The sequence below is a fragment of the Shewanella sp. 1180_01 genome (genome assembly GCF_052850535.1).
On sequence record NZ_VXCT01000037.1, the window covers coordinates 1 to 50,549 of the forward strand.

Here is a 50,549-nt window from a genome sequence, read left to right on the forward strand (position 1 = left end):
GGGTCCATGGCGGGTATATTGCTGATTGATTAACACAGTTTCCCTTGAAGGCTAAAGCAATGTGGACAGATATGGCGGCTATTTTAGGTGAAAAACCAAAGGAACAAAACGTCGTTTTGAGTACAACACTAAGTTAAGCGAATGCTTGGTAGTGTGATGAGTACTGTTCCCACTAAGCGTGTTTCTTTTTTTGGATTAGCGCAGGTTTTTGTCAACTTTGAGTTTTATTGTTGGATTAGCGACACGCTGGGCTAGCGGCTCAGTCTTAGTTACACATGGATGACTGGCGCCATGAATAAATAATATACTGATTAATATGCACTTTTCTCAGCTAGGCAGGTTACCCGTTAACATCACATCGTCCCATATCACCACGCGATTGCGCCCGAGGGTTTTAGCTTGATAGAGCGCTTTATCCGCCTCGGCCACCAGCTTTTCAGCATCCGAGCGGCACTGACTTCCTGTTTCGACAGGCAATGCAACCTGCTCCACATCTGCAATATCAGCACTGTTATCGATTCCATGGTGAATAATCACAGGGGTTAATGCGCTAACCCCTGCTGAAAATTGATATTGAAAATCAGCCACGATTGCAGAAATATCTTCATTGGCAAGGGATGACATCATACGCATTACGATTTTCTGGGCCGCATCAACCGTGGTTTCTGGCAGTAACAGAGCAAACTCTTCACCGCCTAAGCGGCCAAAAATATCGTAGGGACGGGTTCGGGCGCTGATGAATTGGGTAAAATGCTGCAAGATTTTGTCACCGACTTGATGGCCATAGCGATCATTGACGAGTTTAAAATTATCGATATCCATCATCACTAGGCATAATGGCAACTGTAAGCGACTCAAGCGTTTGATTTCGTGCTCTAACTGCTGAAAAAAGTGCCGCCGATTGGCAATCCCAGTTAACTCATCGGTGAGCGCGAGGCGATTTAACTCAGTTTGCGCATTCCTGAGGGCAAATTCGACCTGTTTTAACTGGGTGATATCAGTGCAAACAATGACCATATCGCCATTGTGATAAACCTGCTCCGAGAGTTGCAACCAGCTACCGTCGACCAGATCCACTTCAAAACGTCTAAAAGCCGATTTACGTTGATTCGCATGAATAAGCTCGAGCCATTCCTCTATGGTTTCATGCTCAATTTTCGGTCCCTGTTTATGGGTAAAGGCAAAGCGCATCATGTCGTCAAAATGCTTGCCGACCATGTCTTGATCAACAAAACCAAACATTTTCGCAAAGGTATTATTATAAAAGATAAAATGATTATGCTTGTCTAACACCGCTAGACCATTCTCGCTCAGCCGCAAAGCTTCCGTTATAAATGGGTAAACCAATTCAAGGGGTTTCTTATCCATCGGCCTTCCTAGCAGTGACAAATTTAAATAAGAACTTAGATATGTTTAGCGTAGCAGTGTTCTGAGCGGATCACAGCGCTTATACCTTAGATTACACATTAACTGCAAAGATATTTGCAGTATTTCAGTACCAATTGGATGAAGTCAGCAAATCATATTTTTATATAACATTCAATATGTTGATGGTTTACTCTTTTACCGCTAATTTGCTGAGAAAGACTTCGGCACTAAAAGGTTTCTGCATGAAATGCACCTCAGGAAATGACGCTAATTCGGGAATATCATCGCAGTCATTCGCGGAGAGTAAAAAGAAACGACAGTGATGTTCAATAGGGCTATCCCTCACCAGGTTTTGTAATACTTGCTGCATCTGCCTGACCAGTTGTAAACCGTTCATGTCTTGTAAACGATAATCCACAATGACAATCTGTGGCAAATGGTTAACCAACATCTTCAGTGCTTGCTCTGTATTATCAGTACTGAAGGTTTGAAAATGATAGTGCTCCAGCATGGCGCGACAAATTTCAAGATTAAACAGATTGTCATCTATGATCAGCACTTTTTGTTGATCATATTGAAGTGTTAATCGTTCTTTCACTGCGCTGAGCTGACAGGGGAAATGCAGTAACACTGTGGTACCTTTGCCCTTTTGACTGCGCAGCCTAAACCGACCGCCAATCTGCTCAAGCAATCGATTACACGTATAGAGCCCGAGTCCCATACCCGATGTCGCGGCAATAGGTGAGTTAGCGGCGTGCATAAAGGGATCGACTAAAGCGCGCTGCGCTTCCTTTGACATACCATCGCCAAAATCGCGGATCAGCACCCTAAGCACAGGGCGCTGATTTTTAGCATTCGCTTTAAGGTGTAAATCCATATAGCAATGCACTTCGCTACCCGTACTGTATTTGAACGCATTATTGATAATGTTGGTCATGAGTTGGAATAACTTAGTCCCATCGAGTTCGATAAACTTCGGCAAAGACTCACTTACTACAATGTGTAAACGTTTGCCGGAGGTTGCACTAAATGCACGATAATAGTCCTGAATATTGCCCACATACTCGTGTAAGTTCACCGAATGTAAATTCAGTTTTAACTGCCCAGCTTCTGCCTTACTGTAATTTAAGGTATTTTCGGCAACCGAATAGAGTAAGTTGGCAGACCAGGCCATTTTATCGACGATTTTATCCAGTTCCTGTGGTTGTGAGAGGGCTTTTTTTAGCATGCGACTATAGCCAAGAATGGCATTGATTGGGGTGCGGATCTCATGATTAATGCTCGAAAGCACGGCTAATTTAGCGCGATTGTCGAGCTTAATTTGCTCCACAATTTGCTGATTTTTAGACTTAAAGTACAAAAGGAAGGACAACACTATGCCAAGGGCTGCAATCAGTAGGATGATCACGATAAGCTCGATAACTTCTTTTTGTGGCACTTGATATTGTACCTGTAAACTCACTCGGGTTTGATATTCTGGGATAGCTAAGGTTTGGCTATCAGAGTAATTAAATAATGAAAATAGGCCGCTGGCTAACTTAAGAGTGCAGGATGAGTTTTGCAGTAAGGACTGCTCAAATGACTGTTCAAATTGATAGGTAATGCAAACGCCCTGCTCTTGTTCGATTCGCGCGAGTATCCGCTGATGAGAAACGGCATAAACGAGATAAGGCATATTTGGCTCATCAATGGCCACCACAGCCAAAGTGTAATTGGCAAGGCTCGCCTTAAGTTCTCCTTTAAGATTCTTGACTAACTCAATCTGTTTAAGCTCAGTAGCCATCGTTTTATCTGAGATATAGGCCAGTTCAAGACTGGGGGTCAGCGTAAAAGCGACGGCAGATTTGATTTTAAGTAAATCCTTGGCAAAAATCTCAAACTCCTGTGACGTCACCTTACTCGACGCGTGAAAAAAAGATTTCAGCGCATCCAACATGATCTTATGTTGTAAGAACATATCCCGCGAGGAAGTAAAAACCGCCTGCGCTTTTTTATCGTAAATAGCGTCAAACTCATACAGCGAGTGGGACAAGGTTAGCCACAGTACTAATATTGTGACCCATAAGCCACTGAACATATTGATGCAAGCACTGTATTTAACGCTCATTGGCGTAATCCATTACGGCATTAAGTAAATCGTTTAGCTGATGTTTGAACTGTTCTCGCTCGCAAGAATTAGCCATAGGCACGGTATTCTTAAGCTGCAAATAGCGAGCAATCCCCACGAATTGATGTGTTAGGGCCTCGATACTGTCATTGGACTTACATTTTTCTAGCTCGAGTCGCATACGCTGCAACTCTGCGATAAGTGTTAATCGCAGCCGCGATTGCTGTTCTTGGCTGTATTGCTCAAAAAATGTCGATAAGGCCAGTGTTAACTCATTATCAATTATTGACTTAGTATCCATGGGTTAGGCATTCCCTATTGTATTGCGCAATCCAATCAATCAGATAACGACCTTCAACTGGCGGGCTATATAAATAGCCTTGGGCAACATCGCAGCCTAGTTCAGAAAGAATCGCTTCTATTGCGCTTGTCTCAACGCCTTCGGCAACCACCTTTACGTGCATCTTCTGCGCAAGCGCTATGGTGGACTCCACAATGAGATAATGTTGATGATTAATATCCATATCGGAGACAAAACTTTTATCAATTTTGATTTCTTTAAAGGGAATGGCATCGAGACGATCATAAGTGGAATAACTTTTTCCGAAATCATCGAGGGAAATATCGATATTGTTGATGATCAGCCGTGCAATTGAGTTAAGCACTCTATCTTGATTGATGATCTCTTGCGACTCAGTGAGCTCTAAAATCAAATGGATGTGTTTATGCTCACGGCCACATTCGATGATGAATTCAATCAGTTCATCGCAGGTCAGATCGTCGGCGGTAATGTTAATCGACAGCGCAAACGCCGTCAGCAAAGGTTGACGCGACCAACATTGCAACGCCTGGGAAATGACCATCCGCGAGAACAGGCTATTCAGCCCTTGTTGATTAACCAGTGGCAAAAAAACGTCGGGATAAATATAGCCATTGGATTGATCGCAAAGCCGCGACAGTACTTCAAAACCCATGATTTCCTTGGTCTTTAGGTTGATCTTAGGTTGATAGCAGAGAATTAATTGTTCATCTTTAAGCAATTGCCGCACATTGATATTGGCCGCCCTGTTTTGCACCATCGATTGATGTTGATGCGCATGATGTCTATCCGTGGATGCTTCTAACAATGGCGTTAAAATATCATTCACGTTGATAGGCTTAGCAAATACCCCCAGCAAGTTGAGCCTCAGCACTGTGATGATATTGTCCACCAGCTCTAAAGTCCGTTTATCCGAGGAGCTGATCACCGCAATCGGAATCGCGGCAAAACGGGGCTCGGAGGCCAACATATTGATGACTGCGATTCCATCTCCTTGGTCCATCTTGAGATCTATGATGATCAACTCAAGCACCACTTCGATGTCAATAATCAGTTCTATGCCTTGATTACCATTACAGGCTTCATAGATCTGCACGTTATCGTCAACCAAGAACTTATGGATATCGGCTTTCATGGTTTCTCGAATAAAGCGCTGATCATCTATGATGAGAATATTCATATAGGGGTCTCTAACTGCATGAAGAAAATGGGATCGATCGTTTGGGATTTTGATGAAGGAATGACGGAAAGCTTGAGTAGATTACGATTTGCCATCACCTCTGTGCGACTGGAAAAAAACGAATAGTTTTTTATCGGTTTGCAGCAACCTTCTATCGTTCTCACTTTGAAAATGGGTAACTTAAATTGCGTTAACTTTCGTTTTAATGACTCATCACAGATATTAAAACTTAAAAACTTGAGTGAGCGACTCGCAGCCAATTCATTGAGATAAACAGACATCATGTAGTTTTCAATATAGGGAGTCACACCAAAAGATGAGAACACCATCAAGGTATCTGGTAAGGTTTGGCTGTTATGGTTAATCACCTCGAATAAGTCCACCTCATCATTCATAAATTCGAGGGCAATTTTGCCCTGAGTGCGACAAAACAGACTATGTCCGACTATCTGATCGCCCGAGCTAAACGCAACAACTAATGACAGACCATGGAAAAACGGTTGAGATAAGTTACGGCTCACAAAGGATAAACGCGGATTACTTTCATAAACCAAGCTGAGTTGCAGTAACGCCATGAAGTTATGATGGTGGCTCTCGATAAATTCGACACGATAAGGCGTATTGCGGTAGTACGGATGGTCACTGCGTTCTATGTTGGACTCAAAAAGATTAATCAAAGCTAAGCCTTCGTTGATAAACTTTTTATCCTCCCGATAAATATCAAAGAGTTCAGAGCCAAATATTTCAACAATTTCAGACTGTTTAGCAAGGGATGGGATGTTAACCCCTCGCTCCCAACGGCTAATCGTGATGGAATCTAAGGTATCGAACAGACAGCTTTTTTGCCTGAGCAAACCACATAAATCTTCTTGGGAAAGGTTATTCTCTGTGCGGGTGTGTTTTAAGAAATTGGAGAATGTCTGTGCACTTGTTTTGTTTTGATAGGAGATAGGTGTACAAATCATATCGCGTTCCATCTGTATTTTTTACTTTATCTAGCAGCTCCATATATGTCGTATGGTCGATGTCATCTATTGGCTCTGGATGTCTATATGTATAAGTAATCCAAATGCGCTTAAGTCCCTCGATGAAATAAAGTCCAGTGATATTTTCGTCACTCACCACTTAGTTGCTCCATTTCAGCTTAATATTCACCACGTTTTTTCAATAGGAAAGTGAGTATAAATGGCATTGTTTATCTGAGACCATGGCACAGTCAAAATGGCGACAATAAAAAAGTGTCTAGTTATTCATCCGGTAAAATCATTACCATAATCACTCGCCACTCACTCAGCGGAATCACAGTTCAGCCAGCATAACGCTTATGAGCCTTGCGCAATAACCATTAATGGTGAAATTGATTGGTTATGCGTTAAATATTCAATTATAAACATATAATGCCGACAAATTTCTCACCTAAATTCACGCTTTGAATAAATAAAAACAAAAAATATGCTTGGAAATACAGGCAGGACATCTTGTTACTCGCTTATGACTTAAGCCAGCCAGCTGCGAAAATAGGTGGGTAATTGGCCTGTCCAGCGTTTAAAAGAACGCCTGAAATTACTGGCGTCGCTGAAGGACAGTGAATTGGCAATACTGTGAGCGTCCTGCGAAGGTGTGGCTAAATAATACAGGGCTTTGATTAAACGTGTTTCATCGGCGAGTTGGCCAAAGCTTAAATCCATTTCAGCCAAGCGGCGCTTTAAGGTCGCAGGGCTCATCGATAGTTTTTCTGCCATCACTGGCAAACTTAAGTTTTCCCGCATCAGCGACAAACGAATGCCCGCCGCCAACCCGAGCCTATATTCACTTGCAAACAGTGCATAGCGTGGCGATTGAAAGTGACCTTGGCGCGGAATGACAGAATGAAAAGTAGAATGAGTCACAACGTGAGGTGCGGGTTGTGATTCAAAGCTACCGATGTTGAAGGGGTTTCACTCTACCAAGGTGCGAGCATTCACGGCAAAAAACAAGATTTGCTGGTGGTCTCGAGCCAAGGCAATAACAGTTATCTGCTTTATCAAGCAAGCGCGCCTTATACCCAAGTAGGACGTTTCCGCATTGGCGTGAAATTGAACGGGATGGAAAACGGCCGCGAAACCAGCATCGACGGCAGCGCCGAAACCGATGGGCTAGCCGTCACGCATTTGCCCGTCGGTAGTGGAGTTTGGCAACAGGGGATGCTGGTGGTACAAGACGGTCACAACCACTTACCCGATGCCAACCAAGCTTTTAAATGGTTACCTTGGAGCAGCATAGTCAAACAACTCAACATCCACTAAGGTCAGTTTGCTGACAAAATGGCACAGCGCAAAAAGCATCAAGTGACAAAAATTGACAAATGAAAAGTGTAGAAAAGGCTTTTGTGCTTTGGATGAAAGGTTTGAACTAAACCTTGGGAGCAGTACTTAGCATGAGCTTTGGCATTCGCGTTTAAAGCAAGTTTTAGGGCTGATTTCGTAAGTGAGTTATTTTAACTTGGCGTAATAGTGAGCGACTGGCGCTATTTGATTGTAAATTGTGGCATTCACTCATTATGCGCTCGATATGCAAATCTAAAACTATAACCCCCGAGAATTTTCTAACCCTCATGCAATAAAGTGAATAGTTAGTCATAAAAAAGAGGTTAACCGTGAACTACGGTTAACCTTTTTTCATTTAATCAGGCGATAAATCAGACGTTTTATCAAACAGTCAGAGCCATAACTTCAAACCGACGCTTACAAAAGCCACGCCTTGTAAAAATCAACTCAGGAACTAAAGTCTACTCATGTAAAAGCTAACTCATACCAGAGCGACCTTAATACAACACTCATTCCTTACTAGCATGAAACAGCAAACCGTAGAAACAACGGCAAATCGCATGCGTGAAAATAGCGAGTGCAAAACTAACGCCTGTGAAAAACCATGCCAACTCAATTCGGCAGACATGGGATTAGCCGCGTTTAGTGCCCCACGGATCGTTGTCATCCGTCGATGGGCCAGGTCCTGAACGCTCTGTCATTTTTGAATCATTTCTTGAATCGTTTCTGGGTTCGTTTCGACGCTGTGAGCTGCGATTCGATGAACCATAGCCAGAACCTGTTCCGCGTCCACCCGCAGGTTTTTTGCCTGCGCTTTTACCTGAGTTACCTGAGCCATATCCAGAGTTTGGACGGCGGTTACCCGCTTCGTACTCGGCGCTGGCTTTGGCCTGCATTTCAGCGATAGAGGCTAATGTCAGTTCCATCGGTTTACGCGGCGCGATACCTGAGGCAAAACCTCGTTCACGTGGCTTAAGATCAAACTGCTCACCGACGGCTTTAGGCATACGCTTAAATCGGTACAGGTAGAAGTTTTCCACTTTCTCCCGCGCCCACTCGGTTTTTTTGAGGAAAATGACACTGGCCTCAATGGTCGGGTTGGTGTTAAAGCAGCCTAGCTTTAATGCCGCGAATAAAATTTTCCAACCGTAAAAATCGACTAACTCAGTGATCATTGTCTCGAGTTTGAGGCCGTGTAATGGGTTGTTCTGTTGCTCTTGTATCATGGGAATTCCAAATTCAGCCCAATTGGCTGATTTTACTGTATTAGTTTACGGTATTGAGTTATCAAATTAGTTACTGAATTTGCGACTAAACGGGCTATGACAGCTATAACATTATTTAATTAAGCCATTAAAATCACTTAAGTCATTTAAGCCATCTAGGCGAATGATGGCACTCGCTCAGCTATTCGTTTCGTTAAGTGACGGCACTAGCATGCAGCGTTATATGCTTGAATCGTTAATCTTATAGACCCAAAACTTGCATATAGAGCAGTTAACTATATTAGCCGCAAAATCTGCTTTTTCAGCAAAACTGCGGGAATAATAACGGTAAATAAGCTAAACGCCTCCTTTTATTTGCTCTGTCAGGGTTTAGCATTGGCTTTAGCGCATGAAATCCACCGCGCCTCAAGTCGCCATGAAGGCTTGAATCTAGCATCGGCACCTATCATTAATAGAGAGCACTACACACTTAATAGATGTCACTTCATAGATAGGCATTTTATATAGAGACTTCATAGGTAGACGCTTAGATAAGAGATACTTAACAGACCTTCACTCAGTAGCAAGCTCAAACCTGTGCCATTTTTTGCCGATAAACCGCTAATGCCTTCTCTCATCCTCAAAATAAACGCAACTGAAACGGCTCGATTTATAGCTGCGCATCACATACTTGCTCGCATCTTTAGCCCTTAGTCTGTATACTCCGCGACCTTATTATCCCAACTTTAATGTTTTGGCTTAGAGTGGGTGAAGCGCATGTTTCATTTTGAGGCTTGTTTGTCACAATCCCCGTTAGCAAATACCTAGGAAAGCTCCTTTGATCTCTACCGCGAACATCACGATGCAGTTTGGCCCTGAGCCATTGTTTGAAAACATTTCAGCGAAATTTGGCAATGGTCACCGCTATGGTTTGATCGGCGCGAATGGCTGTGGCAAATCGACCTTTATGAAGATCCTCAGCGGAGCTTTAGCGCCAACCTCTGGCAATGTGTCCATCACGCCCGGCTTAAAAGTCGGTACCCTAAGCCAAGATCAGTTCGCCTTTGAACAATACAGTGTGATCGATGCGGTGATCATGGGGGATGTTGCCCTGTGGAAAGTCAAACAGGAACGCGATGCCATTTACGCCAATCCGAATATGACTGAAGAAGATGGCATGCGCGTTGGCGATCTTGAAAGTGAATTTGCCGAAATGGATGGTTACAGCGCTGAAAGTCGCGCCGGTGAAATTCTGCTCGAAGCGGGTATTGAAGAATCTTTCCATTACGGTCTAATGCAACAAGTGGCACCGGGCTGGAAATTGCGGGTCTTGTTAGCCCAAGCGCTGTTCGCCAACCCAGATATTCTGCTGCTCGACGAACCAACCAACAACTTGGATATCCATACCATTAGCTGGTTAGAAACCGAGTTGAACAAACGTAAGTGCACCATGATCATTATTTCCCATGATAGGCACTTCTTAAATGCCGTCTGTACCCACATGGCGGATATCGATTATGGCGAATTGCGCATTTACCCAGGTAACTACGAATACTTCCTCGCACAATCGGCATTGCTGCGCGAACAATTATTGTCAGGTAACGCCAAGAAAAGTGCTGAAATCGAAGAGCTGCAAGACTTCGTTAACCGCTTCGGTGCCAACGCATCTAAGGCAAAACAAGCCAGCTCGCGCGCGAAGAAAATGGACAAAATCAAGCTTGATGAAGTGAAATCATCAAGCCGTATCCACCCTTCTATTCGTTTCGATGCTGGTAAGAAAATGCATCGCCAAGCACTGATCCTTGAAGATTTGGCCCACGGGTTTGATGGTGAGCTGCTATTCGAAGGCGGCGACTTAATCCTCGAAGCCGGTGCAAAATTAGCGATTATCGGCGAGAACGGCGTGGGTAAAACCACTTTCCTACGTTGCTTAGTCAATGATCTAGAACACAATAAAGGCGTGATCAAGTGGTCAGAAAACGCATCAATCGGCTACTGCCCGCAAGACAGCAGTGACGAATTTGATAATGACTACACGCTGATGGATTGGATGTCACAGTGGCGCCAACCCAAGCATAACGATCTTATGGTACGCGCCATGTTAGGCCGTCTGCTGTTCACCGAAGATGATGCGAACAAGAAAGCGCGTAACTGTTCAGGCGGAGAGAAAAACCGCTTGTTATTCGGTAAGTTAATGATGCAAGACATCAACGTGCTAATCATGGACGAACCGACTAACCACATGGATATGGAAGCCATCGAAGCACTCAATAATGCGTTGAAAGATTTTGAAGGCACTTTGATATTCGTCAGTCATGACCGTGAGTTTGTATCGTCACTCGCTACACGTATCATTGATATTAAAGATAAAAAAATAATTAACTTCCAAGGTACCTTCGATGAGTACCTTTCAAGCCAAGCTGAAATGGAAGCGAGAAAAAGCGCATAATATTAGGCTAACTTACGCTGATTAACCCAGCGTTATCGCATTAAAAAGTCGTCATTGGTTATCCAATGACGACTTTTTTATTGGGCTAAATAATGATTTAAAAATCTGAAGAGAGTTATGGCTTGCCCTGCAAACAACGTTGCATAATTTGATAAGCAATCGCATTCACTTGCTCTTGAGTGAATATAGCGGCATTCATCTTAGGAAGTGTAATAGCGACTTGCTTATGATTAATGATAGGAAACGGGGGTTTAGTTTGTGACTTCACCATCCACCCGGGAAATACGAGTACAGGCATTACCGGAATAGATTGGCCTACAGCCTTTGTGAGCCATTCACTCACCCACTTAGCTTGACGTTGAGCTTGTTCAATCGGTGCCGTTTCTGTCCAAGACGGAAACACCAATTTCCCATCACGGTAAAACAACTCATGTGCCTTATGTTGCCCACCATTTGACTCATTCTTCTTATCACTGTACCACTTATGCCGCCCCTTAGTTTCAATGGCAAACACACCATTAATCCCCACGACTAAGTGATCAATGTTAAAACCATCGGCTTGAATATCATGGAAAACTTGATAACCCAATCCCTGCAAACGCATTAGTTCGGCTGCGGTCGCTAATTCGGCCGTATGCCCCAAACGTAACTTAGTCAATCGAGTCATACTACGATAGGTTTTGACCACAAAATAAATTGGGCCGAGTACAATGAATCCAACAAATGCCAAAGGAAATGTTCCTTTGTCGAGGTATCCCCTTAATCCTTCAAATGCAAACGGAATGGTGACAACGATGACCGACATGAGCATTGCGCTCAGAATATTAAATTGCAGCTCTTGGATCTGTTTTTGAATGCCAAAACCAGGCAATCTGTTCAACTTTTCCCTATCAATAGGCAGCTTTACCGTTCTGTCTCTATGTCGTATAACAAAAAACATAGGGACTAAAATCGCTCCCATACCCAACAAAATAAGTGAAACTGAAAAAATCCCTTTTAGTAACTCTGTCATACCTTTCCTTTAAAAATCAGATAATTAAGATTCTGAGACTGAATAAACGCTACTTACTTCTTTGTTTCTAAATTGCTGTGCTCGATAAATCATTATCTATCGCGTTAAAAGGCACTAAGGTTTTTTTATCGAGCCAGAGTGGTGAGCGATTTTGCCCTGCAAGCTGATAGGCCCAAGTGGTGATGGCTTCGGAGCGATCACTTTCACAGACGAAATATCGGCTGAGTTCAGAATGTAACGCTTGGCCATGCTGGATAATGTTTTGCTCATACCAGTTATCTTTGTGACGCTGTGCGGCAAGATGATCGCGTTTATTGTTATTGCAACTGCTATGAGCGAGGACAAAATTATGCCCTAAATCATTAGGATATCGTGCCCAAGGAATAAAGTGATCCACTTCGCCAGTTTCTTTTAATGACTTATGGCAATAAAAGCATTGGCCCTTTTGGATATCAAGCAGCACAGGTCTAGCGTGAGTGATCGTCTGTCGGTCACTGCCAAATAGAAACTCGCTTAAATTGCCTTTATTGCCAATAACGACCTGATTTGCGGGAAACTCGGCGATTTTCTGCACCCATTGTGTGCGAGCTAATGACACCACTAAATCATGAAATCGCCTGAAGCAGAATGCGATACCCGGATTCAACTCGATATAATTTTTGTTTTATCATGGGGATAAAGAAAACAATCTGCGTTTCGGGACAAAATTTGTAAGCGCCATAACGGGCCCTCTTTAACGGTGCCGCGCGTTTTACTCAATAGAGCAGGATAACTAAGATGCGCTTTTAACTGGGATAAACTGTTAACGCCTTGATTACGTAGCTCAATCAAACTGTTGATTAAGGCTGATTGCTTTCCATTATTTTGAAGTAGAACAAAATGCGCATTAACAGCACCAAAAGGTAAAGAGTGTTGCCAATAGAGTTCAATAAACTTCTCTACTAGCTCATCAATACTGATTAGGGTTTTCTGTTCAGGATCGGCATTGAGTATTAATGGCCGTTCGATGCAGACATCTGCGATCGCATGCAGTAAGGCAAATTTGTATGTTGCAACAAAATCCCCTTCAACCAACAGACGTTGTAAATAGCTAATAAATTCAACTTGTCTTCTCGCATCAATCGGCATGATGACGACCCTTAATAATGGCGTTTGCTTCGGGAACAGTAACGTTTGGGACGGCTTTTGGTGTAAATACGAGGGTCTGCCAATGCACTTGCGTGCGACCGAGTTTGTCAGTTTCATCTTGACTCGAATCTTTGAGTGCTAGCTGGCAATCTGCAGCCAGTGCGAGCAATTCATCTGCACTGACTGGGTGCATAACGCGGGCATCGGGGCTTAGACCATGGCGCAAACTGATGACTAAAAGTCCCGTTGAATTGAGTAAACGTGAGAGTGTTGCTAGTGCTAGTGGGCGCTCAGAGGGAGATAAATGCATCCACACAGCGCTGAGTAAAATCAGATCGAACTGTTGTGCTAGGCCAGCCACTTTTTGTAGCTGAGGTAAACCATCCTCAATCCAACGAACGGGTAGATCCCGCGTTAACACCTGCCCCATTTTCGCTAAAGCAATAGCAGGTTCGATTGCAAAAATTTGCGTCTCTTTGTCCTGTGCCTTTTTGGCTAAATAATGTACATCCCGCCCAGAGCCTGCTCCCACATCCAGTATCGATAGTTTGTCTCTCGCGAGGATCGGCAAAAGATGATGTAACCAACTTGAATGCACTTCTTCAAAGGTTTTAGACAAATACTGCGCCGAGAGTGTTACGGCATGGCCATTATAAAACGCTATGCTCACTGACAAAAATCCTTTTGCAACAAGTGATTGTTTTTAATGACGCTAACTTATCACAATCACTTTTGATACAAAATACACATCATCATTATCCTGCTGTTTTGCAGAAAAAATTTTGCGTTTTGCTGTTTTATATCACAACCCGAGTATTGGCGATTGAAAAAGGAAGTCTATTTAGGCGGGTAGCATCTGTGCATTTCCCCGTCGTTTTTTTCGCAGTGGTTTACACTCTATTAGTCTGTGTGAAAATACGTGCAATTGGTTGAATCTGTTACATCCTTCTGTTGAAAACAGTGTCAATTTCAGTATAAACGGGTTTTATCGTCCCGAGGTAGCGACCACACGGAGAAACCTAGGGCTCAATCATTTAGGATATCTATTGCCTATGAGTTTTGAAGATTCGTTAGAGCAACTTAAACGACAGTTTTTACATGCACTGCCGGATAAAAAGAAACAAATCATTACCTTGTGGATTTCATTGCGTAAGAATTGGAATGCACACATGCTGTCTGCCGTGTACCGAGAGGTGCATAACTTAAAAGGGTCGAGCGAGACCTTTGGATTGTCGGATACCAAACACATAGTCGATAAACTTGAGCTGCAGCTTAAAGGGTTGCTCAATGCGCCAGCTCCCGAACTTCCTACTATCAAAGGCTTAGATACCCTATTCCACCAGTTGTTGCAAAACAATATGCGCGGTCAACCGTCGCCGCCTGTGGTGGAGGCGCAAATGCAGCAAAGTCCCTATAAACCGGCTAAGGCGCGGCATGATCACCATATTGCCATCATAGAAGACGATGGTAATGTCGGCGCAATGATCACAAAGCAACTGCGAGAGTTCGGTTTTAGTGTGCAGCATTTTTTGAATTTCACGAGCTTTCTGGTGGTGCAAAATGAAACGCCCTTCGATCTGATTCTATTGGATTTAATTCTGCCCGATTGGACTGAAGAGGCCTTGTTCGAAGCCGCCACAGAGTTTGAAAAGAACAATACCCGAGTGTTTGTTTTATCCTCGCGCGGGGATTTTGACATGCGGTTGCTGGCCATTCGTGCCAACGTTAGCGAATATTTTGTTAAACATGCGGAAACCACTTTATTGGTGCGCAAAATCCATCAATCTCTCAAGATGTCTGAGAAGCAGCCCTTGAAGGTGTTACTGGTGGATGATCAGCAATCTATGGTGGATTATTTTTCAAGCCTGTTACGCAGTCACGGTTTGATGGTGAAAGGGTTATCGAGCGCCGGGCAAGTCTTACCTGCCCTTGAGCAGTTTGAACCCGATCTGTTCATCTTCGATTTATACATGCCTGAGGTGAACGGGCTTGAGCTGGCAAAGATGATACGCCAACTGGATAAATACACCTCTAGCCCAATTCTCGTGTTGAGCTCTGACGATACGATGCAGAATAAAGTCAGCATCATACAAGCGGGATCAGATGACTTAATTTCAAAGCAAACCGCGCCGAGTTTATTTGTCGCGCAAGTGATATCCCGCGCCCAACGTGGCCATGATATTCGCAGTTCGGCAAGCCGCGACAGCTTAACGGGATTGTTAAACCATACCCAGATTCTGGTTGCCGCGAGGCGCTGCTATAACGTGGCTAAACGAATTAACTCTCAGGTTTGTATCGCCATGTTCGATTTAGATCACTTCAAAAAAGTGAACGACACCTATGGCCATGCCGGTGGTGACAAGGTGTTGCTGGCCTTTGCCCATCTTCTACAACAATCCTTACGGCAAACTGACTTTACCGGTCGCTATGGCGGCGAGGAATTTATGTTAGTGCTGCCAGATATGCAAAAACCACTGGCGATTGCTAAGTTAAATGCGATCCGCGAGAGCTTTAGCCATATTGTCTTTGTCGAAGATGGCGTCGAGTTTAAGGTGACGCTCAGCGGCGGTTTAGTGTTCTCGGACGAATGTGAGGAGTTTCAAGATTGTCTGTTACTGGCGGATAAGCACTTGTACGAGGCGAAACGTTTAGGCCGAAATCAATTAGTGTTTTCACCAAGTGGGCAGGATTGAAACCCATTCACTCATCCTGCGCATGAATCAGGCCTTAATGTCATTCGGTTTGACTCACCGCCATATTGATGGTTACTTTTGAACTTCATTAAAAGCAGCAATCACAGTGAGCTTAAGTGATTAATAAGTTTGCTCGGCATCTGCGCTAACTCCACCACATAATCCACCGCGCGGCACTTTATCGCTTCCCTTGGCATACCAAATACCACACAACTTTGTTCATCTTGGGCAAAAGTGGTGACGCCTTTTTGGTGCAGCGCCACCATACCTTCGGCGCCATCTTTGCCCATGCCGGTTAATATCATCGCGCTGATATTGGGCGCTGCACATTGCGCCAAGGCATTAAACATCACATCGACCGACGGCCTGTGGCCGCTGACCTTTTCATCTTGGGTTAGTTTCACTTTATAACTGCCACCCACTTTGATGATCTCTAGGTGATGATCGCCAGGGGCAACATAGGCATAACTGGGTAAGAGTCGCTCACCGTGCTCCGCTTCTTTAACAGTGATCCGCGACAGTCGATTTAAGCGTTCGGCAAAAGTGCGGATAAAACCCGCAGGCATGTGTTGGGTGATCACTATCGGTGGCATAGCCGCAGGTAAATGCTGTAACACATACAAAATGGCTTCGGTGCCGCCTGTAGAGGCGCCTATCGCAACTACATGCTGGGTTAGGGTTGTATTGGCCAATACCGGCCGCTTACTCGACACTGGGCGTGTTGGCTCAACAAATTTTTGCGGTTTGATGATTTTGGCTTTCGCGGCGGATTTGATCTTATCTAAAATCAAATCCTGATAATCATGGATACCTTGGGGCGAGTCTAATTTCGGTTTCGGGATAAAATCCACCGCGCCTAAGGCTAAGGCGTTAAAGGTCGCATCCGCGCCCTGCTCGGTTAACGAAGAAATCATCACTACCGCTGTGGGTCTGGCTTTCATCAAACGGTCCAGAAAGGTTAAGCCATCCACTTTAGGCATTTCGATGTCTAAGGTGATCACATCGGGGCGAAATTGATTCACCATATCCTTGGCCTCAAAGGCATCGGCAGCTTGCCCAACCAGAGACAACTCAGGATCAGCCTCAATCATTTTACCGAGCAGGCTGCGCATCAGCGCGGAATCATCAACAACTAGCACTTTGATCGTCATAACTTAATCACCAAATAGTTCAACGTCGCCGCCCGTGGGGAGATTACGAACCCGTAAACGGTACTCGCTTTCTCGGTCAAGAATTGTGCTGTTATGCATAGCTTTAATTTTGCGGACTTTTACTTTGCCCGTATGGGGGAAAAAATACACTTTGCGCGGATACACATCGAGTAAATCGGCAGCCATTATGGGGATGTTTTCCAGATTGAGATATTCAATCACAAACTCGGCATTACGCTCGCCAATGTTGTGCACGGTAAAGCCACGTAACATATTGCCCCCCCCAAACACTTTCGCTTCGAGTGAATTACGCTGCGCGCCAAGCTTGAGCAAGTCGTTGATTAATAACTCCATCGCATACACACCGTAACGGGCTGAGTCGGCAAGCACCCCTGTGCAATTGCTGTTATCGCTTGGCAATAAGAAATGATTCATTCCGCCGATTTTGAGCTTAGGATCATACAAACACACGGACACACAGGAGCCTAACACTGTCACTATCATGGTATCTTCACGGGTGGCAAAATACTCGCCTGGCAAGATTTTCACAGCATCGCAACCAAAATGGTGGTCATGATAGCGATTAGGCTCTGAAATGGCATATTCGATATTAGGTTTTAGCACTCATGAGCCCCTTCACTGGCCGATAGGTTGTTTGGCCTACGGCAGTGATAATTTGTGGGAACATGTTGAAATTTTCAGAATGCCCCGCAATATAAAGCCCATCCTCGCTGAGGGAGTTCATCATGTGTTTTAAAATGACTTCCTGTGTTTCTTTATCAAAATAAATCATTACATTACGGCAAAAAATCACATCGACTGGTGTTTTTAACGACCAAAATGAATCGAGTAAATTGATGCGAATAAATTTGATCATTTGTTTTAATTCAGGCACCACGCGCACATTCCCCAACTGTGCTCCGCGTCCGCGGAGAAAAAACCGTTTCTTACGGATATCGCTGACAGTATCGATCCTGTCTAAGGGATAAATGCCCATTTCAGCCTTTTTAAGCACGCCACTGTCGATATCGGAGGCAATGATCTCGATAGGCGTTTTAAAACTGTTGAAATGTTCAGCGACGACAATGGCTATTGAGTAAGGTTCTTCCCCTGTGCTACTGGCAGCACACCAGATCCTGCGCGTATCAGGGTTATCGATTAAATACTGTTTTAACACCTCAAAGTGATGCGGTTCCCTGAAAAAAGCCGTTTGATTAGTGGTTAACGCATTAATAAATTCTTGATGCTCGTTTTCATGACTTAACAGGTGCTCAAAATAAGCCGAAAATCCGGCTAATTTCAATGTCCTAATCCGTCGCACTAAACGGCTATACACCATAGCATCCTTGCTATCGGCGAGCTTGATCCCCGCTAAGCGATATAGCGTCGTCCTTGCGGTATTAAAATGCACCGAGGTATAGGCAAACTCTCGATCCAATGGTTTATTTTCGCTCAATTAAAATTCTTCCCATTCATCTTGATCTTGCTTTATGGGCTTCATCGCATTGGTTTTAGGTTTATCTGTAGCCCTTGCTCTTGCTACAGGTTGTAGCTGCTTAAGGGGTTTCACCGCTTTCGCTTTAGGCGCTGCTAATCGCGCGTTACTGTGCCTTGGGGCTTCATCCTCATCGTCTACGCGAAAGCTGGCAACACTGTCCGACAGTTGTTGTGCTTGGGATTGCATACTTTCAGCTGCAGCGGCCGCTTCTTCAACCAAGGCGGCGTTTTGCTGCGTCATTTCATCCATTTGCACTACGGCTTTACTGATCTCATCGATACCTATGGCCTGCTCATTAGAGGCTGAAGCAATCTCCGCCATGATGTCGTTCACCCGTTTAATGGCGATGACGATTTCCTTCATGGTATCGCCGGACTTACCGACAAGGCTGTTGCCACTCTCGATTTTAGACACCGAATCTGAAATCAATGCCTTGATATCTTTAGCGGCATTGGCCGAACGTTGGGCTAAGCTGCGCACTTCTGATGCGACCACAGCAAAGCCGCGCCCTTGTTCTCCTGCCCGCGCGGCTTCTACCGCGGCATTAAGCGCTAAGATATTGGTTTGGAATGCAATACCATCGATAACACCAATGATGTCGGCAATCTTACGCGCCGATTCATTAATCGATGCCATGGTTTGCACCACTTGCTGGATAAGCTCACCACCGTCCACCGCGACTTCCGAAGCTTTGGAGGCTAACGCATTGGCTTGACTGGCGTTATCTGCATTGAGTTTCACTGTACCTGTGAGCTCCTCCATGCTGGCCGAGGTTTGCTCTAGGCTCGAAGCTTGCTCTTCGGTGCGGCTGGATAAATCGGCGTTGCCTTGGGCTATTTCTGCCGAGGCGGTATTGATGGTATCCGCCGCTCGCTGGATATCTTGGATCATGAAGGATAGCTTTTCAGCCGTTTGATTTGAGTAATTTTTCAAATCATTAAAGGTGCCTTCATAGTCGTTATAAATGCGGGTGGTGAGATCGCCATCCGCGAGCGCCATTAGCACGCGGGCCACATCTTGTAGTCCACGGTCCGAGGTTTCAATTAGCGAATTTAAGTTGTTCGCCAGCATCAGGAAGAAGCCCTGTTTGCCGTTTGTGTCCGCCCTTTGGGAGAAATCTCCCGCTGCTGCTGCGGTCACAATGCGGGAAATTTCTTGCTCAGTTTGCACTTCAATAGTGCGGTCGAGCCATTCAACCACAGTCCCTAAACGCTCGCCTTCTTTAGACACTATTGGGCTGGCCGTTAAACGGAAATGGCAACTAGCGACCTTAATCAGCGATTCATATTTGCGGTCTAATTTATCGAGTAAACTCGCCTGGTGGGCAGGATTGCGGTGGAAGATATCCATCGAACTACCGAGGATTTTATCCACAGAAAAATGCGGTAAGGCTTGCCGGATCTCACTTTCAGAATGGCGTAGCATAGTTTCGACCGAGCGATTCATATAAATGATCGTACGGTTAGCATCGGCTATCATAACGTTGGTACTGGTATTATTGAGCGCTTCAAGAATGCGTTGAGTTGCTCGCTCAGCTTCGATACTTTCGGTGCGATCTATCCACTCAACACCTGTGCCTAAGTGTTTATTTTCAGCCGTGATAATTGGCGTCAAAATCAACCTAAAGGTACGTTTGCCAATGGTGATTTGTGCAGTATGGGACTGAGTCAAACGTTCTAATAGATTGCGTTGATGCGCTGGATTTTTGTGGAAAATATCAATATTACTGCCGATCAGTTTAGCGACCGAAAATTGAGGTAACTCTTTACGAATATCGTCCTCGGCCTCTTGCAGCAAACGGACAACGGCTTTATTCGCATAGATGATATTGCGCTGACTGTCAGCAATCATGAAGCTATTGCCACTATTATCGAGTAGCTGAAAATAGCGCTGACGCTCTTCATCCCTTTGTTCACGCGCTTCATCATTGCCAAAAAATTTGAAGATACTCATTATTGTTACTCCTGATCAGTCAGACTATTTGCATCAATTAGACCCAGCTCATCACTGCTGATCAGAGCCTGAATATTTACTAAAATGATCATCTTATCCTCGACCGTGGCTAAGCCTTTGAGGTAGCGGCTATCGAACGCCACTCCAAATTCTGGGGCGGGTAAGATTTCCTCCGCTGATAGCTTAATCACATCGGAGACGGCATCGACCACTATGCCGACAATACGCTCGAACACGTTGAGCATAATAACGATAGTGAACTCGTTATAAGTGGCTGCTCCAACAGCAAACTTCATCCGTAAATCGACTATGGGCACTATGTCACCGCGCAGATTTAACACACCTTTAATAAAGCTGGGGGCGTTGGCGATTTTAGTGACAGGCTCATAACCGCGAATTTCTTTCACGGACATAATATCGAGGGCATAGTGCTCATCACCCAATACAAAGCTCAAAAACTCGACTTCATCCTGGGAACTGTATTCCACTTTGGCGGCCATGGTTGATCGACTCTCCATTTGCTGTTCCTTAATTTTTGATGTGCAATGCAAGCGATTCGACATCGAGGATCAAAGCAACGCTACCATCACCCATGATGGTGGCGCCGGAAACTCCGGGGATCCTGCGGTAATGTTTTTCAAGACTCTTGATCACGACTTGCTGCTGGCCAACTAAGGCATCAACGCACAGGCCAAAGCGCTTGTGGTTGCTTTCGAGCAATACCACTATGCCCTCTTCTGGCGTGCTAGCCTTGGGCTCAATCTCCATCAGTTGATGAAGATTAAGTAGAGGTAAGTACTCTTCACGCACTTTTAGGAGTCTTTCTTTGGCTAGAAATTTGAGTTGTTCGGTTTGCGGCTGAATGGATTCTATGATGTGTACTAAGGGTAAAATGTAGATCTGATTGCCAACAGACACACTCATACCATCGACAATCGCAAGGGTGAGCGGCAATTGGATCTCAAAGGTCGCGCCTTTGCCCTGCACTGAGTCGATATCGATTCTCCCTCCTAGGGCTTCAATATTTCGGCGCACCACGTCCATACCGACACCTCGACCAGACACGTCTGTCACTTCCTGCGCGGTTGAAAACCCTGCGGCAAAAATCAATTGCCAGACTTGCTTGTCGCTTGCATTCTCCGCGATAGCAATACCATTCTCTTTCGCCTTTTGGATAATACGCTCACGACTTAAACCTGCGCCATCATCGTACACAGCAATGACTATGCTGCCGCCACGTTGACTCGCTTTGAGAAAAAGTTGCCCAATTTCTGCTTTACCTGCTGCCAAACGAATGCCGGGTTTTTCGATGCCATGATCTAAGCTATTGCGCACTAAGTGGGTCAGCGGATCGACAAGCTTTTCAATCATGCCCTTATCAATTTCTGTGTTGCCGCCTTCAATCACGAGATTGACGTTTTTACCCAGTTGCTCAGAAAGATCCCTCACCAATCGATTGAAACGGTTAAACACAAAAGATACCGGCAGCATACGCACCGACATCACTGCCTCTTGCATTTCGCGAGTATTACGTTCCAATTCATTGAGTGCAGTCTTAAGCCGCTCGCCGATCTCGCCAGTCAACTCATTCCCGATTAGAGTCAACATAGACTGAGTTATGACCAATTCGCCTGCCAGATTGACCAGAGTATCGATTTTGGAGGTTTCGACCCTTAAGGTGGCATCCGGAGCTGACGCGGCGGTTTTTTTAGTCGCCGTTTTCACCTCAGCTTGAGTATTTTTTGGCGTAACGGCTGGATTGAGTGCTGCAGTTGAGCTTGGAGTTACCTTTGTACTTGCTGACACGCTGGTTGCTGGAGGTGCTTTGGGTTCTGTTTCCTTCTCTTTAAATATGCTACGTTTTGCTTGAGTATTAGCGGTCACCTTAACTTGATTCGCCCTATTAGTGGCAGGTTTAGCAGCCGCAGGTTCCACAGGTTTTGAGCTCAGTAATTCGATTTCATTGGCAAAGGATTCAGGGGTTAATGCCTCAAAAAAACCAAAACCCAATTCATCATCAGAGGCAGTAACTAACTGCTCTGCGGTACTATTAACACTGACACTAACCTCAGATGTTAAACTCTCAACGCTAATATCTTCAGCTTGATAAGCCTCTTCAAAAAATCCAAAGTCTTCACCTTCGATAACAATATCGCGCTCCATTTCATCTTCGAAAAATCCAAAACCCAGCTCATCCTCGGTTTCCACTGGTGCAGAAGGCTCTGCATTGAGAGTTGGTGTCACAGGGGGGTTAGCGACATCAGTGCCATTACGTACTGCAACCGATGAGCTAAAGGATTCGCCATTTAACGCTGCGACCAATTGGCTTTTACTGTACTCAACCTCCTGCCAATCAATTTGTTCTTCTTCGCGGTACAGACTCAAAATATGGGATAGCGTATCAACGGTACTCAGCAGTAAATCGATAATCGATGAGGTGAGTTGGAAGTTGCCCTTGCGGGTCATATCCAGCAGGTTTTCCATCACATGGGTGACACTGGTCAGTGCAGTAAAACCAAAAATACCACTGCCACCTTTAATCGAGTGGGCGGCACGGAAAATCGTGTTCAGTTCTTCAGGATCGGGAGAAGCAAGGTCCAATGCCAATAGCAATTGTTCCATATTTTCAAGATGTTCATGACTTTCTTCAAAAAAGACCTGATGGAACTCGGCCATATTGATGGACATAGCGCACCCCGTTGCAGTTAACCCAGCACTTTAGCCGTAATCGCTAACAGCTTTTGAGGATCAAAGGGTTTTACCATCCATCCCGTCGCACCTGCCGCTTTTCCTTGCGCCTTCATGTCATCGCCCGCTTCCGTCGTGAGCATAATGATCGGAATGCGCATAAATGCCGACATAGCACGTAAGGATTTAATTAAGGTCAGTCCATCCATTCGCGGCATATTTTGATCCGTCAGGATAAAATCAAATCTTTGCCCATTACAAAGATCAAGGGCTTCTCGGCCATCTTTGGCCAGTACCACTTGGTAGCTAGCCGATTTAAGGGTCGCTTCGACCATTTGTCGAATCGCAGCGGAATCATCAACCACTAATATTTTTTTACTCATGCCCTATTCCATTATGACTTTCGTTATATTTCCTGGTGATACTAATTCGTAGGTCTTAGATAATGTTTTCACCAGTGAGATACCGCGACCAGACAACTGAGGAATATCAGCAATGATGTTCTCATTACCCGTAAAACCTTTTCCACTGTCGCTCACACTAATATGTAACTCGTTTTTCGATGAGCGCCAGATAATGCTCACTTTCACCCAATCGTTTGATGTAAGTCTGTCAGCAAAACTGTCCCTAATACTATGGTACAGTTCGAAGCCTTCTGGATCGTTTTTTAGCCGTGAATCTAATTTTAGTACACCATGGTCAATGGCGTTGCTAAATAACTCTGCGACGACAGTAAAAACCCGTTGGCAGAAATGAGTGGCAAAGCCAAATATGCTTAAAAATTGATTTAATGAGCTTAAATAGTCAGCGCTGAGTAACATAGGTCCGGCGATGCTGACATTCCAACAAAACTCACCGTCCATAATAGATTGCACTCGGCTGACTTCTCGACTTTGATGCCAACTGCTTAGTTTCTCGAAATCTAAAGTGCAAATCGTAATATCATCTGCAATATTTTCAGTAGAGCAGTACTCATGCATATTTTCATTCAAATAATGGGTAAGGCCACCGGATAAATTAATAAACAACTCCTTTAATTTATCAATACCAAATGGGCGTTCTTCATGGGTATATTGCTCAATTAAACCGTCACTAAAAAGACAGGCATGGCCATTAATCGGTAAATCAACGGTAAAAATATCAGCAATAAACGTATGTGGCGGCAATATACCCAGTGCCATATTCGTCGATTTAAATTGTTCTATCGCTTTATGGCTATCTGAACTTAAAATATGTCGTTCTTCAATATCAGTATTCGGTAACTTGGCGTGTTCATCTGCCTGAATATACACAGGAGGCATACCGCCATTCCAAATGTGTAATTTATTGCGATTAAAATCGGCTTCCAAAATAATACAGGCTACGAATCTGTCTTCTGGATTCTCGCGATGAACCTTAGCATTCAGCTCGTAGATCAGCGTTATTAAAGAAAACCCCTTTGAAACCATAGCTCTAAATGTGCTCGCGACGCGCATAATCGGCATGGCTGCACTCAGGCCATGACCCGTTGAATCAGCGAGAATTAAGAAGAAATTGCCATTAGGTGCCATGCCATTAAGGATAATATCACCACTAAAATGGGCACTTGCTTGGCAGTAGGTCTGCACAAAATCAAAATCAGTATTATCAATATTAACTAAGTGCTCAAACAAATGCCGGGCCATGTGTTCTTCTCTGGCCTTCTCATAAAGCATTTTTTCGAGTTCAATTCTTTGTTGTTCGACTTTATGTTGTAGTTGCACACGGCTAAGTAAGCATTCAACTTTGTACCAAAATATTTCAACATTGATCGGTTTAACGACAAAATCTAATACCCCCATACTAAAACACGCTAACACGTTTTGGCTTTCTTTAGTCTCACTCATCACAATAACAGGCGTTTCTTTTTTTCCCTCGTTCAACTTATTCAGTAACGCTAGTGCAGTGCCATCTTTGAGCCAGTAGTTAATCAGGATTAAATCAACCGTATTTTGCGTTATTTCAAAAAATACCTCCTCGAGATCATTACAAACAATCACGTTGTAACCTTTGCCATGAATAAAGTCACTGATCCTCTGACTCGCAATAGCATCATCATCGACAACTAATATAAAATGTTCAGGCTGAGTAATCGATACCATAACGAGTGTTACTCTATGATGTATATTTTCTGCATATTGGCGATATTTAGGATTTCATTCGCCTGTCCATGTGCCCCTTTGACAGATGTTGAAATATGTAACTCCTGCGCCTTTCGATGCAGCAGTACCATCATGCCTAAAGCAGAACTATCCAAATAAAGCACTCGGCTAAAATCTAAAATAATATGATTAACCTCTGGGAGGATTAACATCTCTTGATAATCACTGGTAAATTTCTTGTGGTAATAAAAGTCAAAGCGCTCTGGCAATGAAATAACTTTAATATTTGACATTATGCTATCCCTAATTAAAAGAGTTCAATTTCACCACAGGTTATTTGATCCCTCGATACGGGATTATGCGTCTCCTGGCGTAGGCGACTCATTTGTGTCGAAATGTCATCACCTTGAATGCCAAACTCCTGTTGTGACATAGTGGCAACACGATTGAGGGACTCTTTTAAATGGCTTAAGGATTGATTGGTATAAATCAGACTTTGGGAGGTGATATCACTGAACTGCAAGCCACGGATCGTATCTGAAATGGCCTGTTCGAGTTCATGTGCCGATGAATCTATGCGTTCGATCACTTGAGAATCCTTCTCTGCTTTAACGATAATCTGCCTTAGCGCAGTATCAATATCCTTCTTTGCATCTATGATATAAGTCATATCTTGTGCAGCAACTTTACTTACGTGTACGGTTAATTGCTCAATCTGAGTTTGAATCGATCTAAGCTGTTTTTGAATGCCTTCACTAAAGCCTGCACTGCGAGTGGATAAAGCCCGCACCTCATCGGCCACAACCGCAAATCCCCTGCCCGCATCACCCGCCCGCGCCGCTTCAATTGCCGCATTTAAGGCGAGTAAATTGGTCTGGGAAGAGATCTGATCTATATCCTGCAAGGCCTTCATCGCTTGGGGCATAGACTCATAGATGAGGTTCACTTTCTCCAACAACTCCATGGTCGATGCCGACATTTCTATAGTGGATTGAATGAAGCGCTCTAACGTCATTGAGGTATTATTGGCAAATTGTTTCATTTGGTCTGAATGGAATAACTCAGCATCGTCAGTGCTTTGAACAAGAGCGGAAATGAACCCTGTTTGCTCGGTCATCAACCGCCCTAAGCCATCAAACGACTCTCCCAGCAGATTGACCGCATCGCCCTGCACCGCAAGTACGCTGTCAATGTTAGATCCACAACTGTTGAGTGTGGTGATCATTTCTTGATACAGACTGACGTGAGCTTGCCAATCGGCGGCAAGTTGGTTGTTTGAAGACTTATCATCATGCTGTTGAACTGACTGCATTTGCTTGTGCTGATAAAATTGCCACAGCAACATAATCAACACAGAAATAATCGGCCCCATAGCCCACAAGGTGATTAAACTCAGCAAATATCCAACGCCTGCCGCGAGCAACGCAACGACCCCATCCTTGTATGTCATATGGACTTCACAATAATTGTACAGTGATTAAAAAGTAGTTTCATATTGGGTGATTTTCAAACATGAAAGTGAAATTTTTCACATTGTTACGTGTCGCAATGCGGAAAATGCAGTTATCCCGCTTGAAATCCTTAGTATTGGGCACCAATCCTCAGTAAATCGCTGTAAATTCATGATTTGCTAATAAACTTGCCTTTATAGAACCCGAAACTTAACTGTGCAGTATTCATACCCTAGGTTACACTGGAAGCGTCATTGATTGGGATGGAATCGCTTATGAGTCAACGTACATTACACTCCTTATTTAAACCGACTTCCGTAGCCATTATCGGCGCTTCGAATACCGAGAAACGCGCGGGTAATGTGCTGATGAAAAACCTGCTCTCCAGTGGTTTTTCTGGGCCTATCATGCCAGTCACCCCTAAATATCGGGCTGTGATGGGCGTGCTCGCCTATCCCAATATTGAAGCGTTACCCATCAAACCCGATTTAGCTGTTATCTGTACCCGCGCTTGCCGTGTGCCCGCCATCGTTGAAACCCTGGCGCAATTTGGCTGTAAAGTGGCGATAATTATGGCGTCGGGCATGGCGCAGGAATTTAACGAAGATGGCGTGAGTCTGCTCGACCTGACCATGCAAAATGCCAAGCGTTACGGGATGCGTATTCTGGGGCCAAACAGCTTAGGTATGTTGCTGCCGCCATTAGGATTAAACGCCAGTTTAGCCCATGCCAGCGCCCTACCGGGTAAAATTGCCTTCGTGTCTCAATCGGCCGCCATTTGTACAACAGTACTCGATTGGGCTAATAACAAAGGTATTGGCTTTTCGTCCTTTATCTCTCTGGGCGATGCCACCGACATTAACTTTGACGAATTGCTCGATTACCTTGGTCGCGACAGTCGCACCAGTGCCATCATGCTTTATATCGATTCTGTGAATGAGAAACGCCATTTTCTCTCCGCTGCCCGAGCCGCCTCACGCAATAAACCGATTTTGGTGATTAAATCTGGCCGCAGCGCCGAAGGTGCCCGCGCCGCAAAATTGCATACGGGCGGTGTTGGCGGTAACGATGCCGTATATGAAGCCGCATTTCGCCGTGCGGGTATGCTGCGGGTTAACGACTTAATTGAACTTTTTGCCGCGGTTGAAAGCCTCGCGCATTCTAATCCGCTGCAAGGTGAACGCTTAGGCATTATCAGTAATGGTGGTGGCCCCGCGGTGTTAGCGGTGGATGAACTCATTATGCGCGGCGGTAAATTGGCTGAATTGTCAGATGACACCATAGCGAAATTAGAGGCCGTGTTGCCTAATACTTGGTCAAGGCAAAATCCCATCGATATTATTGGTGATGCGAACGCGTCACGATATGCTAAAGCCTTGACTATCTTGATGGATTCCAATGAGCTGGATGCCATTTTGGTATTACACTCACCTTCGGCGCTCGGTGAAAGCGTTGAAATCGCCGATGCCTTGATTAGCGTGATCCACGCGCATCCGAAAAAGAATCGCCTTAATATTTTGACCAACTGGAGCGGCGAAGACTCAGCCTATCAGGCGCGAAAACGCTTCACTAAAGGCGGCATATCCACCTATCGTACGCCCGAAGGCGCCGTGGGTGCTTTTATGCACATGGTTGAATACCGCCGCAACCAAAAACTGCTGCAAGAAGTACCGCAATCGATCCCCGACAATATTCCTACCGATAGCCACACGGCGCGCACATTACTGCAAGCGGCTCAAGCGAAAGGTAAATCGGTACTCGAAACCCACGAGGCAAGTCCTATTTTGCGCGCCTATGGACTGAACACGATAGACACTTGGTTTGTGAAAGATGCCGATGAAGCGGTCGCCATCGCTAATGAGGCGGGCTATCCCTTAGCATTAAAAGTGCAGTCTCCGAACATCTTGCATAAGTCCGATGTGCACGGAGTGATGCTCAATCTAACCTCGGCCGAAGATATCCGCCACGCCGCGAGTGCGATTACCCAGAGGGTGCATCAAGCCAATCCCGAAGCCATTATCGAAGGCATGATAGTGCAAAAGATGGCGTTGACCGCTGGCGCACAGGAAATCCGTGTTGCCGTAATAAGCGATCCCGTCTTTGGTCCAGCGATTTGTTTGGGTGAAGGCGGTTCTGAATGGGATCCCACTAATGACGCCGCCGTTGCCCTGCCGCCACTGAATATGGCACTGGCGCGTTACATGGTGATCCAAGCGTTAAAAACCCATAAGTTGAAGGACAGGCATTTACCGCTCGGTTTAGACATGAATGCCCTGTGCGTGATGCTAACGCAGATATCCCACATCATTATCGATTGCCCCGAAATCGCTTCGTTGGATTTAAACCCAGTATTAGCCGCGGGTGAAAACATCACGCTGCTTGATGTGAATATCCGTTTGCACGATGCCAATGCCGACAGTTCATCGCGCATGGCCATCATGCCGTATCCGAAGGAATTAGAAGAAGTTGCCGAGCTTAAAAATGGCCTAAAGGTGATGCTAAGACCGATTCTTCCCGAAGATGAGCCCAAGCATTTGGCCTTTGATAATTCGTTATCCGATGAAGACAGATACAAACGTTATTTTGGGGTGCGGTCGAAAATGACCCATGAAGAAATGGCGGTATTAACTCAAATCGATTACGCCCGTGAGATGGCCTTTATCGCCACCGCCAAAGGCCCCGATGGGGATGACATCACCTTAGGTGCGGTGCGTGCGTCCATCGACCCCGACAATACCGAGGCCGAGTTTGCCATGGCAGTGCGCGGCGATCATCAAGGAATAGGTTTAGGTAAGTTGTTGCTCGAAAAACTGATTAAGTATTATCAAGCTAACGATACGCCTGTGCTCACCGGCTTTACCATGTTCGAAAATCGCAATATGGCAAGCCTTGCCAAGAGTCTCGGTTTTAAGGTGAGCTTCGACATGGAGGAGCATTTGATCAAAATGCATATGGATTTAAAACCGCCCATTGATAAATAGCGCCTATCCAAACTGACAAAAACGCCGCAATGATTTGCGGCGTTTTGTTATCACATCTGCTGAAATCCATAGTACAACCACAAAGTTCAATTTTTATGCAACTTAGTCTTATCTATTAATCACTTAAAATGTCAGGATGCTTGAGAAGAGTATGGGTAATGAGCCTAAGTCGTGAACCATTGGCTGAATAAACGCAGCAAAATTAACCTGCTTATGGTAACTGAACCAGCAAAAACTCAGCCGTAAATCCCCTACCTATTTATCCTCTCACGCAGTTACGGCCTTCGGCCTTAGCTTGATACAGCGCTTTGTCGGCGCGGCTGAAGAGGGTTTCTGCATCGTCGCCTTGCTGTAATGAAGCGAGACCAATCGAAACAGTAATTGCGCCAAGGGAAAGCTTTTTGTCTTTCCCTATGGTTAAGCGGCGCTCAGAAATACGTTCCCGTAAATTTTCAGCCACTTGTAATGCATCGTGAAAATGAGTGTTCGGTAACACCACCACAAATTCTTCGCCGCCATAGCGCGCCACAAAGTCATCCCCTCGCACACATTGTTTTAAGGCTAATGCGACATAGGCCAACACTTTATCGCCGGTTAAATGGCCATAGGTATCATTAAAAGCTTTAAAATTATCGATATCGATCAGCAAAAGACTGCAACGGGTTTGGTGATCTTGGGAGAGGTAGATTTGATCTTGAATACTTAACTCATAGGCACGGCGATTGTGCAGCGAGGTTAATTGGTCAGTCATCGCTGCCAGGCTCAGGTTTTCCATTTCCGATTTAAGATTTTGCACTTCTTGGCCCATGGTGCACAGGCTTTGCTCCATCTCACGGTTGTTGATGAGTAGCATCTGCATTTCATCGACTACACCGTCAACCAGCTCGTTTAAGGTATTAATGTCGGGATTCGTCTGTAGGCGTAAACCAAACTCGGCTAATGAACCTGAAAACGCCGCGGTGCCTTGACTCAACTGGCTGATTTTACTTAACAAACTATTGATCAGGATTTGCGTTTCAATCTGCACATTTTCAATCACTTCGGGTGACTGTTCTTGAATAAAGTTCTTATACAGGCTGGTGTTGACCTCCTTGGTAAAAGAGACCGAATTTGCCAGAAAGCCATCAATCGCACGGTTTAAATCGAGATTTGTCCCTGCAAAATATTCATACCAAACAGTGTAGTTTTCAGGTGTAACGGGGATATCGAGGGCAGACATTTGCGGTACGGCCAAACGCAAAATTTGCGCGGCAGAATCAAGCTCTTTATTTTCTGCAGTAGAAGACATAAATCGCGAACCATAGACTTGTTATGTTTTTGTATGCATTAAGTTAACTCAAGTGCTTCAGTTTGGATATGGGAGAAATCAATTATTATGATAGGGAGCAAAAGAAAAGAGGATGTTGCCATCCTCTTTGAAGTTCATACTTGGAACGACTACGACAAACTAACGAGGTATCACTCAATAACTTATGGCCAGTAGATCATACTGAGTCACAAGATAACATTGAGTCGCACGATAATGTTAGCGACTCAATATTGACGAGTTAATGGGTTAATTAACCTCGGCAACTGGCAAAGATATCTAACTTAGGCTGATATACCTCGGTCTTGACATTCATTAGGCCTAAAAGACTGTCGAATAAATTGTCATGGGAGAAACCGCCCTTCGCCGCGTGCTCAGCTAAACAGGCCATGTCTAATTGGTTATCTTTACTAAAGTCCTCAGATACCCAAGCAAGCATAGGAATACTCGTCTGTTCAATTGGCGCAATGCTGTAAGGTGCGCCATGTAAATACATGCCCTTCTCACCTAAAGACTCGCCGTGGTCGCTGAGATACAACATGGCAGGATCAAATTTATCTTGCTGATTTTGTAACTTTTTCACCACTTCGCTGATGATGTAGTCAGTATATAAAATGGTGTTGTCGTAGGTGTTCATCAGCTCATCTGGGCTACAGTTTTGGATATCGCTGCGCTGACAATCCGGTGTGAACTTACGGTGCTCCGGTGGATAACGTAAGAAATACGTCGGTCCATGGCTACCAATCACATGCAACACAATCACAGTATCTTTGCGTTCTGCAGTGGCCAAGGTTTCATCTAATTTGTTGAGTAACACTTGGTCGAAACAATATTGGCCAGTACACAACTCAGGATCGCTGTTCAAATCAATCGTAATGTTTTCAACTTGATCGCACACGCCTTTACAACCAGAGTCATTGTCAAACCACTGCACTTTAATCCCGCCATGGTTCAACACATCTACCGCAGTATCTTGGGCATAGGCACGGCGAGAATCGTAATCTTCCCGTCCCATGCGCGAGAACATGCAAGGAAGAGAAACAGCCGTTGCAGTGCCACATGAACTGGTATCTTTAAAGACAATCAAGCCTTGATCTTGGGTATGGGCGTTGGTTGGCTTGTCATAACCATAATACTGATAATTCATAGACCGCGCGGTTTCACCGACCACAAGCACTAATAAGTTAGGTTTACCATTAGGGTTGGCACTGACATTTTTGGCATCAAGACCCAGTTGCTGATATTCAATCGGCGTTTGCAAATAATGCACATTAATGTACTTAGACGCAGCGCCAATAAAGTACGTCGGCACGATATAACGTTTTAGCTCGTCGTTGTTGCGGCCAAAGGCGGCATAATCTTGGAAATAAAAGAAAGCAATAATGCCGAGTCCCGCCAACATCGCCAGCATAAACAGCACTTTATGCAGTAACTCTTTGAAGAAAGGCTGGTACTGAATATCGGCCTTATAGATAAGATACGCAGGTAAAATCCCTGTCAGTACCATATTCATTATCGAAGCAAAATTCACATACATCAGCGCTTCGGCATGATTGGTTTGAAAGGTGTTTTCTATCATGCCGTAATCAAACACGACATTGTATTGATAGGCGGCGAAGAACACACTCGATGACAATAAGGTGAGTATGATGAAAAACGGCTTAACGAGGTACTTCACCGTAAATAAGGAAAACACAAAACTGAGGGCAAAGGCTAAAAACAACGGCATAGTAGCGATGAAGATTGGATCGACATCCGGTTGTTTTTCGATGCCTTTTTTAATGATGCCAAATAGTGGGATATTGAAAATACAAACGTAAAATAACGCTGTGATAAAAGTGAATCGATTCACCGATAGAGTCTTAAATCTTGCTAGCACTGATAGCTCTCACTCAAATTAGTTGTATGCCGAGACTAACTTACAATTCTTAAGGTAATCTTAGGCTGTAACGGTCAAATTTTTTCGCCATAGTAGCAAGCTCTTGGTAATGGCTCAAATTATCTGTGGATAATGTTAACAATTAAAAAACAAAGTAAAAAAAACGGCCGAACCTCAATCAGTTCGACCGTTTTTTGCTCCCCAACCTATTAGGGCATTGCTCGGCTTTATCACCAACTTGTTAACAACTTATGTTAACCCGGCGGTGATTATCGTAATTGCTGTAGTAAGTAGGCAAACGCCATTGAATTAAGTTCCGCAGCTTGATTATTATCTGCAGCGCCGGCGTGGCCCCCTTCGATATTTTCGTAGTACAACACATCAATCCCCATGTCTTTCATCTTAGCGACCATCTTACGGGCGTGACCTGGGTGAACCCTGTCGTCACGGGTAGAAGTAGTGAAAAAGACCTTTGGATAATGCACGTCTTTATGCAGATTATGGTACGGAGAGTAGGTTTTAATGTACGCCCATTCCTCAGGAATATCTGGGTTACCGTATTCGCCCATCCAGCTAGCACCTGCTAATAACTTATTGAATCTAAACATATCAAGTAAAGGTACTTGGCACACGACAGCATTATAAAGATCTGGTCTGCGGGTAAATGCCGCGCCCATTAACAGGCCGCCGTTGCTGCCGCCTTGGATGCCTAAATGTTTGCTTGAGGTGATTTTACGGGCAATCAAATCCTCAGCGATTGCCTCAAAATCCTCATAGGCTTTATGTCGATTTTGCTTTAACGCCGCTTGATGCCAAGCAGGGCCGTATTCGCCACCGCCACGAATGTTGGATAACACATAGACGCCGCCCTGCTCTAACCAATTCTTCCCAATGGTGGCCGAATAAGAAGGACGCAGCGACACTTCAAACCCGCCGTAGCCGTAAAGTAGCGTAGGATTGGTGCCATCTAACTTAAGATCCTTAGCCATCACCACAAAATAAGGCACTTTAGTGCCATCTTTAGACGTCGCAAAGTATTGCTCGGTTTTAAACTTGTCCGCAGCAAACTGTTGCGGCATACCTTTAATTTTCTTTGGATTTAAGGTTTTGGCATTCACAGTGTAGAGACTTGAAGGCTCAAGAAAACTAGTGTAATTCACGAAGAAATCATCACTGTCTTGCTCAACATCCATTACAGTCAAGGCGCCATTCGCTTCAAACGGTACGTGAGTGCTCTGCCAAGCGCCCTTTTCGTCTTGCTCATAACGCACTAATTTACTTTTCACGTTATCGAGCCAATTAACAAAAATTGCACTCTTGCTAAAACTGAGCTGCGCAATCGATGCGGTTTGAGTCGGGCTCACAAATAAACTGAACTTGGCTTTTTGAGCGATAAGATCCGCCACATCGGCATACACGACCGCGCCTTGCTTAAAGTTGCCGTCTTGATTGGTTAAATCGCTCTTTAACTCAATGAATAACTTACCTTTGAAATAACCTTTAATCTCAGCATCTTGCGGTAAGGGCAATCCAATAAGTTTACCGTCTTGGTACACATATTGGCTGGCGGTATAAAAAGTATGCGCTTCGGTGACTAAACTCAGTGGGGTTTTGTCATCGAATAACACCCAGCCTGAGACTGCAACTGAAGCCTTATCGCCGGTAAAAACAGGCTTAGCTTGGTCGAGTGGCGTGCCGCGTTGCCACAGTTTAAGGCCCCTTGGATATCCAGAATCCGTCATGCTTTGGCCATCACCAAAATCAGTACCGACAAAGGCGTGATCTTTATCTATCCAGCTCAGGCTCGATTTGGCTTCTTTTAAAAAGAATGGCTTATCTTTGGCAGCAACAAAGGATTTAGTGTTGAGATTAAATTCACGCACTTCCACCGCATCGGCACCGCCGCGAGACAATGAGACAAAACAGCGCTCATTTTCGGGATATTGACAGCTAATATCCTTAAATACCCAATTGACGGCTTCGGCTTTACCTAAGGCATCGATATCGAGCACGGTTTCCCATTTAGGATCGGCCTTGGCATATTCTTCCATTGTGGTGCGACGGTAAATGCCGCGCACCTGGGTGTCATCTTTCCAAAAGTTGTATAACTTGTCGCCAATATGAGTGGCGTAGGGAATGCGTTCTTTATCGTTCAGGATGGCGAGGCTATTCGCCACTAAGGTATCAAAACCTTTGAAGGCTTTAATTTCGGCGGCCGATGTGGCATTTTGGGTTTTTACCCATTCCATAGGCTTAGCGCCTTCAACATCTTCCAACCAAATATATTTATCTTCTTCTGCGTGAAGTTGACCGCTCATTCCGAGCACTCCTGCAATGCACCAAGGCAGTAATTTATTATTCATTCTATTCCTTTTATACAAAGTCCATCTTGAGATCTGCCCTTACATTACCTTAATTAATATCCAGTTCAACTATTAATCCAACAAGAATGTAACAAAAGGTAAGGTACTGTAATAGCTGATGATTAATCTAGAATGAATCGCGTTTTTAAAGATGTCGTGCTATAAAAAAGCGTCCACGAGGGACGCTTTTTAGTCGATGACGTAAGGTAAATTAAAACTCGTTATTCATGCGTGACAGCAAATTAAGCAGCACGATTCGTTCCTCACTGCTCATTTTTGCGGTGAGATCTGTGGTGAGTTGTAGATGCAGAGCATCATGTTCAAGGAACAAGGCTTGCCCCTTATCGGTTAACTCCACCAGAATCGAACGGCGATCGGTTTCATGGGGGCGTCGCACGACCCACTGTGCCTCCACCATTTTATCGATTTGAACCGTTAATGTGCCCGTTGTGACACCAATCTTGTCCGCCAATTCCTTCATCCGCATGGCGCCATGCACGCCAAGTAACTCAATCGTGTGCACCTGCGACAGACTAAAACCTTTGTCACGTACAATGGCATGCTCCCAAGATGACAGCTTTTCGTAAAATTCAATAATCACATGATTTAATGCATGATCAGTTGAATGTCCAGCTGTTGAGTGAGCAGTCGTATGTGGCTCACTTGAATGCAGGTTTGATAAATGATGATGTTCAACAGTCATTAGGCTTCCTTAGCCATACACTCGCGCTGACGGCAAGTATGGAGTTCAATGGTGATATGGGCCAACTCAGGAAATTGTGACAGTAACTGATTAAAATAACTGACATCTTTCGGTGAATGGGACACGATGGACACCATAATAGCATGGTGATCGGCGCTCACTCGCCAAAGATGTAAATCGGCCACTTGATGATCCGGCACGGCCTCAAGAGTTTCCACGACCTTACGCTGCAATGATGCTTTAACGCCGCCGTCCAGCAAAATAGGGCTGGTTTGCTGAATGAGTCCCCAAGACCAACGGCTGATAATCACAGCGCCGACAATCCCCATAATCGGGTCGAGCCAAGTTAGTCCCATGTATTTACCAAACAACAAGGCAGCGATGGCCAGCACCGACGTTAACGCATCGGCCAGTACGTGAAAATAGGCCGCACGTAAGTTGTGATCATGGCCACCGTGGGCTTTCTGGCTCTCATGCACATGCTCATGCTCATGCTCATGCTCATGCTCATGCTCATGCTCATGCTCATGCTCATGCTCATGCTCAGCACTATGTTGATGGTCCTGTTCATGTTGGCAATGGCTGTGATCATGATGACTTTCATCGTGTGCATGTGAGTCATGGTGCGGGTGCAGCTCCGCATCATGTGAATGCGCTGTATGGGCATGATCGTCATGGGGGTTTGCTTGGCTGTTATGATGCGCGTGAGCATGTTCGTCTTCATGATCATGGTCGTGACTATGATCATGACCGTGACTATGACCATGAGCGTGCCCATGGTCGTGGGTATGATGATCTTTAAGTAAAAACACACTCAGTATATTGACGCTTAAACCAATAACGGCCACAAAAATAGCTTCGTTGAAATGAATTTGCTCAGGACTGATCAGCCGCATTCCCGATTCAATCAACATCACCAATGCCACTAAACCTAAGGCTATTGCACTGGTGTAACCGCCAAGCACACTCACCTTACCTGTGCCAAAGGCAAAGGCAAAGGCAGGATCGTTAGCGTGTTTACGAGCATAGGAATAGGCAAACAGGGTGATCATAAAGGCCGCTGCATGGGTGCCCATGTGCCAACCGTCGGCGAGCAATGCCATAGAACCGTAAATGGTTCCGGCAGCAATTTCTGCCACCATAGTGATCACAGTTAAATACAGTACATAGCGCGTGTTCTTTTCGCCATCGCGGTTCTGACTCGAAAAGTGATGGGAGTGTTGCCACTGGGCGAGTGAGTGCTCTTGGCGGTGGGCAGTAGCTTGATGCCCTGTCGCTTGCTCGGCTGTAGTTGATTTCATTGTGTAATTCCTACTCCATGTCCATCGCTATCAATGATAAAAAACGTGTTGCCAGAATTATAGTTTGAAAATCAAAATATATGAAGATCAAATTAACCATTTATCAAGATATACCGTTTTCAAACTTTTAAACATACATGCGGATCCCCATAATGCACCAGTACTCCTGTCACGAGTCGAGACGCTGATATGTGAATTAAGATAGGCAGCTAGACTAGGCAAAGGATATCAGGCAAGGTTTAATGGATTAGCGTTTGATTTATGTGTGAAAACAGCTGAGTCAGCAGAGTAAGATTGGCTTTATTGCAGCCTTACGCAGTTGTAGAAAGACTCAGAATCGGTTTTTCAGAACGAGTTGAAATCCAAGTTTTAAGGTTTTTATCTAGGCTGTTTCGTATATTTTTCGCATGATATGAGTCATTAAACAGCCACAGCAAATAATTGAAATAGCACCGAACTTAACATAATAAGTCATTTGAAAGAGAAATTAACCCTTATTATTCAGATGGATAAAAATTATTTGGGTAAAAATCGATTTTTTATTGAATAATTTAACCCTTTTTTATCTCTGCCGCGTTTATAGGGGAAGAACAACGACAAACTTGTCGACATCCATTCAGTTCGATTAGGAGAAACAAGATGAAATTGAAGACCTTATTTAGCGTTAGCACTGTTCCCCTTGCATTTGCATTATTGTCATTCAATGCTGCGGCAGTCAGCCCGCCACACCCAACAGGATTAGATGCGCCTATGATCAGCATTCAACGTTTTGACTCAAAAGATTACAGCACACAGGAAGCGACTAAGATGTTCCCTACTCCGGCGGCTGGTATGGTGCAGCACATTTTGAGTTTGCCTAAGTTAGAAAACGAAGATGATTACATGATAGAAATCCAAATTGGCCAGACTCAAATGGTCGATTGCAATAAGCATGGATTAAACGGGGAATTGAAGGAACTGACAGTACAAGGTTGGGGTTATAACTACTATCAAGTGGATGAAATCGCTGAAGGGCCGAGCACTATGATGGCCTGTTTCGAACTGGCGAAGAAAGAGGCTTTTGTACGTATTCCGGGTGAACTGAAAATGCGCTACGACAGTCGTTTACCTAAGGTATTTTATCTACCAGAAGGCGCGGAACTGCGTTTCAGAACGTGGAAAGTGGATTCAACCTATCAATATTCCAAGTAAGTAGCACGATTTTAACGCTCGAGTCATCAATCGAATGCGCTTCGAGTCTTTGCTGGTTGATAAAAGCAAAGACTCGAAGAACATTAACTAGAATCGTTTAATTCTAACGACTTGCATGATTTCTATTTCAAAACCCGCCACAGTTTCTGTCTCTGGGTAATAGATGACATTGATCTTTTGCCCTTGCAGATTACGATATTTTTTCACCCGTCTGAATTTAAACGGTACATCACAATCTTCAATCATAACAGTATGTTGTACCCAGTCAGCCTTTTCCCTTTGCATATGGGAAACCACAGTCACACCTTCAGAGTGAACTAAATGTTCATGGGTGGCTAACATCTTTTTTACGGCCTTATTCATGTTCAACTCTTTTATCATCTAGTTGCGACAACAGTGACTCAACTTTCTGTTTAATTTCAGCATATCTCAATTTTTCACAGCGGCCGAAGCCACTTAACTTACGCACTTGAAAACGACTCACTAAAGGAACCGACATGCCAGCGAGGCAACGACAATAGGTATCGAGTGACAAAGCATCAATGCCTTTAGCCGTTAAATGATGTTTCAACTCACGCAAATCAGCCAATATCTGCTGATCTGTCGGCCAAGTCGGTTCCGTCGAATAGCGCAACTTAGCAATATTGCCGCGGCAAACACTGCAATGACCGCAGACCGCTGGCGTCTCATTATCATCAAAATAACGGGATAGATTGTGGCTTAAGCACGTCTCAAGCTCAAAAAAGCGGACTAACTGTGCTATTCGCGCAATTTCTTTCTGCTCTTTATCAATAAAATAATGGTACAGCTCATCGATGAGTTCGGGACGCGCTAATGCGGCAACATCCACCCGATAAACATCGGTAATTCGTTTAGTCTCTAATTCAATCAACTGATGTTCAGCTAAATATTCCAGCGCGGCTAACACGCGGCTGCGCTCATGACCCGTCGCACTGTACAAGGCATCAAAATCTAACGCGCCCCATATTTTCTTCATCTGCGTATGATTAAAAATCTGCGTCAAAAACGCCTGCCGCTCGGGATTAAATCGGCTCAGAATGGCGTGTTTGTCGACCAAAAACTTGTAATTAACGTCAGCGTAGTAAGCGAATAACGGCTTAACCACACCTAAAATTTCTAGCTGCACAAGTAACGTTTTTAACGGTAACTGGCGAATATTACTCGCCGTCGACACGCCATTGAGCTGACATTCCCACTGACCGGAATCTTGTTCAAGTCGAATAGCCTCAATGACTTGTGTTATACCTTCTCGCTCCGGCGTATCGCCATACACAAAATTTTCAACGGTATTGAGCCCGTCAAGATTGGCCAAAGTGACACAATGGGATAACGCACCATCACGCCCTGCTCTGCCGATTTCTTGGCTGTAGTTTTCAATGGATTTAGGCAAATCGTAATGGATCACAAAACGAATATTGCTCTTATCGATTCCCATGCCAAAAGCGATGGTTGCCACTACCACTTGCAGCTTATCCTGCATAAAATCATTTTGAATTTGTTGACGTTTTTCATCTTCAAATCCAGCATGATAGGCACTGGCGACTATACCTTGTTGGCTCAAAAGTCGTGCGACCGTTTCGGCGGTTTGCTGCAAAGTTACATACACAATGCCGGCACCTAAGAAAGATGCAATCTGCTGAACCAGTAAGGCATTCTTCTCTTGCGTTGATACAGGCAGAACAGTCAAATCTAAATTGGGTCGATAAAATCCCGTTTGCACTATGTGTTCAGGCGCAATATCAAAGCGCTTGGCCATATCCAGTTTCACTTTACGTGTTGCTGTGGCCGTCAATAACAGTACCAATGGGATCTCAAGCTCACGCCGATAGTCGGGCAATTTAAGATAATCGGGCCGAAAATTATGGCCCCACTCTGAAATACAATGCGCCTCATCGACGACCAGCATGGACAGCGGAACCGATTGAATAAATTGCCGAAAACGTTCATTTTTGAAACGTTCCACCGACACCATCAAGATTTTCAGCTTGCCAGAGCGCGCATCAGCCATCACTTGCTGACTCTGCTCGGCGCTTAAGGTTGAATCTATGCTGGCCGCATGAATTCCCTTAGATTGTAAAAACTCCAGCTGATCTTTCATCAAGGCGAGTAAAGGCGAAATCACTAAACTCAAATGGGGTAACTGCAATGCTGTAAATTGATAACAAAGGGATTTACCTGAACCCGTCGGAAAAATCGCTAAACTCGACTTCCCCGCCAACAGTTGTGTTATCGTTTGTGCTTGGCCAGGCCGAAATTCAGAAAACCCGAAATCCTGCTGCAACAAACTAATGTATGGATTGGTTTCTGGAATGGGATTGAACATCAACCGTCCTTTACACTCATCCTTACCACCCAAAAAATTTGGGTATACCGCAAGAAAAAGATTCAGCATTAAGTGAGTCGACTAGTCTAGCAAATTTTGAGGTACTTTACGGAGTTAATTACCGACAACTGAGTTTTGGAGCTGAATTTATCGGTTGAAAATCATGATGCCGCAGATAAAGTATGACAGTTAATCTATTGATTTTATAAGAAGTAATTGACTGTTTTTATAAAAACTTGAATGCGAAAATAAAAACGACTTTAAAAAATGAGCGATGGATAATATAAGCGCCGAGGCTAGAGCTTAGGTTAATCTCGGCCGCATGCAGTCTTCAGTTTAAGGTTTTCTCGCAAGGTATAAATTAATCAGCGAGGTGAGTTTATCCTGAAATCTTTCTTCAAAACTATCAATATCACGTCCGATAGAGACAAGATATTTAGTCGCTTGTTCGCGGGAAAGTAATTTATTGGCAACACTGTATTGCATCTCATCCAAGGTTTTATCGTATCTTGGGATCAGCAACCAAGTGCCAACATCGACGTCGAAATGTTGCATCGCTTTCTGGGCCAAAGCACAAAAAGCCTCAATATGATCCACACCATCTGGTCCGAGACAGCCAGGCTCAATTCGGCACAGGACAGCAATTTTCCTATAATTTTCAATGCTTACACTCATTTCTGATGCCCCATGTTACCGAGTCTTAAACTTAAAATATCCCTTTAAACTTAACAGCAATTTTACGTGTCTGCACAGATAAGTCACGGCTTACTTGCTCATTTAAGCGATTATTAACAAATCCATTTTAGGCGATATTGCGACGTCAAAATAAAGGTCTACAAAACTTAACTCTGCCCATTTTATTTCAGGACGAGACAAGCCAGAGATTATTCATCAAACATATCGTCGACACTCATATTGTCATCTAGGTCATCTGGATGCTGCAAATGGCTTTGTGAGATATCGGCATCATGCTCTGACAATAAGTTATCAATCGCCTGATCAAAACTGTCTAACTTTTGTGTCTCCATATAACGCTTTAATCTCTGAATAATATCCCTACTTACCTCTATATGGGATTTTTTCTGACGCTTTTTTATTTGAGATAGCTCTTTACGAACCATGCGCCAACCCAAATCAGTAAAATACTGATTGAGCATTTTGTTTACATTCTTAAGCTCGTTGTCGAGTCGCTGTGTCTTTTTACGTAATCGGACCAATTCATTTAATTGTGTCACCAACTCTGTATAGAAAACCGTTTGTAACTCAGCGTCACAAAACCAATCTGGTTTAGATGCCACAGCTTCAAGATTGATAAGGCGATAAATTAAGGGTAAGGCAAAAATTAATTCTGCTTCCTCAAGCAATAATAATTTTCTTCCTGCTGTCGGTTTGTCTTGTTGATATATCCAAGCTTGCGGTTCCATAAATACGTTTCTTTAGTTAAGTATGCGTTTAATGCGGATGAAATAAATGGGACCTCTCATGCTAGTACAAATCGACAAGTATTAATATATGGTTCAACCATTTTATTGACTGGGAATCGATCCCTTATGCTTCTATTTGCCTTAGGCAGAAATAGCTGAACGCATATCACGTCAAGTATCAGATAAGCGGTTGTCGTTATTAGCTTAAATTTCACCCGACACGCAAGCCAAGTTTAGGGCATGCCATTCATGTAGACCAATAGAATGGTTAAACCATTCTTTAAAATTATGCGTCTGTGGCTAACCAACACTGCATAGAGAAAGTACGAATTTCATACTATCATTGCCTTTATTGTTATATCCGCTTAATTAATCGCCATTGTTAGAATAGGTTTATCTTGGCTGTTTTTTAAACTAAATAATCCAGCTAAATGTTATTTAATGCCCCTCCTCTGATAAAAGATGATTATTTAAACAAATAAGCACTCTACCAGTGATAATGACGATTATCACTGGTAGATACAGCTATGATTTGCGTATAATTACGCCTTCTTAATTCGATATCAGGTGACTTCAACGGCATGTCTAAAATGATCCGGACAAATAGTAATGCTCAAAATAACGCCAATATATCGAATGAAAGAGCGACTGGCTCAGATCATCACCATAATAACCGTGCTGAACAGCCACGTTTTTTTGAAGAGTCTTTCCTACCCCAATCTGTTCGAAGTGATTATTTAAGCGCCGCCGAAGAAACTGAATACGAAATTTCAGTGAACACTCGCCGTGTTTATAATACGAGCTTTAGTGTATTTAGCCGTTATTGTGCCGAGCACCAACTTCAGGCCCTACCCGCAGATCCACGAAGCGTCATTTCATTTATTGGTCATCAAAAAGAATTAATCCAAGAAAGCACTGGCGTTCAACTTTCAAAGCAAACATTAACTACAAGGTTGGCAGCAATTCGCTACCATCATATTCAAGCGGGATTTCATTCGCCCACCGAACATCCACTGGTGATCAGAGTAATGCGCGGTTTGAGCAGAAATCAATCTCGGCATGTGAGTGACTATGATCAACAACCCATTATGTATGATGAAGTGGAAATGTTGATCCAAGCTATCGATGAGCAAGTACAGCCATTAACCCGAGCGCGGGACAAAGCGATAATTCAATTAGGATTACAAGGTGGGTTTCGTCGTTCTGAACTGGCAGATATAAAAGTTCAGTATGTCAGTTTTCTGCGTAACAAATTAAAAGTGCGCCTGCCCTATTCGAAGAGTAATCAGCAAGGCCAACGGGAATGGAAAGACCTGCCAGACCATGAACCCTTTGCAGCACTCGACGCCGTGAAAAATTGGTTATCGTTAGCCAATATTGAAGACGGACATTTATTTAGATCGCTTTCCCGTGATGGAAAAAATTTACGTCCGTATCAAATGAAAGACCGACATTCCGGATCTTGTTCATTACTGAATAGAAATAGTGGTTTCCTTACCGGCGATGATATTTATCGCATCATTAAAAAATATTGTACTAAAGCAGGACTGCCCGCCAAATTTTATGGCGCTCACAGTTTGCGCAGTGGTTGCGTAACACAACTGCATGAAAATAATAAAGATCACTTGTACATCATGGCCAGAACCGGACATACCGATCCGCGCTCACTTCGTCATTATTTAAAACCAAAAGACTGAAACTTAACGATCACAGGTCAAGCATTAACTTCTCGTTTTAGCCTGAAGTTTAACCTGAGAAATAGACTTCACTTGATTCTTCTAAGAAGGAAAAGGATTTCATTCAAAGGACATTAATGTACAGAACTAATAAGTATTAATGGAAACACATTAGATAGTTATATAAATTAACACTTTGAATTATATTAAAATATATAAATTTAGAGCAATAAATCTAATTAATATTATTTTAAGATTTACCTCCCCCTAAAATACTCGCCGAAACTAATTCAACACTATTAAAACATATAAGCTTGGTTGCTCTTTAAATTATTACTGTAATATAAAATCAGCTTTATTGTCATATTGGTACTTTAGCCTTAGGCACGAAATTCAATTCATCGTACTAGCCGGAGTAAAATATGAGTAAGGCCACCTTTGATCCTACACTTTATAATAAAAGTAATAATGACCCCTTTAATCAAGTGTTAGATAAGCATTTATCTCGCCGTAATTTCGTAAAAAGTGGCTTAGGCCTCAGCGCTATGACAGCTTTTGCCAGTGTTGGCTTAACCGCTTGTGGTTCAGACAATGAAACTGTTCCTAAACCTGTCGATCCAGTCACGCCAGTGCCACCGACTAAAAGTAGCGCTAAGCTTAACTTTACATCGGTTGCGGGTTCTCGCTTAGATGCGGTTGTCGTGCCTGAAGGTTACACAGCGCAGGTGTTAGCACCTTGGGGCACGCCATTAAACGCAAAAGCGACGCCATGGAAAAACGATGGTAGTAATACGGCCGATGACCAAGCCAACTCAGTGGGTATGCACCACGATGGCATGCATTTCTTCCCATTAAATGATGCGGGTGATGACGGTCTACTCTGCATTAACCACGAATACATTGACGAAGATGCCTTGCATCCTACGGGCCAGACATTTGACCCCACTTCTGGTCTTCGCACTGTGATCGATGAAGTGCGCAAAGAAATTAACGCCCATGGCGTGTCGGTTGTACGTATAAAACTGATGAATAATCAATGGGAAGTCGTCAGTAATGATGGTCATAACCGTCGATTCACTGGCGCGACTGTGATGGATATCAGCGGTCCTCTGGCCTACTCTTCCCTACTCGAAACCCGCTATTCTCCCGATGGCAGCCAAGCACGCGGCACCTTAAATAACTGTGGTAATGGCTACACGCCTTGGGGCACTTACCTGACCTGTGAAGAAAATTGGCCAGGCTATTTTGCCAATCGTGGCAGCTTAACCGCCGATCAGAGTCGCATCGGGATCAGTAAAACCAGTACACGTTATGGCTGGGACGATCTTGCGGGTCATGATGAAGAACGTCTCGATGAATTTGCCCGTTTTGATGTCACGCCATCGGGCACAAGTGCTCAGGATGACTACCGTAACGAAGCAAACGGCCACGGTTATATTGTGGAAATCGACCCGTACAACGCCACCTCTCGCGCTGTAAAACGTACAGCACTTGGTCGTTTCCGCCATGAAGGTTGTACCTTTGGTAAATTGACCGAAGGCAAGCCAGTGGTGTTCTATTCTGGCCACGATTCTCAATTCGAATACCTCTATAAATTTGTTTCAAATGCGGCCTGGGATGCAAAGGATGCTGACAGCAGCAACCGCCTGCAAACTGGCGATAAGTACATGAATGAAGGTACTTTATACGCGGCTAAATTCAATGAAAATGGTGGCGGTATTTGGTTGCCTTTGACGTTAGATAGCCAAACCACAGACGGCAAAACCTTAAGCGATAGCTTCGCAACTTTGGCCGACATTATTTTAAACACAGCGGGCGCAGCGGACCTAGTCGGCGCGACACCTATGGACCGACCTGAATGGTGCGCGGTCGATCCGTTCACAGGTTCTGCTTATTTGACCCTGACCAACAACTCAAAACGTACCGAAGCGAATCCTGCCAACCCAAGATTGAAAAACTACTTCGGCCATATTATTCGTTGGGATGAAGGCGACAAAGCGACTGAATTTACATGGGATATTTTTGTGTTTGGCTCACCCAGCGATGGCAATGCTGAGACCAACTTGTCTGGCTTAACCGATCTCAATCAATTTGCTAGCCCTGATGGGTTAGCCTTTGATAAACGCGGTATCTTGTGGGTTCAAACCGACAACGGCGCCAAGGAAGTTGCCGAAGAAACTAACGATCAAATGCTCGCAATAGTGCCTTCAACTCTGGTGGATGGCCAAGAGAAACAAGTAGGCGTAACCGCCGATAATCAAATGGAATTAAAGCGTTTCTTCGTCGGCCCCAACGACTGTGAAGTGACAGGTTTTGCCATTAGCCCAGATTACACTTCGGTATTTGCTAACATTCAGCACCCAGGTAACTGGCCTTATTCGTCTAATGCCGCTGAACAAACACCAGCCGGAATCACATTACGGCCTCGCGCCGCCACTGTGGTTATTCGCAAATTAGATGGTAAAGAAGTTGCAGTTTAAGACGTTATTTAAGGAATATATTTGCTTTAGTTAAAGCGCAAATAAAGCTTTCTTGCCAGAGCAAACTTTAGCCTATATAAAACTCCCCTCAAGTGAGGGGCGTTTTTATTTAAGTATTTAAGTTAGTCGCAGACTTAAATTTTTATACTAGCTATTCATTTCAAAGATTAATTAACGCTTGCAGTTATATTGGCTTGTTCGAAGGCAAGTTCAAAGGCATTGGTAAAATCTGTGATTGGCAGAAGATCTTCACGGCAACGTCGATTACGGCCCAGTAATGATGATTCAACAAATAAATCAAACCACGTACTTAAGACTTTGCCATTTGCCGCTTCGCCTATCGCCCCTAATGCTAAGGATGCCACCTCGGCGGTGCCAAGTTGAAAGTCATGGCTGCCTTTACGTAATGCATAGGTTGCCAGCGTGTCGGGATCGAAGGAAAGCAGTGGCAAGGAATGCAAGTAAGGACTCTTACGGAACATTTTAATCGCTTCACGCCAACTGCCATCGAGCATAATTAACAACGGCCGTTTGCCTTCGGCTAACATCGACATAGGTACCTGATTTAGTACCGTTTGTCCTTGCTCCGCATATTGGGCAGGAAACACTAAATAGGGTTGATATTGCGGCGAATCGAGCAAAGCAAGCAATGCCGCTTCAGGTTCTGTGCGTGACCAAATATATGCGTGCGTATCTGGGATAAGATCCGCAATCAAGCGCCCGCTGTTAGTTGGTTTTAACACTTCATCGTTGTACATGATCAGCAGGAAACTGGCTTGAGTCTGTAACTGACGGCGCAGCGCGCAGGTACAGAACTGCTCACCTAATAGGCATAATGGACAGCGGATCAGTTTTTTACCACGGGCACCAAAGGGCTTAGTCGATAGAGACTTACGGTACTGATATAAATGGTGCACTGCATGTGGGGCTAAAGCCATAAAAACCAATTCTCTTTCAAACTTATTAGGGGTTGCGGCTAAATTATTCAGCACTTTTCTCTCGCGGTGGCGCAGTTTATCCCTTGTCCGTAAATGGCGCAATCTGCGCAATGCATTATCGCGATAAAAGGCATAAGTGTCGGTGCTTGAGGGTATAAACTGCTGACTCAACTTTGCATTATGATTAAGGAAATCTCTTAGAATAGCGCAACAACTGCAATACTCAAGTCCATGTCACCACGCAGTATTTAACACTCGATTAGCGAGGTTAACCTCTCAGTTACTTACAGAGGGAATATTGACGCTAAATATCAGTAAGGACTTAACTTAATGGGGAATTACCGTAATATCGTGTGCAATCTCTACTCTATAAATGCAATTTCGATAAAAGGTCAATTATGAAACGACATACCCTGCTCGCTACCATGCCGTTATTAAGCGGTGTGCTGCTCACTGCAACGCTTTTTTCTAATGTCACTACGGCCCAATCGCTTAATACCAAAGACATCCAGTCACTTGTTGATTCCGCAGTCAAACCACTGATGGCCGAGTACGGCATTCCCGGTGCGGTGATTGGCATCACCATTGATGGTAAACAGTATTTTTACCAATATGGGGTCAGTTCTAAAACCACAGGGCAAAGTGTGACAGAACATACCCTGTTCGAGATTGGTTCAATCAGTAAAACCTTTACCGCGACACTGGCGAACTATGCACAAATCGAAGGTAAATTAACACTCACGGATATGGCCAGCGATTATGTTCCAGCATTAAAAGGCAGCCATTTTGATAAGATTAGTCTCATCAATCTAGCGACGCACACTGCGGGAGATCTGCCGATGCAAGTTCCTGATAAGGTAACTAATAACGCAGAGTTAATGGATTACCTTAAGCATTGGCAACCGTCATTTGCCCCTGGGACTCACAGGAATTACGCGAACCCAACCATTGGCCTGCTCGGCATGATTGCCGCACAGAGTTTAAATAAAACGTTTCAGCAAGCACTTGAGCAAACACTATTTCCACAATTGGGTATGACAAGCAGCTATATCCAGGTTCCGAGCAGCAAAATGGCTGATTATGCCCAAGGCTACAATAAGCAAGACATGCCAGTGCGGGTCAATCCCGGCGTATTAGCCGATGAAGCCTATGGCGTTAAAACCACAGCCACAGATCTGCTGCATTTTGTGGAGGCCAATATGCAAATGCACCCGCTAGCTAAGCCACTGCAAACGGCACTCGATGAGACCCACACGGGATACTTTGATGTGGGCATGATGACCCAAGATATGATTTGGGAACATTACTCCTATCCTATTGATCTTGATAAAATACTTATGGGTCATACTCAGGAAGTGGTGTTTGGCAGTACGCCAGTTAAACCTATAGTGCCGCCCCTCGCGCCGCAGCAAAATGTGTGGATTAATAAAACCGGCTCAACCGGCGGTTTTGCCGCTTATGCAGCATTTATTCCTGCGCAAAAGCTTGGCATAGTATTGTTAAGCAATAAAAATTATCCCGTTCCGCCACGGGTGACTGTGGGGTATCAGATTTTAACGGGCATAGAAAAACTACAAAAATAGCATCTTGCTAGTAGCGACTATTAAGGGAGATAGGCCGATTTGCTATCTCCTTTCTTATTTGTTCCTTATGCATATTTTTAGCGTGATTTTTTAGGGTGGCTTGTATTAGGCACCTTATCCACTTGCTTACCTCCAATCTCTTAATAGCCACTATTTTTAAGCAAACTCCCATGTAAGAAAATAGGCAGAGCAGGGTTAATCTGAGTATTAATCCATTTGCAATTATTCGACCTAGTTAACAGACAAATAACCCTACGTAAGTTTAGCTTTACAGCTAAAAATGAAGAGAAAAACTTATGCGTCGCATTAAAAAATATTTCATCAAATCAATATGATTGACACTTGAAGTTACGCTTTTAGGGAGTAAGATGCGCGCAAATACCTTAAGTGACCTTTTTCGGAAATATCATGTCAGGCATGCCACACTCTCCTATTCATCACGATGTCGCTCCAGCGGCGAGTCAGTCTAGTTTACTGTTAATGATTGTCTTTATGGTCGCCTGTGGCCAAATGGCGCAAACGATTTTTGTGCCTGCCCTTCCGCAAATTGCACTCGGGCTCCATGTGGACGCCAGTCAGCTACAAGCAGTGATGGCCTGTTACTTACTCTCCTATGGGATGTTTCAATTTGTGTATGGCCCAGTGTCAGATCGCGTTGGTCGTAAAATGCCACTCGTCGTGGGTATCGCTATTTTCATCATAGGAACAGTGTTTGCGGCCCAGGCCACAAGCTTTAACCAACTGATTATGGCGAGCCTTATCCAAGGATTAGGCACAGCCAGCGCGGGCGCTTTATGCCGGAGCATTCCCCGCGATCATTACTTTGGCGACCGACTGGTTAAATTTAATAGTTATGTTTCTATGGCCGTAGTGTTTTTACCTTTACTGGCACCATTTATCGGTAGCGCCAGTGCGGCCTACTTCGGCTGGCAAGCCGTGTACTGGGTGTTAGCAGGATTCGGTGCCGTGGTCTGGCTGTTATTGATATTCGCCTTTAAAGAGTCATTACCTAAGGCGCAGCGGGAACATCAAGCCGTTATCGCATCCTATCGGCATGTCCTGCGCCATAGAGCGTTTCGAGCTTACTTGTTTTCTTTGATCGCGACCTTTGCGGGTATTGCGGCGTTTGAAGCCATTGCCGGCGTTCTCTATGGCCAATATCTTGGGCTGACGCCTTTCATGGTCAGTTGTTATTTTGTGGCGCCGATTCCAGGCTATTTATTGGGCGCGCTGATTGCTGGTCGACAAAATAAGCCGCAAAGAGTTATCTATCAAGGTGTTGCGCTGCTTGGCGCTGGCGCCTTATTCATGTTGATCCCGGGGCTTTTCAATTTGGTCGTCGGTTGGAGTTTACTGGTTGGATCGATTTTATTCTTCAGTGGCGCTGGTATGCTGTTCCCTACCCTGACCTCGGCGGCATTAGAGCCATTTCCACGTCAAGCAGGAATTGCGGGGTCATTACTGGGAGGATTACAAAATTTTGGTGCCGGACTTGCCGCATTGACTATGTCTTTAGTGCCTATGGGCGGCCAGTTGAGCATAGGTTTATTAAGCGCTGTCATGGTGGTGTTAGTGATTTTGTCTTTGTATTACGCCAGAGATCAAAATGACACTCACCACAATTTGATGCCACAGATTTAATACCCTAAATTTAAGATCCTAGATTTAAAACCATAGATTTAGAACCATAGATTTAATGCCGAAAAATTGAAGCGATAGCGTTCTTAGCTTAAGCAAAATCTATTGTCGCAA

Annotated in this window: 38 protein-coding genes and 1 pseudogene; 9 read left to right on the forward strand and 30 right to left on the reverse strand. The window is 44.3% G+C overall.

The window, feature by feature from the left end; translation table 11 throughout:
* Positions 1–327: 327 nt before the first annotated feature.
* The 6 genes from FW758_RS16965 to FW758_RS16990 all read right to left on the reverse strand — a co-directional run bounded on the left by FW758_RS16965 (position 328) and on the right by FW758_RS16990 (position 6,863).
* Positions 328–1,368, reverse strand: a complete 1,041-nt coding sequence (locus tag FW758_RS16965) for a sensor domain-containing diguanylate cyclase (RefSeq protein ID WP_063882949.1) — start codon at positions 1,366–1,368, stop codon at positions 328–330.
* Positions 1,369–1,555: 187 nt separating this feature from the next.
* Positions 1,556–3,475: a hybrid sensor histidine kinase/response regulator gene (locus FW758_RS16970; protein ID WP_446445991.1), complete on the reverse strand. Its 1,920-nt coding sequence runs from the start codon at positions 3,473–3,475 to the stop codon at positions 1,556–1,558.
* Positions 3,465–3,776, reverse strand: coding sequence for a hypothetical protein (locus tag FW758_RS16975; protein ID WP_446445992.1), 312 nt, complete (start codon positions 3,774–3,776; stop codon positions 3,465–3,467). Before FW758_RS16975 ends, FW758_RS16970 begins: the two co-directional genes overlap by 11 nt.
* Positions 3,766–4,974, reverse strand: a complete 1,209-nt coding sequence (locus tag FW758_RS16980; protein ID WP_446445993.1) for an EAL domain-containing protein — start codon at positions 4,972–4,974, stop codon at positions 3,766–3,768. The genes FW758_RS16975 and FW758_RS16980 overlap by 11 nt, the downstream gene beginning before the upstream one ends.
* Complete coding sequence (locus tag FW758_RS16985; protein WP_446445994.1) at positions 4,971–5,939, reverse strand: helix-turn-helix transcriptional regulator; 969 nt, start codon at positions 5,937–5,939, stop codon at positions 4,971–4,973. Before FW758_RS16985 ends, FW758_RS16980 begins: the two co-directional genes overlap by 4 nt.
* A 531-nt stretch (positions 5,940–6,470) precedes the next feature.
* Entirely contained in the window at positions 6,471–6,863 is a 393-nt protein-coding gene (locus FW758_RS16990) for a helix-turn-helix transcriptional regulator (RefSeq protein ID WP_446445995.1), read from the reverse strand.
* 90 nt (positions 6,864–6,953) lie between these two features.
* Between FW758_RS16990 and FW758_RS16995 the strand changes: the two genes are divergently transcribed.
* A complete protein-coding gene (locus FW758_RS16995; RefSeq protein ID WP_446445996.1) occupies positions 6,954–7,259 on the forward strand; it encodes a phytase in 306 nt (101 codons plus the stop codon).
* A gap of 653 nt (positions 7,260–7,912) precedes the next feature.
* On the opposite strand, the gene FW758_RS17000 is transcribed toward FW758_RS16995, so the two are convergent.
* Positions 7,913–8,506: a VF530 family protein gene (locus FW758_RS17000; protein ID WP_446445997.1), complete on the reverse strand. Its 594-nt coding sequence runs from the start codon at positions 8,504–8,506 to the stop codon at positions 7,913–7,915.
* 817 nt (positions 8,507–9,323) lie between these two features.
* Here FW758_RS17000 and FW758_RS17005 point away from each other — a divergent pair.
* Entirely contained in the window at positions 9,324–10,934 is a 1,611-nt protein-coding gene (locus tag FW758_RS17005; RefSeq protein WP_446445998.1) for an ABC-F family ATPase, read from the forward strand.
* Positions 10,935–11,049: 115 nt separating this feature from the next.
* On the opposite strand, the gene FW758_RS17010 is transcribed toward FW758_RS17005, so the two are convergent.
* The 3 genes and pseudogenes from FW758_RS17010 to FW758_RS17020 form a co-directional block, all read right to left on the reverse strand.
* Positions 11,050–11,946: a nuclease-related domain-containing protein gene (locus tag FW758_RS17010; RefSeq protein WP_446445999.1), complete on the reverse strand. Its 897-nt coding sequence runs from the start codon at positions 11,944–11,946 to the stop codon at positions 11,050–11,052.
* A gap of 67 nt (positions 11,947–12,013) precedes the next feature.
* A pseudogene (locus FW758_RS17015) lies at positions 12,014–13,074 on the reverse strand (HNH endonuclease).
* Complete coding sequence (locus FW758_RS17020) at positions 13,064–13,744, reverse strand: class I SAM-dependent methyltransferase (protein WP_413473341.1); 681 nt, start codon at positions 13,742–13,744, stop codon at positions 13,064–13,066. Before FW758_RS17020 ends, FW758_RS17015 begins: the two are co-directional and overlap by 11 nt.
* Positions 13,745–14,126: 382 nt before the next feature.
* On the opposite strand from FW758_RS17020, the gene FW758_RS17025 reads away from it, so the two are divergent.
* A complete protein-coding gene (locus FW758_RS17025; RefSeq protein ID WP_446446000.1) occupies positions 14,127–15,767 on the forward strand; it encodes a diguanylate cyclase in 1,641 nt (546 codons plus the stop codon).
* A gap of 101 nt (positions 15,768–15,868) precedes the next feature.
* Here the strand turns inward: FW758_RS17025 and FW758_RS17030 are convergent, their stop codons facing one another.
* The 10 genes from FW758_RS17030 to FW758_RS17075 are packed head-to-tail and all read right to left on the reverse strand — an operon-like array spanning position 15,869 to position 26,627.
* A complete protein-coding gene (locus FW758_RS17030) occupies positions 15,869–16,918 on the reverse strand; it encodes a protein-glutamate methylesterase/protein-glutamine glutaminase (protein ID WP_446446001.1) in 1,050 nt (349 codons plus the stop codon).
* Between the two features lie 3 nt (positions 16,919–16,921).
* Complete coding sequence (cheD, locus tag FW758_RS17035; protein WP_446446002.1) at positions 16,922–17,542, reverse strand: chemoreceptor glutamine deamidase CheD; 621 nt, start codon at positions 17,540–17,542, stop codon at positions 16,922–16,924.
* Positions 17,529–18,374 (reverse strand): CheR family methyltransferase, encoded by an 846-nt coding sequence (locus FW758_RS17040; protein WP_446446003.1) that lies wholly within the window; start codon positions 18,372–18,374, stop codon positions 17,529–17,531. The genes cheD and FW758_RS17040 overlap by 14 nt, the downstream gene beginning before the upstream one ends.
* Positions 18,375–20,369: a methyl-accepting chemotaxis protein gene (locus FW758_RS17045; protein WP_446446004.1), complete on the reverse strand. Its 1,995-nt coding sequence runs from the start codon at positions 20,367–20,369 to the stop codon at positions 18,375–18,377.
* Between the two features lie 5 nt (positions 20,370–20,374).
* Positions 20,375–20,887, reverse strand: coding sequence for a chemotaxis protein CheW (locus FW758_RS17050; protein WP_446446005.1), 513 nt, complete (start codon positions 20,885–20,887; stop codon positions 20,375–20,377).
* 10 nt (positions 20,888–20,897) lie between these two features.
* Positions 20,898–23,057 carry a chemotaxis protein CheW gene (locus FW758_RS17055; protein ID WP_446446006.1) on the reverse strand — a complete coding sequence of 720 codons (2,160 nt, stop codon included), beginning with the start codon at positions 23,055–23,057 and terminating at the stop codon, positions 20,898–20,900.
* Positions 23,058–23,074: 17 nt separating this feature from the next.
* A complete protein-coding gene (locus FW758_RS17060) occupies positions 23,075–23,440 on the reverse strand; it encodes a response regulator (RefSeq protein WP_446446007.1) in 366 nt (121 codons plus the stop codon).
* Positions 23,441–23,443: 3 nt separating this feature from the next.
* Positions 23,444–25,177 (reverse strand): SpoIIE family protein phosphatase, encoded by a 1,734-nt coding sequence (locus tag FW758_RS17065; protein WP_446446008.1) that lies wholly within the window; start codon positions 25,175–25,177, stop codon positions 23,444–23,446.
* Positions 25,178–25,185: 8 nt separating this feature from the next.
* Positions 25,186–25,470, reverse strand: a complete 285-nt coding sequence (locus FW758_RS17070) for an STAS domain-containing protein (protein WP_446446009.1) — start codon at positions 25,468–25,470, stop codon at positions 25,186–25,188.
* Positions 25,471–25,484: 14 nt separating this feature from the next.
* Positions 25,485–26,627 carry a methyl-accepting chemotaxis protein gene (locus FW758_RS17075; protein ID WP_446446010.1) on the reverse strand — a complete coding sequence of 381 codons (1,143 nt, stop codon included), beginning with the start codon at positions 26,625–26,627 and terminating at the stop codon, positions 25,485–25,487.
* A 276-nt stretch (positions 26,628–26,903) separates the two neighbouring features.
* Between FW758_RS17075 and FW758_RS17080 the strand changes: the two genes are divergently transcribed.
* A complete protein-coding gene (locus FW758_RS17080) occupies positions 26,904–29,609 on the forward strand; it encodes an acetate--CoA ligase family protein (protein WP_012089264.1) in 2,706 nt (901 codons plus the stop codon).
* A 259-nt stretch (positions 29,610–29,868) separates the two neighbouring features.
* On the opposite strand, the gene FW758_RS17085 is transcribed toward FW758_RS17080, so the two are convergent.
* From FW758_RS17085 to FW758_RS17105, 5 genes are all read right to left on the reverse strand, one after another.
* Positions 29,869–30,897 carry a GGDEF domain-containing protein gene (locus FW758_RS17085; RefSeq protein ID WP_259528897.1) on the reverse strand — a complete coding sequence of 343 codons (1,029 nt, stop codon included), beginning with the start codon at positions 30,895–30,897 and terminating at the stop codon, positions 29,869–29,871.
* A gap of 271 nt (positions 30,898–31,168) precedes the next feature.
* Positions 31,169–32,794 carry a phosphoethanolamine transferase gene (locus FW758_RS17090; protein ID WP_446446011.1) on the reverse strand — a complete coding sequence of 542 codons (1,626 nt, stop codon included), beginning with the start codon at positions 32,792–32,794 and terminating at the stop codon, positions 31,169–31,171.
* A 269-nt stretch (positions 32,795–33,063) separates the two neighbouring features.
* A complete protein-coding gene (locus FW758_RS17095) occupies positions 33,064–35,157 on the reverse strand; it encodes a prolyl oligopeptidase family serine peptidase (RefSeq protein WP_446446012.1) in 2,094 nt (697 codons plus the stop codon).
* A gap of 211 nt (positions 35,158–35,368) precedes the next feature.
* Positions 35,369–35,860: a MarR family winged helix-turn-helix transcriptional regulator gene (locus FW758_RS17100; protein WP_446446013.1), complete on the reverse strand. Its 492-nt coding sequence runs from the start codon at positions 35,858–35,860 to the stop codon at positions 35,369–35,371.
* Positions 35,860–37,161 (reverse strand): cation diffusion facilitator family transporter, encoded by a 1,302-nt coding sequence (locus FW758_RS17105; RefSeq protein ID WP_446446014.1) that lies wholly within the window; start codon positions 37,159–37,161, stop codon positions 35,860–35,862. Before FW758_RS17105 ends, FW758_RS17100 begins: the two co-directional genes overlap by 1 nt.
* 639 nt (positions 37,162–37,800) lie before the next feature.
* On the opposite strand from FW758_RS17105, the gene eco reads away from it, so the two are divergent.
* Positions 37,801–38,352, forward strand: a complete 552-nt coding sequence (gene eco, locus FW758_RS17110) for a serine protease inhibitor ecotin (protein ID WP_446446015.1) — start codon at positions 37,801–37,803, stop codon at positions 38,350–38,352.
* Positions 38,353–38,439: 87 nt separating this feature from the next.
* On the opposite strand, the gene FW758_RS17115 is transcribed toward eco, so the two are convergent.
* From FW758_RS17115 to FW758_RS17130, 4 genes are all read right to left on the reverse strand, one after another.
* Positions 38,440–38,715 carry a hypothetical protein gene (locus FW758_RS17115; protein ID WP_259211921.1) on the reverse strand — a complete coding sequence of 92 codons (276 nt, stop codon included), beginning with the start codon at positions 38,713–38,715 and terminating at the stop codon, positions 38,440–38,442.
* Positions 38,708–40,696, reverse strand: coding sequence for a RecQ family ATP-dependent DNA helicase (locus tag FW758_RS17120; RefSeq protein ID WP_446446016.1), 1,989 nt, complete (start codon positions 40,694–40,696; stop codon positions 38,708–38,710). Before FW758_RS17120 ends, FW758_RS17115 begins: the two co-directional genes overlap by 8 nt.
* A gap of 336 nt (positions 40,697–41,032) precedes the next feature.
* Positions 41,033–41,371: a hypothetical protein gene (locus tag FW758_RS17125; protein ID WP_446446017.1), complete on the reverse strand. Its 339-nt coding sequence runs from the start codon at positions 41,369–41,371 to the stop codon at positions 41,033–41,035.
* Between the two features lie 209 nt (positions 41,372–41,580).
* A complete protein-coding gene (locus FW758_RS17130) occupies positions 41,581–42,120 on the reverse strand; it encodes a hypothetical protein (protein ID WP_446446018.1) in 540 nt (179 codons plus the stop codon).
* Between the two features lie 581 nt (positions 42,121–42,701).
* Between FW758_RS17130 and FW758_RS17135 the strand changes: the two genes are divergently transcribed.
* Positions 42,702–43,817 carry a tyrosine-type recombinase/integrase gene (locus tag FW758_RS17135; RefSeq protein ID WP_446446019.1) on the forward strand — a complete coding sequence of 372 codons (1,116 nt, stop codon included), beginning with the start codon at positions 42,702–42,704 and terminating at the stop codon, positions 43,815–43,817.
* A gap of 401 nt (positions 43,818–44,218) precedes the next feature.
* A complete protein-coding gene (locus tag FW758_RS17140; RefSeq protein WP_446446020.1) occupies positions 44,219–46,276 on the forward strand; it encodes a PhoX family protein in 2,058 nt (685 codons plus the stop codon).
* 167 nt (positions 46,277–46,443) lie between these two features.
* Here FW758_RS17140 and FW758_RS17145 read toward each other — a convergent pair whose 3' ends face one another.
* Positions 46,444–47,214, reverse strand: coding sequence for a tRNA-uridine aminocarboxypropyltransferase (locus FW758_RS17145; protein ID WP_446446021.1), 771 nt, complete (start codon positions 47,212–47,214; stop codon positions 46,444–46,446).
* 398 nt (positions 47,215–47,612) lie between these two features.
* Here FW758_RS17145 and ampC point away from each other — a divergent pair, with 398 nt between their 5' ends.
* Positions 47,613–48,797: a class C beta-lactamase gene (gene ampC, locus FW758_RS17150; RefSeq protein WP_446446022.1), complete on the forward strand. Its 1,185-nt coding sequence runs from the start codon at positions 47,613–47,615 to the stop codon at positions 48,795–48,797.
* Between the two features lie 408 nt (positions 48,798–49,205).
* A complete protein-coding gene (gene emrD, locus FW758_RS17155) occupies positions 49,206–50,438 on the forward strand; it encodes a multidrug efflux MFS transporter EmrD (protein ID WP_446446023.1) in 1,233 nt (410 codons plus the stop codon).
* Positions 50,439–50,549: the final 111 nt, after the last annotated feature.

What these genes read in the sequence shown, in the direction of transcription:
- FW758_RS16965 (WP_063882949.1), bottom strand. Translation starts at nt 1,368, where the DNA reads ATGGATAAGAAACCCCTTGAATTGGTTTACCCATTTATAACGGAAGCT.
- FW758_RS16970 (WP_446445991.1), bottom strand. Translation starts at nt 3,475, where the DNA reads ATGAGCGTTAAATACAGTGCTTGCATCAATATGTTCAGTGGCTTATGG.
- FW758_RS16975 (WP_446445992.1), bottom strand. Translation starts at nt 3,776, where the DNA reads ATGGATACTAAGTCAATAATTGATAATGAGTTAACACTGGCCTTATCG.
- FW758_RS16980 (WP_446445993.1), bottom strand. Translation starts at nt 4,974, where the DNA reads ATGAATATTCTCATCATAGATGATCAGCGCTTTATTCGAGAAACCATG.
- FW758_RS16985 (WP_446445994.1), bottom strand. Translation starts at nt 5,939, where the DNA reads ATGATTTGTACACCTATCTCCTATCAAAACAAAACAAGTGCACAGACA.
- FW758_RS17000 (WP_446445997.1), bottom strand. Translation starts at nt 8,506, where the DNA reads ATGATACAAGAGCAACAGAACAACCCATTACACGGCCTCAAACTCGAG.
- FW758_RS17010 (WP_446445999.1), bottom strand. Translation starts at nt 11,946, where the DNA reads ATGACAGAGTTACTAAAAGGGATTTTTTCAGTTTCACTTATTTTGTTG.
- FW758_RS17025 (WP_446446000.1), top strand. Translation starts at nt 14,127, where the DNA reads ATGAGTTTTGAAGATTCGTTAGAGCAACTTAAACGACAGTTTTTACAT.
- FW758_RS17030 (WP_446446001.1), bottom strand. Translation starts at nt 16,918, where the DNA reads ATGACGATCAAAGTGCTAGTTGTTGATGATTCCGCGCTGATGCGCAGC.
- FW758_RS17045 (WP_446446004.1), bottom strand. Translation starts at nt 20,369, where the DNA reads ATGAGTATCTTCAAATTTTTTGGCAATGATGAAGCGCGTGAACAAAGG.
- FW758_RS17050 (WP_446446005.1), bottom strand. Translation starts at nt 20,887, where the DNA reads ATGGAGAGTCGATCAACCATGGCCGCCAAAGTGGAATACAGTTCCCAG.
- FW758_RS17055 (WP_446446006.1), bottom strand. Translation starts at nt 23,057, where the DNA reads ATGTCCATCAATATGGCCGAGTTCCATCAGGTCTTTTTTGAAGAAAGT.
- FW758_RS17060 (WP_446446007.1), bottom strand. Translation starts at nt 23,440, where the DNA reads ATGAGTAAAAAAATATTAGTGGTTGATGATTCCGCTGCGATTCGACAA.
- FW758_RS17065 (WP_446446008.1), bottom strand. Translation starts at nt 25,177, where the DNA reads ATGGTATCGATTACTCAGCCTGAACATTTTATATTAGTTGTCGATGAT.
- FW758_RS17070 (WP_446446009.1), bottom strand. Translation starts at nt 25,470, where the DNA reads ATGTCAAATATTAAAGTTATTTCATTGCCAGAGCGCTTTGACTTTTAT.
- FW758_RS17075 (WP_446446010.1), bottom strand. Translation starts at nt 26,627, where the DNA reads ATGACATACAAGGATGGGGTCGTTGCGTTGCTCGCGGCAGGCGTTGGA.
- FW758_RS17080 (WP_012089264.1), top strand. Translation starts at nt 26,904, where the DNA reads ATGAGTCAACGTACATTACACTCCTTATTTAAACCGACTTCCGTAGCC.
- FW758_RS17085 (WP_259528897.1), bottom strand. Translation starts at nt 30,897, where the DNA reads ATGTCTTCTACTGCAGAAAATAAAGAGCTTGATTCTGCCGCGCAAATT.
- FW758_RS17095 (WP_446446012.1), bottom strand. Translation starts at nt 35,157, where the DNA reads ATGAATAATAAATTACTGCCTTGGTGCATTGCAGGAGTGCTCGGAATG.
- FW758_RS17100 (WP_446446013.1), bottom strand. Translation starts at nt 35,860, where the DNA reads ATGACTGTTGAACATCATCATTTATCAAACCTGCATTCAAGTGAGCCA.
- FW758_RS17105 (WP_446446014.1), bottom strand. Translation starts at nt 37,161, where the DNA reads ATGAAATCAACTACAGCCGAGCAAGCGACAGGGCATCAAGCTACTGCC.
- eco (WP_446446015.1), top strand. Translation starts at nt 37,801, where the DNA reads ATGAAATTGAAGACCTTATTTAGCGTTAGCACTGTTCCCCTTGCATTT.
- FW758_RS17115 (WP_259211921.1), bottom strand. Translation starts at nt 38,715, where the DNA reads ATGAATAAGGCCGTAAAAAAGATGTTAGCCACCCATGAACATTTAGTT.
- FW758_RS17120 (WP_446446016.1), bottom strand. Translation starts at nt 40,696, where the DNA reads ATGTTCAATCCCATTCCAGAAACCAATCCATACATTAGTTTGTTGCAG.
- FW758_RS17125 (WP_446446017.1), bottom strand. Translation starts at nt 41,371, where the DNA reads ATGAGTGTAAGCATTGAAAATTATAGGAAAATTGCTGTCCTGTGCCGA.
- FW758_RS17130 (WP_446446018.1), bottom strand. Translation starts at nt 42,120, where the DNA reads ATGGAACCGCAAGCTTGGATATATCAACAAGACAAACCGACAGCAGGA.
- FW758_RS17135 (WP_446446019.1), top strand. Translation starts at nt 42,702, where the DNA reads ATGTCTAAAATGATCCGGACAAATAGTAATGCTCAAAATAACGCCAAT.
- FW758_RS17140 (WP_446446020.1), top strand. Translation starts at nt 44,219, where the DNA reads ATGAGTAAGGCCACCTTTGATCCTACACTTTATAATAAAAGTAATAAT.
- FW758_RS17145 (WP_446446021.1), bottom strand. Translation starts at nt 47,214, where the DNA reads ATGGCTTTAGCCCCACATGCAGTGCACCATTTATATCAGTACCGTAAG.
- ampC (WP_446446022.1), top strand. Translation starts at nt 47,613, where the DNA reads ATGAAACGACATACCCTGCTCGCTACCATGCCGTTATTAAGCGGTGTG.
- emrD (WP_446446023.1), top strand. Translation starts at nt 49,206, where the DNA reads ATGTCAGGCATGCCACACTCTCCTATTCATCACGATGTCGCTCCAGCG.